Below are 57269 nucleotides of genomic sequence, written 5' to 3'. Positions count from 1 at the left end.
CTAGATTTGGCGAAGGAATGGTTGGCGATTTTGCACATGACAGGGCTGGCGAGCACCAGCTTTAAGAAGCTCGATTATGGTCAGCAGCGGTTACTGCTGATAGGTCGCGCCTTGATTAAACAGCCACTGTTGCTTATTTTAGATGAGCCGTATCAGGGCTTAGATTTCATCAATCGCACCTTAGTGATGCGGGCGCTGGAGATGATAGCCGAGCATCATCTGAGCCAATTGCTGTATGTGTCGCACCATAGGGAAGATGCCTTACCTGCGATTAAAAACTTTGTCGATTTTATCAAGCAAGATGACGGCTATTCGGTACAGGTGAACTACTGTGAGTCTGAGGATTTAACCCGTTTAAATCAGTAAATGCCACCTATCGCAGCAGCTTAACGGCTGCTTATTTGTTTTGAGAGTTTGTCATTATCCCTCTGCACCACAATGCAGGTTAAAATTGACCCTACAGGGCGCTAGCCATTGAGTGTGTTAGTCACGCTCAATGGCAATATATCTGTGGCGCGAAAGATTTTCGTATTCCAGTGAAAACTGAGATGCACCACATATCGATAATGAGGGTATCGCCCTAGTGTTTAATCCCCCATTCGTCAGACAGCAGTTCTGTTAATTAGTCATGCTTGATATAGGTAACTGTGAGCCGTCTTACAGTTTTGAATGTCGTTGGCGCGAATAATAGTTTCTGGCCTAGGCCAGAAACTCGTGACAGTTTTATGGTTCATCCACTGAACTTATTCATCAAGTCAGTTATCACGCTTGAGAATCCAGAACGATGGACTCCCTTAGCGAGATGAGCCCGAGTGTTACTCGTAGTACCGAAGATGTGCACTAAGACCTAAAACACGATTTCAAGACATATAAGACTATTTCAAGACATATAAGACTATTTCAAGACATATAAGACTACTTAAAGTTAAAGATAAAAATATTTATGCCAAGACCCAAAAAATGCCGTCAATTATCGAGCTGTGTGCCCTGTAGCCTATTTAAGCCTAATGGGATCCCTGCGGTTAAATTAACCCATATTCAATTAGAGGCCGATGAGTTTGAGGCCCTCGAACTGGGTGACGTTAAAAGATTAAGCCAGATCGAAGCCGCGGCCTTGATGGGGATCTCTCGGCAAACCTTTGGATACCTTCTCGCCAATGCCCGTAAAAAGGTGGCGACGGCTATCACTCAAGGTCAAGCCTTGAGGCTGCCAACCCAAACAGACAAGGATTTATCATGATTATTGCCATGCCGATGAGCCGCGAACGCCTCGCCAGTCACTTTACGAAAGCCCTACAGATTGGCTTTTATAATGAACAGCTTCAGCTGATCAAGCTGGTCGATAACCCGGCAATTGAAGGTGACTGTAGTGCTAAAAAAGCCTTACTAGAGCTGATTATCCAACAGGGTACCAATATTGTACTTATGCAGAATATCGGTGAGCGCATGTTAGGAAAGTTGCTTGATGCGGGTATTAGTGTGAGCAAAGGTAGTGCCAGCCAAACAGTGGCGACTTTGCTGGCACAAACAGCGGATCTTAATCTTAGGTTGACGGATGCATCCCAAGGTCGCGCTTCACTCAAACATGCAGCCAAGGGCGGATGTTGTCATTCAACAGGTGACGGCTGCGGTTGCAGTGGTAAAGCGAAAGCAGCACCTGGTTCAACACGTCTTATAAGCACGCCAGCAGTACAGGTTAAGCTCGATAAGTCAGTGCATTACGCTGGGTTTAGACCCTTGGTAAACAAATAATATCATCGTTTAATTTGGATTATTCCGTCACAGTTAAAGCGTAGGGGCGGGCAAGCGCCCCTCGAATATCCGCTAATGAAAACACCTTGGAAAACCGTCCAAAGGTTTTGCCATAAAACACACATTCCACCACAGGCAAGGCAAATACATTGCGGTTCGCCGCTATCTCACCTTGGGCTTGGCAATCAATATAGGCCATCCGCATCTGCGGGAATTCTTGCACCAACATCTCAGCAATTCTCGGTTTGAGCGTTTGACACACACCGCAGTTTGGCGCGCCAAATAACAACAGCACCGCCGCATGCTCAGTTAACATGGACTCCAGTATCTCAGGTGAATCAATGTGCGTGATGATATCAGTGTGCATGCGTTGCCATTTGGAAGTTGTTATGGGTATGAATTCATGGGCTAGTTTGCGTATTTCTAGGGTTAAAGCCAGCCCATTGTTACCACGCTACTACCGATAAATTGACCAAGGTAGAATAAGCCAAGCATGAGAAGCCCGATACTGGCAGCAATCACTCCGATTTGCTGTATGCCTGTCAGGCTATCTCGCCATTGTTTTAGATTATTTATCATTTCACTACTAGCTACCTGCTCAGGCTTAAGGTTATACGCGTGACTTTACATATGTCGCATCGCTAACTGCACCACTGGCGCTCGCAGGGAATTCCATCATCGTCACCATCCATTTGAGTATTGGGGCAATGTTGGATGTAGAAAGTCGCCTCAGCACAGGAACTCATGTGGCTGCAATGGGTTTTACCCGCTTCACATTGGAAACTTGGTGTTGCCGTTGCTTGTGTTCGCGCTTTAGTTTCATACATGGGCATTGGCTGAATGTCTTCATTCGTGAGGACAGGTACTTCATCGATTGCAGGAGCTTCATTGAATTCTTGGTATTGTTTAAAGCCAAAGATAACTATGGCCACGATTATTAGCAGCGGGATTATCGTATTAAAAGAGGATTTTCGTGAGTTATGGTAATGCGCTTTGTCTTTATTATTGAAGTTGAAGTTTTCATTACGTGATTGGACATGAGTGTGGGAATTGGTGCGTGGCGAAGAGCTTGCCGCTACCACAGCGACGCCTTCAATCGAGGCGATAACCGCTTTTCTTTTGCCGTCATTTTGCACTTCCGTTTGAAACAGAATGCTGTCGCCCACTATGGGTTTTCTCGCCATCTTTTTCAGCACCGAAATGTGAATAAACACATCTTGGGCTGCGTTTTTTTCAGGCTGAATAAAGCCAAATCCCTTTTCATCGTTCCAGCGTACCAGCACGCCTCTATCCATGAGCATTTTCTATGTCCTTAATTTAACCGCTTAATATTTTTAGTTATTGAATATCAATACTTACTTGAGTCGTGCCTATTTATCTTTTTTAAGGAGCAAACCGTACTTAGGTTGACGAATCGGCTATTCAATGTTGGATGCTAAGTTACTCAAGCAAAGGAAGTTTTGCAATTTTTTATCTTGAATTTGCTTATGTGTGACTCATTCGCATTGAGTGTATGGCGGTGGGGAAATGTGAGCACTTAGCAGGAACGGTTGGCATTTTTGTAAATTCAATACAAACAATAGATTGCATTAATAATAAACAAAGTGATCAAAAAATGTGCATGAAAACTTGCAATTTTACTGTGTGCTACATAGTATTTGCTGTGTGGCGCACAGTGTGTGTGACACAGTGTTAAGGATAGGAATTCGACAATGACAAGTTCACAGCTAGTCAAAATGCGACTCGAGTTGCGCCGTGGGGTATTAGTGTTGGCGGTACTGGGATTATTAAAACAAGCCCACTACGGTTATTCGCTCCGCAAACAGTTGCAGGAAGGCGGTATCGATATTGACGAAGGGACTTTGTATCCCTTAGTGCGCCGCCTAGCCGATCAAGGATTGTTGGATAGTGAGTGGCGACAGGCCGAAGGGCGTGAGCGTCGTTATTACCAATTGTCGTCATTGGGGGCTGAGTTGCTCGGTCAACTGACCGATGAATGGCAGCAACTTAATGGCGCCTTGGCTTTTTTACTGGAGCAAAGCGCTGACACTAATGGCTCTGATATGAAAAGCTCAGACGAGAGTGCAGAGGAGATTTGATATGGAATTAGTCGATCGCTATATCGCCGCGGTGCAGCGAGAATTGCCCGAGAACAAACGTCAGGAAATAGGCCGTGAATTAAAAGCCAATATCTGCGACCAATTGGATGCCCTATCTGAACAAGGCGAATTGACTGAAGCGCAAATTGTCGCAGTATTAAAGCAAATGGGTCATCCCTGTAAGGTCGCGCAGCAATTTGTTCCGGCAGTGCCTATTATTGCCTCTGAGGATATTCCGCTTTTTAAACATACACTTTTCACTGTGCTTGGGGTCTTGTTTGTGCTGCAGGTTGTGGGCGGCACGACTCAATGGTTGGGCTCTGCAGAGGGGGATCTATTAGGATTTATCCACCATATTGCCAAAGGTTTTATCGGCGATGCCTGTCTTGCCTTTACCGCTATCCTGTTGGCCTTTTGGAGTTTCTCGGCTCAGGGGAAACCGCTATCTGGCAGCAATTGCCAAAAATGGCAGCCGCAGAATTTGCCTAAGGTTGGGCCCGGTTGGCAGCATATTAGTTTAAGCGATGTGTTTACCGATCTGGCGACATATCTTTTTCTCTTACTTGTGATCTGGTGTTCTGTGTGGATGAGTAGCGAGCAATTAGCCGCGCGGACTGTGATTTTCAGCGCCAATGCTCAGCAATTGTTGCAATGGTTTAGCCTTATTATTTTGCTGTCTATGGGCAATAGTCTCTGGCAACTACGCCGCCGAGTGTGGACTACTGAATTGTTACTGGCGAATATGGGGATCAATCTTGCTTATGCCTTGTTCTTAGTCTTTCTGGCCTTTAGTTCGCCACTATTACAAAGCCAAGTACAAAACCAAGGAGCTGAATTAAAAGGTGAATTTACGTTATTACAGTTAGAACATTGGCTAAGTTATAGTCTAGTGATTGCCGCTATGTTCCCTGGCTATGAGGTGATTCGCGATGGGTTGCGTTGGCGTAAACTCGCAAGCAAATAAGTAAGGTTTAGCCTAGGTTTTGTAGGTGAGTTTTATTCACTTTTTCATCGAATACATGGCCTGTTCAGTATGATTGAACAGGCTTTTTACATTAGTGCCATCTTCTGTGGAGAAAGTAAGCCACGACTTTTACCGTCGATGCAGATTTATTCTGGGGTATCGCCATGATTCATTTCATTATTAAGCGATTTTTGGGCCTGTTGTTTGTAGGTGTCAAATATACCTTCTTGCTTCATCTGTTTTAGCTCCCGAGCAAGATTAACGGCGAGTGCCGCGTGACGTTTATTTAAGTAACCATAGCTGGTGAGTTCTTCTAGGGTGGCAATCGCGATTATTTTGCTGCCTTGAAACTCAGGCGTTTGTAATAGATCCAATGAGCTTGCCTCCGTATCAATATAGATATCGATTCGGTCGCGGAGCATTTTACGAAAGGAGCTCGCGGGGGATGAAGATTCAGTCAGACGCTCCTTAGGAATGAGTCCCTTTAGCTTTTGTTCTGCGAGGAACACGCCTCGATAGTATTCGATCTTGTATCGACTCTTTTGCAGTGCTTGCCAGTCAGGTATTTTGATTTCGGGATTGTGCGCGAAGGCAATTAAATGGGTATCGATAACCGGTTCTTCAATTCGAATGAGGTTGGTAAACTTTTCGCCATAATGAGATACACGCCCCGGCTCGCCATCCACTTTACCTGAGTCCGCCATCATACTGGCGCGGGCTGCAGGAACCACTTGATAGGAGAAGTCATATCCTAAGCGTTCAAAGGCTTGGGCGTAAATCAGTTCAGCCCATTTAAAGTAGAAGTTATGTTTGGGGTCCTCATAAAACGCCATCGTAATGATAGGTTTATCAGCAATCATCGCTGTGGTTTCTGCTGTTGATTTGCTGGTTGCATGAACCGAGACACAAAAGAAAAGGCCTACCCACACTCTCCAAATGTACATATTGCTCCATCGTTGCATAGCGTGTCTCTAAAAGTGTTGAGTTATTTAGAGTATAGCTAGCCTGATAAATGGGTTCATTTTTATTCAAGCAAGATTATTTTATTTCCATGATTTCGCACTAACACACGGTTGAAATGTGATCTGCTGGCGGACATTTTGTCCTTTTGGGTTTAAAAATGTGCGATACGGCACATAGAAATGATATTTGCCTGTATTTTGCTGGTTTTTTATTCATCAGAGTTTGAGCTTGATCGGTTTTTTGCTTGTAAATAAGGCGTTAAATCCCTGCCGTCTATCACCTGTAGTAGGAAAGAAAGGATGAAATCGGGACTGGGATTATCAGGAATGCGGTTATCAAAGCTTTGGTTATCAATGACGTGGTTATTACCTCTTTGTTGTTTATCGAGTGCCGTAGTGGCAGAGGCGGCAACGGACAATATCGAACGCCTTGAGGTGCGCGGCAGGCAAATTAACACCTTAGGCCATAGTACTTCGGCATCTGAGGGGATAGTCGGCGCGGCAGAAATCGAGAGTCGACCCCTATTACGAACCGGCGAAATCCTCGAATTTGTTCCTGGGATGATAGTCACTCAGCACAGTGGTTCGGGTAAAGCGAATCAGTATTTCTTACGCGGCTTTAATTTGGATCATGGCACAGACTTTAATACTCGAGTCGATGGTATGCCTGTGAATATGCGAACCCATGGGCATGGTCAGGGTTATACGGATCTTAACTTTTTGATCCCTGAACTTATAGGCGAGATCCATTATGCCAAAGGCGCTTATTATCCTGAGGTGGCCGATTTTTCTGGCGCGGGTGCAGCCCAATTACTGCTGGCAGATCAACTCCCCCATAACCAAGTTGGGGTGACGTTGGGTGAATATGGCTACCAGCGACTCGTGGCGACTCAGGAGTTAAACACTGACATGGGGCGTTTTATTTGGGGTGGTGAGGCACAAACCTATGATGGCCCGTGGACGGATATTGATGAGGATGTGAGTAAGATCAGTCTCGTCGGGCGTTATTTAACTCGGCTCGGCGAGGGTGACTTGAGCGTCACTATGATGGCCTACGACAACAACTGGAATTCGGCGGATCAGATCCCCGCCCGTGCGGTGGATTCTGGATTAATTGATTTTTATGGATCTTTAGATAAAGACGTCGGCGGTGAATCTAACCGTTATAGCGTTTCAGCTAATTACGATGCGGGTGATTGGCAGGGAAATGTCTACGCCATTCGCTCGACTATGAATTTATTCTCTAATTTTACCTATTTCTTAAACGATCCCATCAATGGTGATGAGTTTGAACAAGTCGATGAACGCACGATTTGGGGCGGTGATCTTAAGCGTGATTGGCAGACTTCACTTGGTGGCACTCAACTGAATTACAGTGTGGGCGGCGATGTGCGTTATGACGATATTGGCGCAGTGGGTTTGTATAACACTCAGGCGCGACAACGGCTGAATACGGTAAGGCTTGATGAAGTGCAAGAGTTGTCGAGTGGCATCTTTGGCAAAGTTGAGTGGCTGCCAGCTGATCAATGGCGTTTTAATCTTGGGCTGCGTTACGATTATTTTGATGTGCAGGTCGACAGTGATAATCCGCTTAACAGTGGCGATGCGTCCGATGGTATGTTCAGCCTCAAAGCCGGCGCTTCTTATTTGTGGAGCGATAATCTTGAGTTATATGTTAATGCAGGCCAAGGGCTACATTCGAACGATGCCCGCGGTGCGACGATTAAGGTTGACCCCGTGAGTGGCGATGAGGTCGAAAAAGTCGATCTGCTCGTGCGCTCAAATGGCGGCGAATTTGGGGTGAAATACTATGACAGGGACTTTATTAATTTCTCTGCTGCGATCTGGTATCTGCAACTAGATTCAGAATTAGTATTTGTGGGCGATGCCGGTAACACTGAGCCGAGTCGTGCATCTGAACGTTATGGTGCTGAATTAACGGCTTATTATTGGTTGAATGAGGCAATCAGTATCGATATGGAATTAGCGTGGACTAACGCCAGATTTACTGAAAATGAATTTGAAGAGGGCAAGTATATCGATGGCGCGGTTCCCTTTGTTGCCAGTGCGGGCATCACCTATCGACCCGACGGCGATGGCCTGTATTCGAGTGTACGCGTGCGGCACCTTGGTGAGCGGGTGCTCGACAGCTTTAATGACCACAAGGCTGATGTGACCACATTAGTTAACCTCGCATTAGGATACGAGTTCCGCCGCTTTGACACTAAGCTTGAGCTGCTCAATGTGTTTGATAGTAAAGATCACGACATAGATTATTTTTATGCCTCTCGTTTGCCCGGCGAAGCAGCCGAAGGGGTTGAAGATCAGCATTATCATCCTGTTGAGCCACGAATGGTGAGAGTCAGCGTGAGTTATCATTTCTAGTGATATTCATCTGTTAAGGCGATATCGAAGGTTATTACGTATGTCGCCGAGCAAAAATGTATCTCAATTAAGCGTCCAGATAGTTGGGCGCTTTTTTCTGCAGCACTCATTTAAGCGCTAATTTAAGCACTAATCTAAGCCCAAATTTAAGCACTAATCTAAGCCCAAATTGCTTCAAACTATGTGGCTGCAATAATTTACTATTCCCGCGCTGACAATGGAGGCTAGAATGATGACGAGTCGATCTGAGTTTCCCCCCTGTTTTACAGCTGATGCTATAGGTAATCGCCGCGAGTTATGAGTACTGCAACACCCATTGAAAACATTAATTATTGGCGTCATCCTAGCTTATCAGGCATAGAACTGAGTCAGGCGGAATTTACGCATTTCAGTTTTGATAAACATGTGCATCTGGATTACCACTTAGGCGTAGTCACTCAAGGTGCGCAGCAGTTTGTGAATAAGGGCAGCAGTTATCAGCTTGGTCAGCATAGTTTATCGACCTTAAATCCCGACGAAACCCACGATGGTCAGAGCCGCGATGCCGACGGTTATCGGGTGAAAGTGATGTCGATCCCCGTGGAATATATGAATGAAGTCAGCCAAGAACTGGGTTTGAAGGAGCACTTTTTCAGCGCGCCTATGGTGGATGACCCTACGCTTTATCAATATTTTATTCAGCTACACGAGCTATTAATTCAAGGCCAATGCAGTGCGCTTGCGGGTGAGTCCCACTTACTGAATTTTATTCATCTGCTGCTGGAGCGTTACCCGAGCGGTATTTCATCTTGCCTATCTAAACCGAATCAACCGCAGGGGTTATCTAAGTTGCAGGTGAGCTTAGTGAAACAGCGAATTCACGATGAGCCTTGGCATAATACTCAACTTGAAACCTTAGCCAATGAAGTGAATTTAAGTAAGTTTCAGTTTTTACGGCAATTTAAACAGGCAACAGGGATGACTCCCCATGCTTATCTCAAGCGGGTGCGTTTAGAGTTGGCGAAAAAGTCCTTAAGTCATGGCGCTTTAGTGGCGGATGTGGCGCAGCAGTTCGGATTTTTCGATCAAAGTCATTTAAACAAAGCTTTTAAGCAGGCATTCCTATTATCGCCAGTGCAATTTCAGCGGCGTATGCTCTAATTTCCCCCCGTCTTTCGACGCCGCTGGTTTTTAAAAAACACTGAATAGTGCAATTTATTACAATTCAGCGCTGCGACAAATTGCCATACTGGCTGCCTCAGTTATCGTTATTAACTTTTTTGCGGAGCCGCATATCTATGGATTTATCTTTATTACTCACCTTGGCTGTAATCCATGCCGTTGCTTTAATCAGTCCCGGGCCCGATTTTGCCATTATGGTGAAGATTGCGACTCAGCAGTCCAGAAGCACTGCGGTTGCCGCCGCTGTGGGGATTTCAATAGCCATTTTAGCTCATACGATTTTGAGTCTGACCGGTGTGAGTCTACTCATTAAGAGTTCGCACACTCTGTATCTCTTAGTGCAAATTGTGGGCGCTTCTTACCTCGCTTGGATGGGGTTTGGTGCCCTGCGTGCCGGTCTTGCGATACTCGCTAAACGTAAAATGAGTGCCAGAGTCCATGTAGGGACAAATGATGCTGTCATTAGCGCTAGTGACGTTGAAGGTGTGGCGTCTGTTGCTGGTGGCTTAGGTGGCGCTATGTCGCGCAGGCAAGGTTTTTTGACTGGGTTTTATACTAATCTATTGAATCCGAAAGCATTAGTGTTTTTCTTAACCCTGTTTTCGGCCTTGATTACCCCAAGTGTTACAACGAGCACTAAAATCGCTTCTGCTATTTTGTTGTTGTCTTTGTCATTGGCATGGTTTGGCTTTTTAGCGGTAATGTTGTCAAAGGCGCAGGTGCAACTTAAATTGCAGCGACTAACACCGGTTATCGATGCGGTTATTGGTGTCATCTTTATGTCAGTAGCCTTGGCGATTTACTCAAACCTATTATTAACCGCTTAGTCAGGCGCAGTGTAAATCACCTTAGGTTTTAGTCTGAGGCACTTATGGTATTCTTGGCCTTTAGTCTCAGCAGAGACATTTGGAGTAAGGGATAAAGATGCCATTCGCCTCACGACTCAAGGGAAGCAAATTAGCTGTTTTCAGCCAAGTTAAACTGATGAATATCGCGTTTTCTGCGGCGTTAATATTCTGCGTTATGGGTTTAAGCATCAATGCAAACGCCGCTGATGAAGCCATGCCACAGGAATACATCCCTCTGGTGCAGGGGCTTATCGACGCCGCCAAGGCCAATGATCTTGAGGTGATTGCTAAGCGTGTGGCTTACCCGCTTAAACGTGAATATCCGATCCCAGCGATTCAAAATACGCAGGAAATGATCGCACGTTTCGATCAGGTTTTTGATCCTAAGCTGCTTGAGCAGATCGCCCATTCTAAGATTGAAGCCGATTGGCAGACGATGGGCTGGCGCGGCATTATGCTCGGTAGCGGTGTTGTGTGGCTGGATTTTGATGGCAAGATCATCGCCATTAACTATCAAACACCGGTAGAGGCAAAACTGAAAGCAGAGCTTATTGCTAAGCAACAAACGGCATTACATCCGAGTGTGAGTGAGTTTGTCAGCCCAGCGTTATCTTGGGAGACTGCCAAGTTTACCATTCGTGTCGATGATATGGGGAACAGCCAATACCGCTATGCCGCATGGGCAAAGAGTAAGGCATTGAGTGAAAAGCCAGATTTAGTGCTGAATAAAGGCAAACTCGTTTTTGATGGCAGTGGAGGGAATCATTCATACCAATTTCGCAGCGGCCCATACCAGTATCACTGTTATGTCACCGTCTTAGGCGGCAGCGATAGTCCTCTAGGCGAGCTAGTGGTGTTTAAGAATGACCAAGAAATACTGACACAAGCTGTCATTAAAGCAGACTAGTCTCGTTTCCCTATCCCTATGAGTGAGATTTAAAGCAGCGACTATCCGTTGATAGTCGCTGCTTTAGTAATCCATGTTTTAGAAAGTCACTGGTGCAACAATGCTAATCTTAACTAACCCTCTCGCTGTTCGTTTAGCTAAAAAGCTACTGTCCAAAAGCGAGTTACTTACTGTTCACTCATGCTATCGCGTTTTCTCTGCTGATTAAGAGTGAAACATTAAAGACTGATAAGTATTTGATTATTTATGCATATTGCCTGCCTTAATCGAGTTCTGCACAAGTTTGTCATGATAATGCGCAGAATACGTCGACTAAGCGCTAAAACACTCGAAAATTGCACTTTAACTATAATTAAAGTGAAAATTTATTTCTAATCTGTACAGTGTGAGTATGACTCTTATAGCTTCTAATATTGAGGTCAAAATCCGTATGCCACTACAGATGGACTTGTTGCGTGTTGATGAGTGAATGACATGGCAAACCTCTATGAGTGGATATCAGCAAACGCAAAACTGCTAACAACTAAAATTATTGGTCCCAAACATTAGTCTTCAACACATATCTCTATCCAAATGTGAGTTATAACATTCTGTGGAAATGACTATTCACGTAGCATTATTCAGTCGGTTTTAATTCGCGAAATAAAAAAGAGCATTAAGGATGAACTTAATGCTCTTTTTTATGGATAAATGCCTGCTCAAACTGTGTTGCGGTAATGGGTTTACCGTAGAGATAGCCTTGGCCTAAGTCGCATTCTTCGTGACGAATAAAGGCATCTTGTTCTAGGGTTTCTACGCCTTCGGCGATCACTTCCAAGTCCAGTTTCTTACCAATGGCAATAATTGCCTTTGTTAACTCTCTATTTTGTTCGTTTTCTTCGAGTTTACTAATAAAGCAGCGATCGATTTTTAAGGTGTCGAAAGAGTATTTTTGTAGATAACTTAAGGATGAGTAGCCTGTGCCAAAATCATCTAGGGATATGCGGATACCGAGTTCTTGTAGTTTTTGGATGGCATTGTGGGCAATGTGTTCATCCTGCATCAGCATGCCTTCGGTAATTTCAAGTTCTAAGGCGGTGGGGGGCAATTGATAGAGGGTGAGTAAGTCGGCTATGTGTTCGCTAAAGCGGGGATTGCGCATTTGCAAAGGGGAAATATTGATGGCGATTTTAAACTCTTGGCCTACCTCGCGACACCATTTTGCCGCCTGAGACAGCGCGGTATGCAATACAAAATTGCCAATATCGATAATCTGGCCATTACGTTCAGCTAAGGCGATGAATCTGTCTGGGGCGACATTGCCAAGGATGGGATTATGCCAGCGCAGCAGGGCTTCGGCACCAATCACTTGCTTCGTCTTTAAGTTAATAAAGGGTTGGTAATGCAGACTTAATTCGTTCTTGTTCAGCGCATCGACCAAGTGGGATTCCAGTTGATAGCGTAGGTTTAAAGCGGCTTGCGTATCTTGATTAAAGAAGCTGTGAGTTGAGCCATCAGCCTTGCTGATCGTCATGGCAGCTCCGGCTTTTTGCAGCAGGATGGCGGCATCGATACCATCCATAGGCGCTTGTGCTATGCCCATGCTCGAGGGAATCGTGATTACAAAATCAGCCACACCAAAGGGCGTGTTACAGCAGTTAAGCACTTTATTGATGAGTTTATTGGTTTCGTTATTCGAAGGTTTGTGGGCTTGAATAATCACAAACTCGGCGCCAGCGATGCGGGCGATAAAGGTGTTTTCATCGGTATAGTGCTGTAAACGTTGGCTGAGAATAGTGAGAATTTTATCGCCAATCAGGTAACCATAACTGTCGTTGATGGATTTGAAATTGCGCAGCCCAAGATAGAGTACTGAAATCTTTTCTTTGCGATTAACTTTTTCGAGCATGATCGACAGACTATTAATCAAATTGATGCGGTTGGGTAATCCCGTGAGCGGATCGTAGCTTTTATGGTATTCCAGTGAGGTTTCGGTGGAGGTGCGGTTTTCGATTTCTTTAATGAGCTTACCGCTAAGTTCGGCGAGTTCATGGGTGCGCTGTTGTACTTTTTGCTCTAGCTGCTGATTGTGCAGTTGTAGCTTAGCCTGTTGATAAAGGGTGACTAGGTTAGCTTCGATACCATTTTGAAACCGAGCGAGTAAGCTGCGAAAAGATTGGCGGTAATTATGCTCTTGGCTATCGAGCATGCAGATAGTGCCAAAGGCACTGCTATCTGGCCAACGTAAAGGTAAACCACATTATGCGATCATGCCGAGTTTAATGTCAGGATTTTTGTCCCAGTTTTTATCTTTTAGGGCGTTAGGAATGTGGAGTTCCTTACCTTCTTTGATCACTGTTTCGCAGTAAAGCCCGTGGCCTAAACTGTCTTTATCATGTTTTTTATAGGGATTACCTTGGGTGCGGCTCGAGGTAAAGACCTCAATATCGGTTTGATGGACACGCATGATCAAAGCGGCGGGAGTGTCGACTAATTCAGAGAGCAAATCTAAGGTTTGTTGCCAGTTATCAACCATTTCTTGGGGAACAACGATTTTGTCTGTGTCGATAGCAATGTCGGCAAATAAACGATCTTTTTGAGACTGGTTAATGGCGAGGTTGTATGGCATGAATGCTCAGTCCTAGAGGCGCGATACTATTCATAAACTATAGTCTTTTTACTCATGATGTGAGTCTTTTCGGTAAATTTAGTTACTGCAAAATCTCGGTTCTATCTTAAATACTGCGCTGTTAGATCTCTTAAGTGTTAGGTAAGAATTCAACGGTACTCTAACACTAAATGTTCTGGTTTTTGGATTTATTAGTGAATAACTATCTGAAAGATAAAGTTATGATGACATTTATGGATTTTGCTAAGGGGCATTTAATTACGCCGCTTTTAGTGTTTGCAGTGATCATAGTGGGGCTTGAATGGACTCACGCTGATATGAAAGTCGCGACTTTGTTATTTCATTGGCAAGGGGGCATCGACTCTTGGCCATTGAGAGGATATTGGTTGACCGAAGATTTACTGCATGTCACTGGGCGTAACTTTGTCATCTTGCTGGCGGTGAGTGTCGTAGTCGGCATTGCCTTTAGTTTTCGAAGTGACAGGGTAAAACCGTACCGCAAGGGCCTGATTTACCTATTTAGTAGCGTATTGGCGAGTGTGTTGCTGGTCCGAATTGGCAAGAGCGTTACTCACATGACCTGCCCGTGGGATGTGATTGAGTTTGGCGGCCATATGATACATTCATCCTTGTTTTCTCGTTTACCTAAAAGTGCTGAGTTTGGTCAATGTTTCCCGGGTGGTCATGCCAGCGGCGGGTTTGCTTGGGTTGCCTTGTATTACGTGCTGCGTGAGTATCGCCCGCATTTAGCTAAGTTTGGATTAATCTTTGGTTTGAGTTTAGGCCTAGTATTTGGCATTGGCCAAGAGTTACGCGGCGCCCACTTCTTGAGTCATGATTTATGGAGTTTAGCCATAGCATGGACGTCCGCTAGCCTACTCTACTATGTGTTTTTTCTGCGCTCGCCTGCGTTTAGAAAGTCTAAATTGGTCGCTTTGGGTCAAATGTTCAAGGTTATAAGTAGTGGAATACCGCAAAAATAACGAGCTGCGAAGCTAAAGCCCTGAGTCCTTATTGGGTTCAGTGTTTTTTTATGGCTTAAAATCTAAATTCGAAGCGCATATCAGGTCTGCGTAGGCGAGATCTTTCATCTAACAGTTGGTTTTTTTCGTTGAGTAGGCTGTTTTTCTGTTTCAATAAGTCAGCCTTGTCGGTGAGATTATTGATCTTGCCATCAAGACTGCTTATTTCTCTCTCTATGGTATTTAAGCGATCGGCAATCTCAGTTAAACGTTTGTTGGTCAGGTATTGTTGATGGCCTTGGTTATAGCGCTCAACAAACTGGTTATTACTGCAAACCCCATAATAACTTTCTCCCGCTAAGCCTACGCGGTAGCCATTTTCTGGCACGCAGTAACTGGCTAACCCTTGCTGGTATCCTTGTTTCCACTGCGCGGTATCGACACTGAGATTAAATTCACGACAATCTTTTTGATATTGATTTAATTGCCCAGAACTTGTCCCACGGTTGCCATCGGCAAGCCCAAGGGCAAACCAATCACTATTGGCGCATTCTTCAATAGATAAGCTGCTGCATTGAGTCAGGGATAAGACTGAAAGTGCGAGGAAAATGCTGGGATAGTGCATGGATAAGTTCTCTATATGTTGTGGCGTTTAGGATAAAGGCTCTTATGGGGGAGATCTAGCTATATATACCGCCGTTTATACGGTCATAGATGCGTTTTGTTGGGCTGAATCCATCACAGTTTAGCGGATGAAGGCATGATAACCAGCTGATATTGTGTTAGTTTGTGGTTAATACTTTAAATGTCTGCTTTGGTGCTCGCTATGATTTCACTTATTTCATCTGCGTATTCAGCTTCATTACCGGCAGTTAAGTCGGCTCATCAATCCCTTGATACCGCCGAGCCAAGCGGACTTAAATCCTTTACCTATGGTGCATTAGGGCTGGCGGCTCCTAAAGCTGAGGTCAGTTTTGATGGCAATGCAAGGAGTAAAATATCTGAGCCTAGTGCGGATGATGTAGATGACGTTAAGAGTTCAAACGACACTTATTACAGTGCAGGCCAAATATTGAAAGCGGCGGCGACTGTGGGCAGTGTGATTGCCTTGTTTGTTTGAGTTAAGTTCCTGCACCAATTTAGCTCTGGGTATTATTTCAACTGGCTTGAATTGGTATATTCGCCGCGGAATATGGCTTGTTGTTTTGAGTCTGGTTTTATTTGGGTGAGCATAAAAGAATATTCTTTTAGTTAAAGTGGTATTTTCAGTCTCTTTCTTTGCCAAAGCGCTGAGTAAATCTGGTATTGTGTTTAACACGCAAGTGCATTAGTTTTTACTTAAAATTCGTTTAACAATCCTAAACTATATTCATCAAACTTCCGCTGGAGACCGCTTTTGTATGAAGATTTGCCCGCAGTATTCCATATCATGCCTAAGTAAGGTATAAGGGCGCTATGAAAACTCCGAAACGAATCCAACCCCTGGTTGATGAAGGACTGGTCGATGAGGTCATTAGCCAGTTAATGAGCGGTAAAGAAGCGACTGTGTACGTTGTACGCAGTGGTGATGATATCCGCTGTGCCAAAGTCTATAAAGAAGCGGACAAGCGCAGTTTTAAGCAAGCTGTGTTATATCAAGAAGGCCGAAAAGTCCGTAACAGTCGTCGTGCGCGCGCGATGGAAAAAGGGTCTAAATTTGGCCGCGATCAGCAGGAAGAAGCTTGGCAAAATGCCGAGGTTGAAGCACTTTACCGTTTAGCGAATGCAGGTGTGCGGGTGCCAACGCCTTACGGCTGTTTCGATGGTGTGTTGCTGATGGAGTTAGTGACGGATGCCGAGGGCAATGTCGCGCCGAGATTAAACGATGTCAGTATGTCGGCAGAAAAAGCATTGAAGGATCATGCGTTGGTGATGACCTATGTTAAACGTATGCTCTGTGCGGGGTTAGTGCACGGTGACTTGTCTGAGTTTAACGTGTTAGTTGATAGTGAAGGGCCAGTGATTATCGACTTACCTCAGGCCGTCGATGCCGCTGCAAATAACCATGCTAAATGGATGTTAGCGCGTGATGTGAATAACATGACTCAATACTATGGTTTGTATGCTCCTGAGCTGCTAAAAACACAATACGCCAAAGAAATTTGGGCCTTGTTTGAAGCCGGTGAATTGAAGCCTGAAACGCCATTAACGGGTGAGTTTACCGAAGTGCTGGTTGAAGCCGATGTTAGTGCGGTCTTGGAAGAAATCCAAGCAGCCTTCGAAGAGGCACAAGAGCGTAAGCAGCGGATCCAAGAGGCAAACGAAGAAGACTATTAATCGTCAGTCGTTGTTTTTCACCCATAAAAAAGACGCTCAAAGTAGCGTCTTTTTTATGCTAAAAATTAAGTGAAATTATTATTTTTGTTATTGATTTTATTGTTGTTATTTAATTTTTGGCGTTAGCCAATCCTTGGCTTAATCCCCGATGGAAGCTGGGGCCATCCTTGTTGCTACAAACAAGCTAGCAATCATCGAACAGTGTGATAAAAGGACAAGAGTTGAGAGAGAAATATGTTCATGACTTGGGGGAGCACAATTCACATATTTAATCTTTGGGGAAGACAACTCCCTCAATCCTTGCCGAAACCTTGGTCACTCTTCAGTCAATCTATGTAATACCAATCACGGCCTTCCTTGGCGCACTACACTCATTGCAGTGCTGGATCATCATTGATTCTGTGAATAAAATGACAAGGCCAGAGAGAGAAATATGTTCATGACTTGGGGGAGCACAATTCACATATTTGATCTTGGGGGAGATAACTCCCTCCCTAGTCTTGCCGAAACTTTTGCATTGTCCCTATCCGTTTATTGCTGTTAATACTATTTCCCAATCTTCGCTGGGTTCATCAATTTGGACGACAAGGCCGGACTAAAAAGGGCGCTGTTATTATTGTTGTTAGCACATCTTTTACATCGTTAGCGTTATCAGCAGGGCGATATGCAATCTCGTCCGGCCTTGTCTATTCGGGCACGTTTAGCTTGTTGTACAGGCTAACCTATCGTGCGTAGCTCTTGATTGAGCTGTTTAATTTTTTTCTGTAGCTGGGCAATCTCACTCATTAATGCGCATTCTCTTTGCTGGGGTTGCAGATCGCTTTCTCGCACCCATTGGTAGACTGCCTTAGCAGATAAACCGTATTGACGTGCAACATCCGACAGTAAGCGACCTTGTACTTTAACCTCGGTGATAACATGTAGCTTGAGACTATTTTCTGCGATTCCCATGAGCGTTCCCTCTTTTACTGCCTTCGAACCAAAATATGACCGTTTGCGTTGCCTTTTATTGATGATAGTGACGCTGTTCTAAATCCCACTGGCTCAAACCTAGATGGCGCAGACAAATCCATTCGTGGCGACATAGTGCGATAAAGTTCATGACCGTTTTCATACTTCCTCCTTCATGACCCTAAATACTCGAGCCCATTTTCTGTCTCGATAGGTCCATTTAATTTGGATTAATCCTGTTGAAGTCGACTCTAGTTTTCGGCGATGTTTACCGCGTCTGACTGTCTACTCACTTAGTAGTATGTAAAATTCGTGCCAATATTCTAATTTTTATTTTATCCTTTTAAATCATTGCATTGCACCTTCGATTAAAACGGCGTTATTTTTTAGTGCTGCCAATAAAGGTGCAAGGTGCACTATTTCGGTGCCATAGACTTGATATGAAATTGGGCGGTACAAGCCATGATTGAAGCCCGAAATCTGTATCTTTGCTGACTAAAATCTGGATTAGCATAATTGAAGATGGATAAAGGATTGTCTCCAGCGCAATTGCTTATATACTGCCTGCTTTGTGGCAATCCCTAGGTCATTCGTATTACCTAATGGACGTGATATTTCTTGCCCTTTTGAGCGGTATTCACAGTCATCAATCATATAAAGAGGTTATAAATGATGAAGTGTTTTCAGGCAGTGCAATCTAAACCATCCCTGTTAGCCATAGTGGTAATGACAACCGCGCTAGTTGCATCGGGTTGTACAACAATCAATCCCTATTCAAACGAAGAACAAACCGCTAAAGCGACCAGTGGCGCATTAATTGGTGCCGTCGCGGGTGCCGCAATTGGAGTGGTATCTTCGAGCAAGAGCGACCGCGGTAAAGGTGCTTTAATTGGTGCTGCATCGGGCGCTGCAGTCGGTGGTGGTATTGGTTATTATATGGATGTGCAAGAAACCAAATTACGCCAACAATTAGCCTCAACGGGCGTGAGTGTGACCCGTAACGGCGATAACATCATTTTGAATATGCCTAATGAAGTGACCTTCGGCGTAGATCAAACCGAGTTAAGTGACGGTGCTAAACGCGTGCTGAATTCAGTGGCGGTTGTGGCCAAGGAATACAGCAAAACGCAGCTTAACGTATTAGGTTATACCGACAGCAGTGGCTCAGACTCTTACAATTTACGTCTGTCACAGGTCCGTGCTAGCGAAGTTGGTAATTACTTGATGAGTAAAGGCGTTGCCTCTGCCCGTGTAAAATCAAAAGGTATGGGTGAAGCGAGTCCTATTGCATCAAATGCCAATGCAAATGGCCGAGCACAAAACCGCCGCGTTGAGATCATACTAATACCAACGGGTAAATAGTCTGGTCTAAGCACAAAGTTCTCGCTGAAAAAGTCGCCAGGGGCGACTTTTTTGTTTTCAGTGGTGGGCTAATTGAGTGATTAGCTTGCCGTGCTTCAATTAGACAATTTGTCCTTTATGAAGCGCACCTTGAGTGACCTGCACCACAAACATATCACTGCTAATTACCTTGGGATGAGTTCGGCTTGATCCCTTTATCGATTTCACGTTCTGTATGGGAATAAGTCACAAGAATGACTTTTAGTGCCTAAAGGAGAATATGACTATGATAAGCCAAAATGTGTTAGTAGCCTTGAGTTTAAGTCCTGTCATCATGGTGACGGCTGTACAAGGAGTGCCGATGAAAGCCGAAGTGACCACAGGAGCCGCGCCGATAGAACTGCGCGCCGCAGGCAGTCTAAAGGCTGCGATGAGTGATATTATTACTGCTTATCAAGCACAGTCGCAAATGAGTGTTGTAGCGCAATATGCGCCCTCAGGTTTATTGTTAAAACGCATTCAAGAGGGCGAGAAAGTCGATATCTTTGCCTCGGCGAATATGAAACATCCACAGGCATTAGTGGATTCGGGTCAGGGCGAAGCGGTGCAAATGTTTGCCCGTAATCAACTCTGCGCTGTTGCTCAAGACACAGTTCAGGTGACGAGTTCGACGTTACTCGATACCTTGTTAGATCCTAAGATTAAAGTCGGCACCTCAACCCCGAAAGCCGACCCCGCGGGTGATTATGCCTGGGCCGTTTTTGCTAAGGCCGAAGCGGTAAAACCCAATGCGAAAGCTGCGTTAGAGACCAAGGCATTACAACTGGCGGGCGGCCCTGAGAGCGTTAAACCGCCTAAAGATCGCAACCCCTATGGCTGGGTGATGGAAAACAAGCAAGCGGATATCTTTTTAACCTATTGCACTAATGCTGTGCTGGCTAAAAAAGAAGTGCCGAGTTTACAAATCATCGACTTACCGCAGGAGCTCGCCGTGGGTGCCGACTATGGTTTACTGGTTTTACAAGGCGCTAATACTGCCGCTAAGCCGTTAGCTGAGTTTATTCTATCGACAAAAGGCCAAGCGATTTTGAGCAGTTATGGTTTCCAACCTCCGGCAAAATAGCCTTCTTTAGTTTTCCTGCGGGATAAAAAACGGCACCTTTGAGGTGCCGTTTTTGTTATTAGCTCAAACTGTTAAAGCGTTAGTTCATCAAGTAGAGCGTCGCTAACCCGAGGAAGGCGAACAGGCCAACCACGTCAGTGACTGTGGTGAGCACCATACCGCCAGCGAGGGCAGGATCGATTTTAAGTCTTTTTAAAATCAATGGAATACTCGCACCTGCAAGCCCTGCTACTGTCATGTTGATCAGCATGGCGCTACCAATTAATCCCGCCAGTGCCATATCATCCTTCCATAGCCACACGGCGACAAAGACTAAAATAGACCACATCAAGCCATTGAGAAAACCAATAGATAGCTCTTTACCGATAAGCCAGCGGGCGTTGCTTTGGCCGATATGGCCTAAAGCAATACCACGGATCACGAGCGCTAAGGTCTGATTACCGGCAACACCGCCCATGCTAGGGACAATCGTCATTAGGATGGCGATAGTGGCAAATTGCTCAATAGTGCCTTCAAACATATTGCTGACCGACGAGGCGAGCAGGGCGGCGAATAAGTTAATCGTGAGCCAGAGCGAGCGACGTAGGGTACTTTTTAGTACAGGACCAAAGGTATCTTCATCTCCGTCCATCCCCGCCATACCCATCATGGAATGTTCAGCATCTTCGCGGATAACATCGACTACGTCATCGATTGTGATACGCCCGAGCAGCTTACCATCACTGTCGACGACAGGTGCCGATACCCAGTCATTGCGTTCGAATTTCTGCGCGACTTCGCTGTCGGACATGCTCACCGGAATACTTTGAATATTGGGATCCATGATATTGCGAATTGTGGTGCTTGGCGCGCAAGTCAGTAGATCTGCCAGCCTAACACCGCCAAGGACTTTGTCCTGTTTGTCGACCACATATAAGGTATCTGTGGTGTCGGGTAGGTTGCCCCTTTGCCGAAGATAGCGCAGCACCACATCGATATTCACATCGGGTCTTAAGGTGACTGTATCTGTGTTCATCAAGCTGCCGGCGGTCTCATCTGGATAAGATAGAGCTTGTTCTACCCTCAGGCGATTTTGCTCCGTCATCGATTGCAACACTTGTTTGTAAACGGCGTCGGGAAGACTTCGCAGAATATAGGCGAGATCGTCGGTGTCCATGCTTGCTGTCGCTTTCGCGACTCGCTCAGGGCTCATGCTGCGGATCAGTGGGTCTTTGAGTTCTTCACTCAACTCATCGAGTATGTCGCCTATTTGTTCCTGATCGATGAGCTGCCACAGTACTTGTCTGGCACTTGGCGGTGATGATTCTAAGATCAGTGCGATATCTGAGGCGGCCATTTTTTGCAGCATATTGCGCACGTGTACGAACATGCCGCTGCTAAGCGCTTGGTTTAACTGGTCAAGACTATGTCCGGTGTGATCGTTTTCTGCATTATCTACGGGCATTTGTCCTCCATGGTGCGGCAAATTGGTTTGAGATCTTGGTGTCGGGCTAGGATTTAGCGGTGACTAAGCGTCAGTCGATGACACAGATTAAGGCGGCTAAGGTAAGGTTAAGGCCAGCGCAATGACCGCTAGTGTAATCGCCTGTGGCTTGTATCGTCGAGCGACAAATGTCTTGCCATGTGTGAATGACAAGTTTTTTAAACTAGACATGAAGTGAAACTAACGATGAAGTGCTTAGTGTGAAGTGAAACTAACAGGCTTCGTCAAACTTAGCGTCGATTAAGGCACAAATGGCATCGAGAGCCGGCTCTGCATCTGGGCCTTCGGCGATCAGCTTAATGGTTTTACCCATACCAGTTTCAAGCATCAGTAAGCCAAGTACACTGGCGGCCGATGCTTGTTTATCGCCTTGGATTAAGGTGATGGTCGCATCAAACTCGGAAGCCAGTACCACCAACTTAGTGGCGGCACGGGCATGTAAACCGAGCTTATTACAGATGGTTATCTGACGTTCAAGCTTTGGCATTATTGAGCTCTCGATGACGGGCATAAACTTTATGTTTACCGTTACTAAAGCGTTTTGCCAATTGCTCTGCGACGTAAACCGATCTGTGCTGTCCACCTGTGCAGCCAATCGCCACAGTTAAATAACTGCGATTGTTACGCTCGAGGTGCGGCAGCCAAGTCTCCAGTAAATTTTCGATTTGCCAGATGAACTTATTGACCAGTGGTTGGCGATTTAAGAACTCAGCTACGGGTTCATCTAAGCCAGTCAATGGCCGCAGCGCCAACTCCCAGTGGGGATTGGGCAGGAAGCGCACATCGAACATAAAGTCGGCTTCGGTGGGCATTCCGTGCTTAAAGCCAAAGGACTCGAAGTTGATCACGAGTTCTTTATCGACACTACCAAGGAGAATTTGTCTGACTTGGTCGCTTAAATCATAGATATTCAGATTCGACGTATCTATGTAGTGATCGACCAGTTTTGACATAGGCTCGAGCAGTTTTCCCTCCAGCTTTATCGCTTCTTGCAAAGAGACTCGGCTCTTCGACAAAGGATGCAAACGGCGGGTTTCGCTGTAACGCTTGAGCAGAATTTTATCGCTGGAGTTAAGGAAGAAGCTCGTTAACTCAGTATCTGGAGGTAGGCTAGCGAGTTGTTTCACTAAGACCTTATCCTGCTCAGGCATGTTACGCACGTCGACACTGATGGCGACGAGATCGTTACTGCCTTTGAGTTGCTCAAGCAAACTGCCAATCAATGGCAAGGGAAGGTTATCGACACAATAATAGCCGAGATCTTCGAGTACCCTAAGGGCGACAGATTTGCCTGAGCCTGAGCGGCCCGACACTATGACCAGTTTCATCCAGTGATTACCTGATAGAGTTCCGTTTCATCATGCGTCTTGCGTAATTGCTTTAATATTTGCTTGTCGCTCAGCTTTTCGGCCATGCAAGACAAGGTACTTAAGTGCTGCTGACATTGGTCTGCAGGCACCAGTAGTGCAAATAAAATATCAACAGGTTGCTTATCGATAGCATCAAATGCTATCGGCTCTTCACACTTAATTAGTATGGCAATGGGCTGATCTATATCGGCTAGTCGACCATGTGGAATGGCGATGCCGTTACCTATACCTGTGCTCCCCATCTTTTCGCGCGCCACTAGGCTTTCGAATATCTCTTGAGATGAGAGGGTCGGGTACTGGGCAGCGACTAAGTCGCTGATGAGTTCCAGTACCTTTTTCTTGCTGCCCGGAGTGGCGCAGGTAGTGCACTCCGGCCGCAGTATGGTACAAAGTTCCATTATTAGTGTTTTGTTAACTTCTCTTTGTGTTTAATAACCTGACGGTCAAGCTTGTCAATCAGGGCGTCTATAGCGGCATACATGTCAGCATGCTCTGAAGTAGCAAAAACTTCACCACCTATGAGGTTTATTCTCGCTTCGGCAATCTGTTGCATTTTCTCAACATTGAGCACAACGTGCACATTATTGATCTGTTCGAAATGGCGTTCAAGTTTTGAAAACTTTTCTTCTACATATGCACGTAACGATTCGGTAATTTCGATATGGTGCCCACTTAGGTTTATTTGCATAGAAACGTCCTCCGATATCCACTGTAGGTTATAAACTTTTACGCTGATTAGAAGGTGGAATAAGCATAGCCTCTCGGTACTTCGCAATGGTTCTGCGGGCTACGTTGATCCCTTGTTCTGCCAGAAGTTGTGCCATCTTACTATCGCTTAATGGTTTTTTCTGGTTTTCCGCTGCAACCAGTTTCTTGATAAAGGCTCTGATTGCTGTGGATGAGCACTCACCACCATCGTCAGTACCGACGTGGCTAGAGAAGAAGTATTTTAGTTCAAAAAGTCCCTTAGGGGTATGCATGTATTTTTGAGTTGTGACCCGTGAGATGGTGGACTCATGCATTTCTACCGCTTCGGCAATATCGTTAAGCACCATAGGCTTCATGGCTTCTTCACCGTACTCAAAGAAACCTTGCTGATATTGCACTATGCAATTAGCAACTTTAAGCAAAGTATCGTTACGGCTTTCTAGGCTCTTAATAAACCATTTAGCCTCTTGCAGATGGCCGCGAATAAATTGGCTATCGGCTTGGTTTTTGGTACTGCGTGCCATAGAAGCATAATGTTGATTTACATTGATTTTGGGCATGCAGTCAGGATTAAGCTCAACGACCCAGCGGCCATTTTTCTTCGACACAGACACATCTGGGATAACGTATTCGTCATTATTGGGCGTGATCAACAAACCTGGGCGAGGATTGAGGGTTTGGATAAGTGCTATACCATCCCTTAATTCATCTTCTTTTAATTTAGTCTTACGCATCAATAATCTAAAATCACGGGCGGCGATCAGATCTAAATGATCTTTGATCAGCATGCGGGCGTTTTCTAGGTTGGGAGTATCAGCGGCGAAATGCGACAGTTGGATCAGCAGGCATTCACTTAAATCGCGGGCGGCAACGCCTATGGGATCAAAATGCTGAATGCGCTTGAGTACGGCTTCGACTTCGTCAAGCTCAACTTCAGGATTGCCCATGGCTTCGAGAATTTCTTCAGTGCTTTGGGTGAGATAGCCCTGATCGTCGATGGCATCAATAATGGCGGTGGCAATGGCTAAATCGGTTTCAGAAAACGGCGTGAGGTTTTTTTGCCATTCTAAGTGTTCGTACAAACCTTCACTGGTCTCGCCTTGGAAGGGCATATCGTCTTCACGACTGCCGCCGGGGCCTGAGTTTGGGGAGGCGGTAAACACTTCATCCCATGTGGTGTCCATGGGGAGCTCATCGGGCATGGATTCTTTGGTTAGCGACTCTGCCGTGTCTATGGTGGAGCTGTCTTTTTCTGGTGGCAGAGTGCTAGATTCACTGAAATCCGTATCGGATAGCGTTTGGTTTACAGGGGGTTTAGTGGCGTCGAATTGATCCTCTTCCAGCTCGAGAAGGGGATTAGAATCTAATGCTTGCTGGATCTCTTGCTGCAGTTCTAATGACGACAGTTGCAACAGACGTATGGCCTGTTGTAATTGTGGCGTCATGGTTAACTGTTGACCCAGTTTGAGCTGGAGTGACGCTTTCATGTTACCGCTGATCCCTACGTTATTATTGTTGGAGGAGGTCGCTTATTATCATTTTGAGTGAAGCCTAATGGCGGTATAAATTGTCTCCATAGGCTTCGCTCGATTAACTATAGCCTGAATTGTTCACCTAAGTACACAGCCCTAACTTGCTGATTGTCTAAGATCTCTGCTGGAGTTCCTTCGGCAATCAGGTTTCCGTGACTCACAATATAAGCATGTTCACATACATCTAATGTCTCGCGGACATTATGGTCTGTGATCAGTACGCCAAGGCCGCGACTTTTGAGTTGTTCGATAATCTTCTTGATGTCGATAACCGAAATAGGATCGACGCCGGCAAACGGTTCATCGAGCAAAATGAACTTAGGATTAGCGGCTAAAGCCCGCGCAATTTCGACGCGACGACGTTCGCCACCCGACAATGACATGCCTTGGCTGTCACGGATGTGGGTGATATGAAACTCTTCGAGCAGATGTTCTAGTTCTTCTTCTCGTTCTTCGTTTTTAAGTTCTTTACGAGTTTGCAGTACGGCCATGATGTTGTCATGAACAGTTAGCTTACGAAAGATACTGGCTTCCTGCGGTAAGTAACCTATGCCTTTGCGGGCACGCAGATGCATAGGATCTGCGGTTAAATCATCATCGTCGATAAAGATATGCCCCTTATCGCTCTTCACTAGCCCGACAACCATGTAAAAGGTCGTGGTTTTACCGGCACCGTTTGGACCGAGTAGGCCAACGACTTGACCGGTTTTTACCGTCAGACTGACGTCTTTAACCACTTGGCGACTCTTGTAACTTTTTGCCAGATTTTGTGCTCTTAAGGTGATTTGGGTCATTTAGAGTCCTGCTTTTTTACAGGTTTATCCGCCGGAGCGTCTGATTTAGCATCATCTTGATAGTTTTCAGGCTGAATAATAGTGATCACGCGATCGTCACCACTGCCAGTACTCTCGGCCATCAATTTCTGTTGAATCATGTTATAGCGGATTAAATTGCCTGTAACTTGGCTACCTGCTTGATCTAATGACGCCATACCTTTCAGTGTTAAGGTGCGGCTTGCCATATCGTAACGAATTTCTTTCGCGCTTGCCGATGCTGGGCGACCATCGTCTAATATTTGGCTATACGTAGCAGGGTTGCCTGTGGCGACCAAAGTTTTGCTATTTTCACCTTCAGCGGAAAATGCACGCAGTTCATTTGCTTGGATTTTTATTGAGCCTTGGGTAACTTCAACTGGACCAAAGAAGATGATCTGGTTGTTTTTGATATCCGCAGTTTGGCTCACAGCTTTAATTTTGACTTCTTGCTTTAAGTCGCCCACTTTCGCGAAAGCACTCATGCTCATAATTAGCATTAGGCTGGCAAGTAATACGTTATTTTGCTTCATATGTTCCTACTACCTGACTGGTCAATTGCACTTCTTGCGCGTTGAGGTCGGCATAAAGGCCTTGGCCTTGAATATTAAAATCTTTCCCTGTGACGTAAATGGTACGGTCAGAGGTCATTATCATAGTGTTGAGATCGAGTTCCAGATAACTGGTGGACAAGGTCTGAATCGGTTCTTCTGGGCTAATGGCATCGATAATAACATTATTTTCTAATACAACCTTGCCAGTTTCCTTGTTTAGCTTGCCCTGATCAGCCCTGAGCTGCCATTGTGCTTTACCTTGGTCTGGATAAACAAGATAAACAGGTTGAGTAAAGAAAGTTTGATTCGTTGAATCATAATGTTCCATGTGTTTCGCCGTCACACGGCTATTCACTAGTCCTTGCTCATTGAACTCAACACTGCGCAGATCTTCAACGATGAAATCTGGGGTATTTTGATCTTTAACTCTGTTATCGGAATCACCGCTGTGTTTGTTCTGGACCTGCCAGTAAAGCGCTAGTGCGGTTCCAAAAAAAGCGATAATCGCGAGTGTCACACGACTCATATACTCATTCCATGGGCCGAAGTGAATTTATTTTGACTTAGGAGTAACAGATCTGTGAGTTCACGCAGTGCACCGTGGCCACCATTGAGCGTAGTCACAAAATGGGCGTGTTGGCGTACATAGGGGTGGCCGTCAGCAACACTGACCGCTAAACCGACGACATTCATCACGGGGAGATCGACAATATCATCACCGATATAAGCCACTTCTTCTGGGGTGACACCATAAAGTGCGAGCAATGCTTCATAGGGCTCGAACTTATTGTCTACGCCTTGGTAAATATGGGTAACACCAAGGGCTGTCATACGGTTTTCAACGATTTTGGATTGACGTCCTGTGATCACGGCGAGGTTGAAACCGCTGGTGAGGAGTGAGCGCACGCCATAACCGTCACGGGTATGGAAGGCTTTGAGCTCTTCGCCGCTATTGCTCAAGTAAATACGGCCGTCGGAAAACACCCCATCGACGTCACAGATTAACAGTTTAATCTTTTGCGCGCGTTGCCACACATCATCACTGATTGGGCCGTAAAATCCTTGCTGTGGCATTAAATGACTCCTGCTTTAACCATGTCTAGCATGTTAAGAGCGCCGATAGGATGGCGATCTTTATCAATAACAATTAATCCGTTGATGTTTTTTGAGTCCATCACTTGCAGCGCTTGGGCGGCCAATACATTATCCGTGATCGTGACGCAGTTACGGGTCATCACATCGGCAATGGGCGTCGTGCGTAAATTCACTTCGGCATCGATAACGCGGCGTAAATCACCATCGGTGAAGATACCAACCAGCTTGCGCTGATCATCGATAATCGCCGTCATGCCTAAGCCTTTCTTGGAGATTTCGTACAGGGCTTCTGTGATGCAAATATCGTGGTTGACGAGCGGTAAGTCATCACCGCTGTGCATCACATCACAGACTTTTAACAGCAACTTACGTCCTAATGCACCGCCGGGATGGGACATAGCAAAATCATCACGGGTAAAGCCTTTTGCTTGCAGCAGCGCAATGGCGATGGCATCGCCCATCACTAAGGTTGCTGTGGTACTTGAGGTGGGGGCAAGTCCAAGTGGGCAAGCCTCTTCTGGGACTTCGATACATAAATGCACTTTAGATAATCGCGCCATATTCGATTCGGGTTTACCCGTTACCGCAATAACAGGCACGCCCATACGTTGGATGACCGGCATTAAGGTGAGGATTTCGCTCGACTCACCGGAATTTGAAATCGCTAAAATCACATCGTTATCGGCCAATACACCCAGATCGCCGTGGCTGGCTTCACCCGGATGCACAAAAAATGCGGGCGTTCCTGTGCTGGCGAGGGTGGCTGAAATCTTATTGCCGATATGGCCCGATTTGCCCATTCCCATGACAATCACTTTGCCTGTGCAGTTGAGGATCAACTCGCAAGCTTCTGCAAATTCAGCCGAATCAACATATTGATAAAGATTGTCTAGGGCTGACTTTTCAATGTCGATAACTTTACAACCCCATTGGCGCAGTTGTGATTTGTCTACCATGTCTATCTCTCTTTTTGCATTGTCTTTGTCGCCCCATTGATGGGATTGGAATAGCACAATTTGGTACGCGATAAAGATGATATGTAATAGGCTTTCTGCCAAGTATTAGTTTGTTTTCAGACAATTTAGCTTATGTCTTACTGTGGTTTATTACCGAAAACAGCAAAACAATTGCGGCAGGCTAGAGCGATTGATCCGACTCGTCAAGTTCAGCTGCGTTAGCTATTCATGCACAATAACGTGTTTAGCGGCAGAAGGTCTTGAGCAATATCATCGTCTTTGTCGTTTATTTCAATGGATTTATCCCATATCGCAGCGGGTATTACCCTATGGGATGCCTCTATTGCGCAATTGCGTATCGACTCTCCCCGATAAAAGTGGGCGAAGAGTGAGCTAAGTGCGAACGAATTAGCCAATACTGCCAATTCTGCAACTAGGTTGAAAACATTAAGTAACATTTTACCTGTGCAGAGTGAAAACTTAGGGCGCATTTTCGCTGTAAATGAGGCAAATTGAAAGTATCGCAGGGCGATAGTGTCGATTCGGTTGTAGGTTAAAGCGCAATTACGTACAATTTGCGGCTCTTCGATTGGTCAGTCTCGGAAGACTAGGATCACCTCATTTGCAAATGTCGGAATCAAGCATGACTCAAGAACAAACGCCGTTGGTTGAGATCCGTAATTTGGGGTTTAGCCGCGGTCAGCGTGTGATATATGAAGATATTAGCCTGTCCATTCCAAGGGGCAAGGTGACGGCGATCATGGGGCCGAGCGGCATAGGCAAAACGACTCTGTTGAAATTGATTGGCGGCCAATTAACGCCTGACCATGGACAAGTGTTATTCGACGGTCACGATATCCATGGCGTGAGTCGCAATGAATTATTTAGTCTGCGTAAGCGGATGAGCATGCTGTTTCAGAGTGGCGCGCTGTTTACCGACATTAATGTGTTCGATAACGTGGCGTTTGCGCTGCGTGAACATTCTGGACTGCCTGAAGACATTATTCGCACTATCGTGCTGATGAAGCTTGAAGCCGTAGGTTTACGTGGTGCAGCTCAGATGATGCCAAGCGAGTTGTCCGGTGGTATGCAACGCCGCGCCGCATTGGCTAGAGCCATAGCGCTTGAACCTGAAATGGTGATGTACGATGAGCCTTTTGCAGGGCAAGACCCAATATCGATGGGCGTGTTAGTAAAGCTTATTCGTGAGTTATCCGATGCGCTGAATCTGACTTCCATTGTAGTGTCCCACGATGTGGATGAAGTGCTTGGCATTGCCGATTATGTATATGTGGTGGCTGACAAAAAAGTCATCGCCCACGGTACCCCTGAAGAATTAAAGTACGCTGATAATCCGCAGTTGAAACAGTTTATTCAAGGTGCTCCGGACGGCCCTGTGCCGTTCCATTATCCGGCAAATGATTACCAGCAAGAATTAATGGCAAAAGGAGTTGGCAAGTGAAGTTAATCGACAGTATTGCCGACTTAGGCCGCAGCGCGATTGAGCTAGTGCTCGGTTTTGGCCGTGCAGGCCTTATGCTGTGGGGCGCGATTTTTCGCTGGCCACGCGTGCGTAAAGGTTTTCCGTTATTAGTGCGCCAGATTTATGTGGTCGGTGTGCAATCCATGGTGATTATTTTAGTCTCAGGACTCTTTATCGGCATGGTGCTCGCACTGCAAGGCTACAACATCTTAGTTGGTTTTGGCACCGAAGAAAGCTTAGGTCCTATGGTGGCGCTCAGTTTACTGCGTGAGTTAGGGCCAGTTGTTACCGCGTTATTGTTTGCGGGACGGGCGGGTTCAGCATTAACTGCTGAAATTGGTTTAATGAAAAGCACTGAGCAGCTTTCCAGTTTAGAAATGATGGCGATTGACCCATTAAGGCAGATTATTGCACCGCGCTTTTGGGCTGGAGTGATCAGTATGCCATTGCTGGCGTTGATGTTTACCGCTGTAGGTATTTATGGCGGGCACCTTGTTGGCGTGGAATGGAAAGGGATCGACAGTGGTGCGTTTTGGTCGATTCTGCAGGCGTCTGTCGAATGGCGTCAGGACATAGTTAACTGCTTGATCAAAAGTGGTGTGTTTGCCGTAGTGGTCACTTGGATTGCGTTATATCGCGGTTATCAAGTGATCCCAAATCCGGAAGGCATCAGCCGTGCAACGACCCAGACTGTCGTTCAGTCGAGCCTCGCTGTATTGGCATTGGATTTTTTACTGACAGCCCTGATGTTTGGCCGCTAACGGAACACTGCGGATTTCGACACAGGTTAGATGGATTAACAGAGTGGTAGCTGAACATGTTGACACGAAAAATTGAATTATTAGTGGGTGTGTTTCTTTTAACAGGATTGGCCGCTTTTTTGGTCTTAGTCTTTAACGTCGCCAATATTGAAGTGAAAAGCAGCGATAGCACTTATACCATACAAGCCAATTTTACCAACATTGGTGGTTTGAAGGTGCGTTCGCCAGTCAAGGTTGGCGGTGTTGTCGTTGGTCGAGTGAGCAGCATAGATTTAGACCCAGTTAAGTTAGTGGCTGTGGTCACATTAGTGATGGACAAGCGTTACGATAAATTCCCTGAAACCAGTAGTTTAGCCATTTTGACTTCGGGTTTGTTGGGCGAACAATTCTTAGGGTTAACACCGGGTTTTGTCGACGATGATGTCAGTATGCTGAAAGATGGCGATAAGATTGACGACACTCGCTCGGCATTAGTGTTGGAGGAGCTGATTGGTCAGTTCTTATATAGTATGGGTTCGAAGGATAAATAGGGGTTACCGCTATGTTTAAAAACTTATCTCGTTTTTTATTGCCGTTAGTGATGGTTTTAGGGGCAACGAGCGCAGTCGCCGCTGATGTGGTTGTCGATACGACAGATCCGTATGCCATGGTGAAAGCCGTTGCCAATAAAACCTTCGATCGTTTTCACAAAGATAAAGCATTAATCGATGCAAATTCAGACCATTTAAAGGTGATTGTTCGTGAAGAACTCATGCCTTATGTCGATTATAAATACGCTTCTTATAAGGTATTAGGCCAATATCTTAAGGATTCAACTGAAGAGCAACGCAATCGTTTCGTCAATGCTTTTGAAGGTTATTTAATCTCTACTTATGCCCAAGCCTTTACTGAATATACTAATCAAAAAGTGGAATTCTCACCTGGGATTGATTTCAGCAAAGAGAAAATGGTCGATGTAAACGTGCAGATCATCGAAGCCGGTCGCCCACCGATTAAACTGTTGTTTAAGGCGCGTCGTTTAAAGGATGACTCATGGAAGGCATTTGATTTAGTTGCCGAAGGTGTGAGCTTACTGTCTTCTAAGCAGTCGGAAATCTCTAATCTAATTCGCCAACAGGGTATCGATCCCGTGATTAAGATGCTCGAAGATCGCACTAAAGAAAAAGTGGTCATGAAGGCTAAGTCTGGGAAGTCACAGTCGTGATTGAATTTGTGCAACAGGGGACAGTTTGTCATCTCAAAGGGCGCATAACCCAAGCCGATGTCATTACACTTTGGCCACAGCGGCAACAACTGCTAAATGAGTCAACCCAGATATTGTCTCTGTCTGGGCTCGAATACAGTGATAGCGCTGGCATGGCATTTTTGCTGGCGTTAGTGCGTGAACATCGCAGCCAACTTGTATTGAGTTCTGCTTCACCACAACTTAAAAAACTAATTGATTTATATGATTTAGATGCCTTCTTTACCGAAGAAGCGCATTGAGAATAGGGTAATAGATTTCATGGAATGCAGCTTAATCGAACAGATTTTACGTGATGCGTTAGGGCTTGAAGAAGTTCACGCTAGCTCGGATGGTAGCCATTATAAAGTGATCGCCGTAGGTGAATGCTTCGATGGTATGAGCCGAGTCAAACAGCAACAAGCCATTTATGCACCGTTGACGGCACACATTGCCAGCGGTGAATTACATGCATTAACGATCAAAACTTTCACGCCGACTCAATGGAAACGCGAAAAAGTTTTCAACATGCCTAGCTAGTGAGGAAAAGTGGATAAACTAACAATTCAGGCAAGCCCCCCGCTTGCCGGTGATGTGATTATTTCGGGTGCTAAAAATGCAGCTTTGCCTATTCTGATGGCGGGTGTATTGGCTGAAACCGATTTTGTGGTTTCTAACGTACCCAATCTGCGTGATGTGAGTACGAGCTGTAAGTTATTACGCTGTCTCGGCGCTGAAGTGACTGAACTCGGTGACGGACAGATCCGCATTTCTACCACTAATCTGAATGAGTTTTGCGCTCCCTATGATCTAGTGAAAACCATGCGTGCTTCTATCTTGATCTTAGGGCCGTTATTGGCTCGTTATGGTACTGCTGACGTGTCATTGCCTGGCGGCTGTGCCATTGGCGCAAGACCAGTGAACTTGCACTTACATGGCCTCGAAATGATGGGCGCCAAGATTGAAGTGAAAGAAGGTTATATCAAGGCCCGTGTTGATGGTCGTCTTAAAGGCGCACATATCTTTATGGACATGGTGAGTGTTGGTGCCACCGAAAACTTACTGATGGCCGCAGCATTGGCCGATGGCGAAACCGTGATTGAAAACGCGGCCCGCGAACCTGAAGTGATTGATCTCGCTAATTGCTTAATTGCCATGGGTGCAAAAATCACTGGTGTAGGCAGTGCGACATTGCGTATTCAAGGGGTTGAGCGTTTACAGGGCTGTAATTACCGAGTTATGCCAGATCGTATCGAAACCGGTTCATTTTTGGTGGCCGCTGCGGTGACCCGTGGTCGCATTCGTTGTTTAAAAGCCGATCCTGCATCACTTGAGTCGGTTATCGCAAAACTTGAAGATGCAGGCGCGACGATTACTACGGGCGAAGATTGGATTGAGCTCGATATGCAGGGTAAACGTCCGAAGGCGGTGAATATCAAGACGGCACCTTATCCTGGTTTCCCAACCGATATGCAGGCGCAGTTTTGTGTGCTCAATGCCTTAGCACAAGGTACGGCAACCATAACTGAGACTATCTTCGAAAATCGTTTTATGCATGTGCCTGAACTTATCCGTATGGGCGCTACCATGGAGCTTGAAGGTAATACCTGCATCATTCAAGGGATTGAATCTTTAAGTGGTGCTCAGGTAATGGCGACGGATTTACGTGCGTCAGCGAGTCTAGTGATTGCGGGCTTAGTGGCCGATGGTAAGACGATTGTCGATCGTATCTATCACTTAGATCGTGGCTATGAGCATATTGAGAATAAGTTTCAAGGTTTAGGCGCACAGGTTGTGCGTATTCAGTGATCTGTTACTGATTTAAGCTAATTTTGAATCATTAAAAAACCAGCTAAATGCTGGTTTTTTGTTTTCTGCCTTTGAGCGCGTAATGCTGAGTGACGTTCTAGTTATCGATCACAACCTTCTCATCGATAATCACAGGTAACTCTTGTTGTTTACCTTGGCGTATCACAGTCATCATCACTTTCTTACCCGGTGTGGTTTCAGCGATACGGTCCATTAGCATCTCAACGCCTGGCACATCTTCACCATCGTATTTAATAATCACATCCCTTGGCATTAGCAGGGCACGGGCCGCAGGGCCATTAGGATCGACACCCGTAACGAGCACACCTTTGAGATCGGGTAGATTAAGGATTTGTGCCACGACAGGATTAATCGGCTCGCCAGAAATTCCCAAAGCGCCACGGATCACTCGACCATTTTTAATCAACTTACCCATAATGCTGTGGGCTAATTTAATCGGGATAGCGAAGTTAATCCCATGGCCGCCACCTTCTTCACCCACTTGGAATGCTGCGGTATTAATACCAATAAGGCTGCCGTTAGTGTCAATGAGTGCGCCACCCGAGTTACCCGCATTAATCGCTGCATCGGTTTGTAGGAAGTCTAAGTAACCTGAACTTAAGCCGTTACGCCCCGTGGCACTGATGATGCCTTGGGTAATGGTCTGACCTAAATTGTAGGGGTTACCAATAGCGAGTACGACATCACCGACTTGAGGCGGACTGTCGAGATTAACGGGGACAATCGGTAAGTTATCGCCTTCAATTTTGAGTACCGATAAATCGGTTTCAGGATCGAAACCAACCACTTCAGAGGTAAATTTGCGTCCATCTTGCAGGGCGACAACAATCTCATCGGCCTTCTTAATGACATGATAATTAGTGAGAATATAACCTTCTTTACTCATTATCACCCCAGAACCTAGACCTTGAAGTGAGCCTGAATTAAGCGGCCGATTTTGATCTATGCTGAGGCTATAAATATTGACAACGGCAGGAGCTGCACGGCGTACCGCCTTGGCAAAGGATAGCTCGACTGTGTTGTTGGCACGGGTTTGTAGCAGACTACTACCGAGGGATTGGTTATCGAAATAACGTGTCACCAATAAAAACATGGCCGCCATGATAAGGCCGAAAAGGGTGGCTTTACCGAGATATAACAGAGTGTCTTTTATAGTCATGGCAGGATGGATCTAGAAAAAGGTGAGTTAGATTAACATGTTTAATCGATGTAAGCATAGGGAACCTAAGCTCCCTATGCTTATCTATGGCAGAAAAAATGGCCTATTTTGTCGATTAACGTAGGACTAAATACAACATGCTCTTATCACGCATTATCTTCAGTGCAACGGCACCTTCTTGATCTTTAAGTTGTGCTTTCAGTGTCTTAAGATCTTTAATCGCAGTGCGGTTAATACCGACAATCACATCTCCTTTTTGTAAGCCACTCATGGCCGCAGGTGAGCCTTGTGCGACATCGGTAATTTCAATGCCCTTAGATGAGTTTTCTAAGGACGCACCTTGCAGCATAGGATGCACGGCACCAGCCGCTGTTTCACTGGTTTGGCTCGCTTCACCTAAGGTCACTTTAACTGTTTTCTTATCACCGTCACGGATGAGTCCTAACTCAACGTTAGCACCTGCACCCATAGTGGCGACTTTAGCCCGCAGTTCTTGGAATGACTTTATACCACGGCCATCAACGCTGATGATAATATCACCTGCTTTTATACCGGCTTTCTCTGCGGCACTGCCCTTGGCTACTTCATTCACGAAGCCGCCGTGTTGAGTGTCTAAACCGAAACCTTGGGCGAGTTGGCTATCGAGATCACGTCCCGAAATACCTAATACACCGCGGCGTACTTCTCCGTGTTCGGCAATTTGTGCCACGAGGTTTTTCACCATATTAGCAGGGATGGCAAAGCCAATACCGACGTTACCGCCGCCCGGTGCTACGATTGCGGTGTTAATCCCAATTAACTCGCCGTTAAGATTGACGAGTGCGCCACCCGAGTTACCACTGTTAATCGCGGCATCGGTTTGAATAAAGTTTTCTAGCATTTCAATGCCTAAGCCGCTACGGCCTAAAGCACTAACAATGCCCGAGGTGACGGTTTGACCTAAACCGAAGGGGTTACCAATGGCAACGGCAAAGTCACCTACGCGTAAATCATCGGAATCAGAGGCTTTGATTGCGATGAGATTTTTCGCTTCAATTTGCAATAATGCGATATCTGACTCTGAGTCAGTACCAATCAGTTTTGCTTTTACTTCACGGCCGTCATGAAGACCAACTTGAATATCATCAGCACCGTCAATCACATGGTTGTTCGTGACGATATAGCCTTTTTCTGCGTCAATAATGACGCCTGAGCCTAAGCCTCTAAAAGGACGTTCTTGCACTTGCTCTTGTGGCGCATTAGGGCCGAAAAAGTAACGGAAAACATCAGGTACTCTTTGCTTAGAAACATGAGTCCCCGTTACCGCTACTGATACGACTGCGGGCGTCGTACGCTCAAGCATAGGCGCAAGACTTGGAATGGATTGTCCCTCAACCGTCTGTGGAATGGCGGCCTGTGAGACGACAGGCATTATAGTCAGGGTCGCGGCTAACATTGCGGCTGAAAGTACAGATAATTTTGTTTTCATCTATTCATAACTCCAAATAAGGGTTGAAAGATCTGGATGTAATGCATTAGCAATCGTGCGAGTGCCAGATCAAATCTGTATCGGTACCGGCTATTTGCCTAGGTAATCACTCTGACTCGCACCTTATTGAAAAAGTTCATTATATTAATAAATGTTAATTTTTTTAGCCTATTTTATCGGCTGTTTCATACTTGTTTCTGAGCAGAAATCTGTGGGCGAGATTAGGATTTTTCAAGCCCTAATATCAGCGGATTTTGCCGATTAAAATGACCTACAGCATAGAGGCTTATTAGACGTTTGTATGCAGTTTAGCGTTAAGGTAAAAGTCGTATTCTGCATTAATATATCCTGCGTCATATTGGCCGTGCTAATATCGTCACAGTTTTAATAAAGGACATAAGAGAATTTAAACGTGCCTCAGTTAAGCCCTTGGCAGCATTATCAAAAAGATCTTACCCGCGACGGTTTTTCCCATGATCCGGCTCAAGAAATTGCCGTTAAGGCGTTACAACGCGTCTATGAAGACTTAACTACGGCAGAAGAGCCGAGTTCTATTGTGGGGAAATTGTTTAGCGCATTAGGCTTAACATCGGCACCAGCATCACCTAAAGGTCTGTATCTTTGGGGCGGAGTTGGGCGCGGTAAAACCTACCTGATGGATACTTTTTTTGATGCCTTGCCTGGTGAACAAAAATTGCGGGCTCACTTCCATCGCTTTATGCATCAATTGCATTTAGATTTGGATGAGTTAAAAGGCGTTCGCGATCCTTTGTTGGTGATTGCGAAAAAGATGGCTGCGAAATATCGCGTTATCTGTTTCGATGAATTCTTTGTCTCTGATATTACCGATGCCATGCTATTAGGTACGCTGTTTCAAGCGTTATTTAAAGAAGGCGTTGTGCTGGTTGCAACTTCGAATATTATCCCCGACGACTTATATAAAAATGGCTTACAGCGCGCACGTTTCTTACCTGCGATAGCCCTAATTAATCAACATTGTGAAGTGCTCAATGTGGATTCTGGCATTGACTATCGATTGCGTACCCTTGAGCAAGCAGAGATTTATCATCATCCATTAGATGCACAAGCTGATGCCAATCTGATACGTTATTTTAGCCAGTTAGCGCCTGAGTCTGAGGTGCTTACTGCTGACATCGAAATAGAAGGCCGCAGTATTAGTATTCGGCAGCAGGCGCAGGGCGTATTGTTGGCCGATTTTAGAGCGCTCTGTGATGGTCCACGAAGCCAGCGTGATTACATGGAACTTGCGCGGATTTATCACACTGTCCTCGTGAGTGGCATAGAACAAATGGGCGCCTTTTTGACTGGCGATGACATTGCCAGACGTTTTTTAGCTATGGTCGACGAATTTTACGAGCGCAATGTGAAGCTGATTGTATCGGCTCAAGTGCCACTCGAAGATATTTATGCCGATGGTTTGCTTAACTTCGAATTTAGACGTTGCCGTTCACGCTTAATTGAGATGCAATCCCACGATTATTTAAAAACCGAACACCTGCCGTAACCCAGTAGTGTAAGAGTTTTGCATTAGCTGCGACCTTAAATCACCAGAGGCTTGTTAATCCTTAGGATGACAAGTCCGATTGGTCGATATTTTATAATTTTTATCAAAATATCAGGTGATTTTTAACTCAGCTTTGTCTATACTCCGCCACCTGCCCACGTTACTCCGCCAATTGGGCGGAAGTTGTAAGCCGAAGTCGGTGCTCGAAGGGGTACTAAAAGGCAATTTTGTGTTGTTTGCAAATGCAGACAACATGTGAGACAGAAAATTAACTTTGGGTTTTTGTAATAATGAAGACTTTTACTGCTACACCAGAAACTGTAACTCGTGACTGGTTCGTCGTCGACGCAGACGGCAAAACTTTAGGTCGTATCGCTACTGAAATCGCTGTCCGTTTACGCGGTAAGCATAAGCCAGAATACACTCCACACGTTGATACCGGTGATTACATCATCGTTGTTAATGCTGAAAAAGTGACTGTTACTGGTAACAAAGCGAAAGGCAAAACGTACTACTCGCATTCAGGCTTCCCTGGTGGCATTAAGCAAATCAGCTTTGAAAAGCTGCAAGCGCAAAAGCCAGAAATGATCATCGAGAAAGCAGTTAAGGGTATGTTACCAAAAGGTCCTCTGGGCCGTGCCATGTTCCGTAAACTGAAAGTTTATGCTGGCGCAGAACATAACCACACTGCACAACAACCTCAAGTTCTTGATATCTAAACGGGATTAAGCAAATGGCTGCAACTCAGTACTACGGCACTGGCCGTCGCAAAACCTCTACAGCTCGCGTTTTCGCTAAAGCAGGTAGTGGCAACATCGTTGTAAATCAACGTCCTTTGGATCAGTATTTTGGTCGTGAAACTGCTCGTATGGTTGTTCGTCAACCTTTAGAGTTAGTTGAAATGACTGACAAGCTGGACATCTATGTAACTGTTAAAGGCGGTGGTATCACTGGCCAAGCAGGCGCAATCCGTCACGGTATTACCCGTGCTCTGATGCAATTAGATGAAGCACTGCGTCCATCACTTCGTTCTGCTGGTTTCGTTACCCGTGACGCTCGTAAAGTTGAGCGTAAGAAAGTGGGTCTACGTAAAGCACGTCGTAAGCCACAATTCTCTAAGCGTTAATTCGTTTTTGGAATATCAAAAAACCCAGCCTATGCTGGGTTTTTTATTGGCTAAAAATTGACGGTATAAGAAAACTCTTTGGTTGGAGTATGCTGATATACAATAAATTTATATTAAGCGAGTGAGTTTGAGGTAAGCATGACTTTTCAGATTTTTATGCTAGCAGTGGCACTTGTGTTGGTTTTGGAAGGCCTTGGGCCATTATTATTCCCAAATAAATGGCGTCGTTATTTAAATGAACTCTCCCATCAAAATCAGCAAGTTATCCAGCGACTTGGTGGGGCGTTAGTCACGGCTGGAGTCGTTCTTTGGGTTATTTTTGCGTAAAAAATAGCCTGCTTGCCCTTATTAACTAAGATCTGTTAAAATTCTTTTTTAACCGCAACCTTGCAGCAAATAATGGGCAAAAACGTAGTTGTTCTCGGCACCCAATGGGGTGACGAAGGAAAAGGTAAGATTGTCGACCTTCTAACAGAACAGGCAAAATATGTAGTTCGCTATCAAGGCGGCCACAATGCTGGTCATACCTTGGTTATCGACGGTGAAAAAACCGTTCTTCATCTGATCCCATCGGGTATCCTGCGCGATAATGTGAAATGCATTATTGGCAACGGTGTGGTGCTTGCACCTGACGCCCTGATGAAAGAGATCAACATGCTGAAAGATCGTGGAGTTCCTGTTGAGGAACGTCTGTTGATCTCTGAAGCGTGTCCGCTGATCCTTCCCTTCCATTGTGCCCTTGATATTGCCCGTGAAAAAGCGCGCGGTAATAAAGCTATTGGTACGACTGGCCGTGGTATTGGACCTGCGTATGAAGACAAGATCTCTCGTCGCGGTCTGCGAGTAGGTGACCTGTTCAATGCTGAACTGTTTGCTGAAAAGCTGAAAGAAGTTATGAAATACCATAACTTTATGCTGACAGAGTACTATCAAGTCGAAGCGGTTGATTACGAGCAAACGCTAGCAGATGCTTTGGCTATGGCCGATTATCTGAAGAGCATGTGTGTTGATGTGACTGAACTATTGGATACTGCGCGTAAAGCCGTAGAGCCAATTCTGTTCGAAGGCGCTCAAGGTACATTACTCGATATCGACCACGGAACATACCCATTTGTAACCTCTTCAAATACCACTGCCGGTGGTGTTGCGACGGGTTCAGGTTTTGGTCCGCGTCACTTAGACTATGTCTTAGGTATCATGAAGGCTTACACCACTCGCGTAGGTGCAGGTCCATTCCCAACTGAACTATTATGTGAAGTCGGTGATCATTTAGGTACTAAAGGTCATGAGTTTGGTGCAACAACGGGTCGTAAGCGTCGTCCAGGTTGGTTGGATGCTGTGGCAATGCGCCGCGCAGTTCAAATCAACAGTGTTAGCGGCTTCTGCTTGACTAAGTTAGATGTACTTGATGGTCTGAAAGAAGTGAAGATTTGTGTCGGTTATCAGAATCCTGATGGCACTATCTCTAAAGTCACTCCGCTGGCCGCTGAAGGTTATGAACTGGTTACGCCGGTTTATGAAACTATGCCGGGTTGGAGCGAGTCGACTTTTGGCGCGACATCAATTGAGCAACTGCCTCAAGCAGCGATCAATTATATCAAGCGTCTTGAAGAGTTATTAGAAACACCTATCGACATTATCTCTACGGGTCCTGATCGTAACGAAACCATGATTTTGGTTAATCCGTTCAATTAAGATCTGTTAAGGCCGTGTTTCACGGCCTTTTTCTCTGCTTCTTTATGCCTTTCTCTGTTTTATTCTGCGGTTAGAAATTCAGCTCAAGCTCAAGAAATAGGTTATACTGCCGATGCAAGTATTCATCCTACTGTCATTGAGAGTCGTTATGCTACGTACAGCACTCGTTGCGCTACTGCCTTTAGTATCTTCAATGTGCTTTGCTGAAACGCAGGCGGTGGATATTTATAGTCAAGATCAATTGCTTGATTTGATCCGTAGCAATCAATACTTAGCGAAAGTGAAACGTGATGATTGCCAGTTAGTCCAAGACATTGAGGCGCGAGCCCAAGTCTTAAAACAGCCTTTATATCAATTTCTTTGGGGCGAAATGCTCAATCATGGAACGTGTGTGAAGGCTAACCCTGTGAAGGGTATTGCTTTGTTACGTGACTCGGCCGAACAAGGTAGCTCAGAAGCGATGTTAAAGCTTGCCGAGTATTATCAGAGTGGGAAATTTGTCATCCGCAATAAAGACAGAGCAGTGCATTATTTACTGCCTGCGGCTGCAAGTGGCAGTTTATCCGCTCGTATGATGTTAGTTCGTTTATTCGGTGAAGGTTATGGTAGTCCTAGGGATTACGAGATGGCCTATCATTGGTTATATAACGATGTATTTGCGGACGAGGCGACTAAGAAAAAAGCCTTGTCTTTACTGCAGGTGTTAGCAGCTAAAATGCCCCCCAGTGCAGTGGCGCGGGCCCAGCAAGAACAGTTGCGAACCCGTTAAGTGGTCTCTTAATCTAGAGACACATTATTTGGATATTGAATGATCAAAGACCCTCATTTTGAGCGTGAACAGGATAAGTACGAAAACCCTATCCCAAGCCGTGAGTATATTCTCGATTACTTACGTTCTCAAAAATCACCTATCACTCGTGACAGCATTGCCGCGGCGTTAAACATCCAAGAGGAAGAACAACTTGAGGCCTTGCGCCGTCGCCTACGTGCGATGGAACGCGATGGCGAACTGGTGTTCACTCGTGGGCAGAGCTATGGCTTACCCGAGAAAATGGATCTGATCCCCGGCACAGTGCTCGGACACAGAGAAGGCTTCGGCTTTTTCAAACCCGATGAAGGCGGTGATGACTTATTTATTTCGAACCGCGACATGCTGATGTATTTCCACGGTGATAAAGTGCTGGCGCAAAAAGCGGGCACAGATCGTCGTGGCCGTCGCGAAGCGCGTTTGGTTCGTCTGATCCAGCCGCGAAGTGCCGCGATTGTTGGCCGTTATCATGTCGATAGCGGTATGGCATTTGTCATTGCCGATGATAAGCGTATTACCCAAGAAATTTTAGTCGCGAATGAAGATCGCAATGGCGCCCGTCAAGGTGATGTGGTTGTGGTTGAATTAACGCGTCGCCCAGGCCGTTTTGTTAAGGCTGCGGGTAAAGTGACTGAAGTGCTCGGTAAGCAAATGGCGCCGGGTATGGAAATCGAAATTGCCCTGCGTAATTATGATTTACCCCATACTTGGTCACCTGTGATTGAGAAGAAACTGCGCCGTATTCCCGATGAAGTAACCGACGCCGATAAAGTCGGTCGTGTGGATTTACGTCATCTGCCATTAGTGACTATCGACGGTGAAGACGCCCGCGATTTTGACGATGCCGTGTATGCGGAGAAAAAAGCCGGTGGTGGCTGGCGTTTATGGGTTGCGATTGCCGACGTCAGTTATTATGTGCGTACCGATTCTGCCTTGGATACCGAAGCGCGTGCCCGTGGTAACTCTGTGTATTTCCCATCGCAAGTGATCCCTATGCTGCCGGAGAAAATCTCTAACGGCCTATGTTCGCTTAATCCCCACGTCGACCGTTTATGTATGGTCGCCGAGATGACCGTATCTGCTAAAGGTAAGTTATCAGGTTATAAGTTTTATCCAGCGGTAATGTATTCCCATGCCCGTTTCACTTATACCCAAGTGGCAGCAATGTTAGAAGGCGGCCCCATTGCGCCTGAGCACGAGGCTTTGTTCCCGCATTTGCAGTGTTTACAGTCATTGTATTTAGCGCTCGATGAGCAAAGAGCCGAGCGTGGTGCGATTGCGTTTGAAACCATGGAAACGCAGTTCATTTTCAATGAGCAGCGCAAGATTGATAAAATCGTGCCGCGTGGCCGTAATCAAGCCCATAAAATCATTGAAGAATGTATGATTTTAGCCAACGTTTCTGCGGCTAAATTTGTGAAGAAACACAAAGGCGAAGTCTTGTATCGCGTACATGAAGCGCCATCTGAGCAAAAGCTAGCGAACTTTAAAGAGTTCCTTGCTGAGCGTGGCTTGACTATGACTGGTGGTCTTGAGCCAACGCCGTCCGATTATCAGAACGTAATGCTGCAAATTGCCGACCGTCCCGATGCTGAACTTATCCAAGTGATGTTGCTGCGCTCTATGCGTCAGGCAATTTACACTCCGGATAACGAAGGTCACTTCGGTTTAGCCTTAGAAGAATATGCGCATTTTACCTCGCCCATTCGCCGCTATCCGGATTTAGTGTTACATCGTGTGATCCGTTATTTACTGGCGAAGGAAAGAGGCGAAGCCACTGAGAAGTGGACGCAGGATGGTGGCTATCACTATCAGCTCGATGAGCTCGACCAATTAGGCGAAGAGTGTTCGACCACAGAACGTCGTGCCGATGAAGCGACTCGCGATGTTAGCGATTGGCTCAAGTGCGAGTTTATGCAAGATCACGTCGGCGATACCTTTGAAGCTGTGATTGCCTCAGTGACCAGTTTTGGTTTGTTTGTGCGCTTAAATGAACTGTTTATCGATGGCTTAGTGCATATCTCAAGTCTTGGTAGCGATTACTACCAATTCGACCCTATGCGTCAACGTCTTATCGGTGAGCACACAGGTCAAGTTTATCAAGTCGGCGATCCTGTGACGGTTAAGGTTGCTGCAGTCAACTTAGATGACAGACAGATTGATTTGGTTATGCTGGGTGATGACGGCAAAGGTGGTAAGCGTAATGCATCTGCCAGTCGTGATAAGCCGATGACAGCCCGTGAGCGCGTTAATCGTGAAGGCGCTAAGCAAGGTAAAGCAGGCAAAACCGCGGCATCTAGCGCCAAGGCTGAAACAGGCAAAACCAAACCTAAGGCCAAAGCTGGCACTAAAGCTAAAAAAGCAGCAGTAAAAGATCCGGCTAAAAAGCCAAAAGCCGCTAAGCGGAGCACGAGAAAGAAATAAATGAAAAAACAAGATATTATTTTTGGGATCCACGCAGTTGAAGCCCTGTTAAAACACAGCCCTGAGCGCATTATTGAGTTGTGGCTGTTACAAGGTCGTGATGATGAGCGCTTAACTGTGCTGGCCGAGCAGGCTAAAGCCTTTGGCACGACGATTCAAGTCGCTTCTCGTAAAGCCTTAGATGACAAAGCGGAAAGCAGCCAACATCAAGGCATAGTCGCGCGTGTTAAAGCGGCGAAAGTATTGAATGAGCAAGATTTAGATGTGCTGCTTGCTAACACTGAGCAAGCATTCCTGTTGATTTTGGATGGTGTGACGGATCCCCATAACTTAGGCGCTTGCCTACGTAATGCCGATGCGGCTGGCGTGCAAGGTATTATCGTGCCTAAAGACAATTCAGTTGGCTTAACGGCGACTGTGAGTAAAGTGGCATGTGGCGCTGCGGAAACAGTGCCTTTATTCCAAGTGACTAATCTTGCGCGCACTATGCGTCACCTGCAGGATAAAGGTGTGTGGATTGTGGGCACTGCGGGCGAGGCAGATTGCGAGCTTTATCAAGCGGATCTCAAGGGATCATTGGCGATTGCTATGGGAGCTGAAGACAAAGGCTTACGCCGATTAAGCCGTGAGTCTTGTGATTCACTGATCTCTATCCCTATGGCCGGTAGTGTGTCTAGCTTGAACGTATCGGTTGCAACGGGTATTTGCCTATTTGAAGCAGTGCGTCAGCGTCGTAGCTAATATGCTCACGTTTGCCTGATCTCACATATGCAGTATCAGGCTTGAAGTAACAACTGGTCGTAATAAAAAGGCGGATTAACGATATAAAGTTAATCCGTTTTTTATTGGCCTTTTTTACGTCATCGCTTTGTCTAGGTTAACCTGATTGCTATCAGTTTCATCTATTTGAGCGGCTTCAGGCTCTGCTTGCTCAATATCGAAACTAAAGGCGAGTTGTTCCTCATCACTGTCATTATCATCGATAATATCGTCATCGACGCCATCGGCCCCTAAATCATGCTCCGATTCATCTAAGTTAGCGCTGGGCGTCATATGCTCTTGAATTGATTCAACATCAACCCGTGGGTCCAACGCTGCCGCCAGTGGTGACGAGACTAAGTCGCCCGTCGCCATTATGTAGTCTTGGGTGACATTGGTTTCGACTTTTTGCTGTGAATGTACATAACGTAAACGCACAAAGAGTATTAAGGTACAGGCTGACATAAAGCCATATAACATGCTGTTGCCAAGCCATTGCATCAACGTCGAGGCGATCAGTGGACCGATACTGGCCCCTAAGCCGAAGGTTAATAAGATGGTGGCAGATAAACCGACCCGCTCATTCTGTTCGACTCGTGAGTTAGCCAGTGCCGTAGCAAGTGGATAGAAGGTGAAACCTAAAATACCAAACAGGAAGGTCATCACCAGCGAAATCACTGGATGATAGGGCGTTAAGGCGATGGCTAAGGCTAAGATGCCAAGCAATATACAGTTGATACGAATAAGGCGGCTGCGGGACATAATGTCGGACAGTTTCCCCATAGGCCATTGTGCTAGTAATCCTGCTAAAATCGTTGCTGTCATATAAGTGGCGACTTTTTCAGGCGGCAAACCTAAGTTACTAGCATAGGCGGGCGCGAGACCATAAAACGAACCCACTATCATGCTACCAATCGCGATGGTTGTGAGTGCCTGCGGCGCTTTTTTCCAGTAATGGGCAATTTTGAGTGGAGCTGGGACCAAAGGCGCAGGGTGAAGACGACGCGTGAGTGAAATCGGTACGATACAGAGTGAGAAACAAATTGCGATAAGCAGTAGTGGCTCTAGTCCTAATTCGGGGAAAATACTGATCGCACCTTGGCCCAAGATTAAGCCGAAGTAAGATACGATCATATAACTCGCAAACACTGTGCCCCTTTGATTACTTTCAGCTTGTTCGTTAAGCCAACTTTCTAACACCATGTATTGGCACATCATCCCCATGCCTACCACGAGTCTGAGGAGCAGCCAAACCGCTAGCTCATCCACGAGTGCATGGCCTAATGCCGATGCCGCGACTATGCCTGCACTGGCGACAAAGGCGCGGATATGGCCCACTTGAGCGATAAGTCGATGACCAATCTTAGAGCCTGCCACTAGGCCAACATAGTAGGCCGACATCATGCCGCCAATCCATATTTGTGGCACATTCATCACTGAGAGCCTGAGCCCAAGATAGGTGGTAAGCAAGCCGCCGGCTAATACCATTAATAATGTGGTGCTATATAAAGAGGCGAAAGTGCGCAGCGGATTAGTCATATACAACTCCGAAAACACAAACTAGATTGATAATGAGGAGTGAGTATATCAGGGGTTAGTGTTTATGTTGTGTTGCAAATTGTTGGTAAATCTTGATTAATTGCGCATTTCTGCTCAAAAAATCACTGAATTATGTCGGAACAACTCAAGGGGATGCTTGTAAAGCATTCACATAGACGCCAGCCGAGTAGGCTATTAGCGTCATCTTACTCTATGTATTTCGTCGTATTTTTTAAAAAGAGTTATCTAAAAGTGTAAAGCAAGTTGAAGGTGGTGATGGTATCCATGGGTTGGCTTCCTTCTGGTACCACTTCAGTGTATTTGATGTTCATACCGATCTTAAATGCCCAATCTTGGAACACCAGATTTTTATAGTTCATATCTAAGGTGAGGGTGTTGTTGTTCTCGCCCACTTCCGCGGTGAGATCGGCATTGAGACTGCTGTATTCCTGTAGTTTTTGAGAGAATTTGGCAGCGGTACGAAGAATGACATCTTTTTCGGCATCAGGGCTGGGGATGGTTATCGATTCTGCAGGTAAGTTATATCGATAACCTGGGCCGAACTCGAGACTGAGTTTTGTTTTATAACTACTGATAGCATTGAAACCGTAACCACTCGAAAGAGTCGATATTTGCGTGTAACTACCGAATTGATCCCAAGTAAAATCACCACGTCCGAAGACATAACCCTTAGTCAGTTTATAGTTCGATTGTAACTGTAGCTCATATTTTTCGGAGGTTGTTTGACTTTTTTCTGAGGCAAAATAGGCTTTTAGTGTGGCTTCTTGCTTGGTTTGCTTTGTATCGTAAATCAGTTGGGTTCGACCATTAAAACTGCTGGATTCGGTATTGCCTGTGTTCAGTTGCAAGCCAGCTTCGATTTCCGCGGTAAAATCGCTGGGCGGTTCCTGATAATCAGGTGGAACAAGCGCAAGCGCTGGAAATGAAAGGAAAAACAAACTGATTGGCGCAATAACTTTTAGCATTATGTTTTATTCTTGGTTAGCTGATTTCAGACGTCCGAATGTAGGCGAACCGCCATCATACCTGTATTGATTGGCGAGGCAAAGTTATTGCTTGAGTTTCTGGCTTGCTTTCTGTACTATCTCGCGCTCAAATCAGTCACTATTTTTCGTTCCTTGCCTCCATTTGGTCTGACTGAGCCAATACCGAGGCTACATAACCGTAAGGAGCAATAAATGCGTCATTACGAAATCGTATTTATGGTTCACCCAGATCAAAGTGAACAAGTACCAGGTATGATTGAGCGTTACACAGGTGTTATCACCGAAGCTAACGGCACAATCCACCGTTTAGAAGATTGGGGCCGTCGTCAACTGGCTTACCCAATCCTTGACCTGCATAAAGCTCACTACGTTCTGATGAACGTTGAAGCTAAAGCAGAGACGATCGAAGAGCTAGAAACAGCTTTCCGTTTCAACGACGCAGTTCTGCGTAACATGGTAATGCGTACTAAAGTTGCCGTTACTGAAGCATCTCCAATGGCTAGAGCTAGAGATGAGCGCGATTCACGTCGTGGCCCAGCTGGCGAACGCTCATATGATGAAGCTCACGCTGAAGAAATCGCTGAGTAAGGTAATCTGTGACCACCAATAACTTGGTGTTGTCAGGAACGATAACTCGTTCAAGACGCTTTAAAAGCCCTGCAGGTATTGCACACAGTGTAATTATGTTGGAACACAAATCGCAGCGTTATGAAGCCGAAATGCTCCGCAACGTCTACGTACAAATTCAAGTGATATTGAGTGGCCCACGCTTTGAAAGCGTCGCAGAAGATCTGAAAGCAGGTGTGGAAGTACAAGTGCAAGGCTTTATGACGCTTCAACAGGGGCGTAATGGTCAGAACCGCTTAGTCATCCATGCCGAAAATGTCGAATTGAAAACTTAGGAGACTGTCAACATGGCACGTTATTTCCGTCGTCGCAAGTTCTGCCGTTTCACCGCTGAAGGTGTTGCAGAAATTGATTACAAAGATATCGTTACTTTAAAGAACTACATCACTGAAAGCGGCAAGATTGTTCCTAGCCGTATCACTGGTACTAGTGCTAAATATCAGCGCCAACTAGCTCGCGCTATCAAGCGTGCTCGTTATCTTTCTCTACTGCCATACACTGATTTACATCAGTAATTGCAGTATTCCTAATCGAATATAGAGGATTTGATAATGAACGTTATTCTGCTTGATAAAATCGCTAACCTAGGCAACTTGGGTGACCAAGTTACTGTTAAAGCTGGTTACGCTCGTAACTACCTTTTGCCACAAGGTAAAGCTGTTGTTGCTAACGAAAGCAACGTTAAAGTATTTGAAGCTCGTCGCGCTGAATTAGAAGCTAAATTAGCTGCTGAATTAGCTGCTGCTAACCTACGTGCTGAGAAAATCACTGCACTGGAAGCTGTTGTTATTGCTTCTAAAGCGGGTGATGAAGGCAAACTGTTTGGTTCAGTTGGCAACCGTGACATCGCTGATGCAGTGACTGCTGCTGGTGTTGAGCTGGCTAAATCAGAAGTTCGTTTACCATTAGGCGCTCTGCGTACTACTGGCGACTTCGAAGTTGAAGTTCAGTTACACACTGAAGTTAAAGCTGTTGTTAAAGTTTCTATCGTTGCAGAAGCTTAATTACTCCTTGCTTTAATCTTAAGAGAAACACCGCTTCGGCGGTGTTTTTTTATGGCTGAAATTCAGTATTTAGCTGTGGTCAATATGGTTTGATATTGGTTTGCGATGGATTAATACCAATCACATTAAATATCTAATCAGTTCAGAGCCTCACAGGCATCTCAATCCAAGGCGCATTGACGCAGAAATGGTTATTTCCTTTTAAGTCAATGTAACACGGGAGTGGGATGCCTGTGAGGCTCCCGAAGGGCGGCTGATGTTAACGGCATGGCAAAGCGCTTTATACTGCGTTTAAGGCTTTCGACAGAGCACCACTATGCCTTCAAGCCTTCGCCTTGTCTAAAGCGCGTTGAACTCCCGCTGAATGAACAGATATTTAATACGATTGGTATTATGCGGCAAGTGATATGTCTACTCATTCAGTCTCAAAGCGTATCCGCGTTTAAAATACTAGCCCAAATAAAAGCCGCTCACTGTCATGACAGTGAACGGCTTTTGACTAGATGGGTTGAATCCGTGTTTGGCTCAGAGTATTAATTTCTCACTAAATCCAATTCTTGGATTAAGTTATCGGCATGGTCGACCTCGTCCATCATCCACAGGATATAGCGAATATCCACGTGCACTGCACGGGTGATGGTTGGGTTGAAGAACCAATCTTTAGTGATAGCTTCATAGGTTGAGTCGAAGTTAAGGCCCACTAACTCACCTTTTCCGTTGAAGACTGGTGAACCGGAGTTACCACCTGTGGTGTCCACGCTGGATAAGAAATTAACCGGTACTGAGTTAAATTCCTCTGGTTTATCTAAACAAGAGAAGAGTCTGCAAATCCAGCCGCGGGGATCTTGATAAACCGACTTCACCAGATGATCGCCAAAACGTTGTTCGCTAATCGCATCGAGGAGTTTTTTCGGCGCATTATAGGGCTCAACGCCTGTGTGTTTTGCGACTATGCCATCAAGACGAGTAAACGGCTGTTTATAGAGCGCATCACGTGATTGATAACCATCAACCATGCCATAGCTGATCCGTAGCGTACCGTTGGCGTCAGGATAGACTGGCCAGTTGTTTGCTTTGTAGTATTCGATTACGGCCGCCATATAATCAGGGCGAGCACTAGACAGCTTGCCGTCTAAGATTTTTTCTGACTTTTCCTGTGCCATATTCGTGTCGTAAAGTGCTACGGCTAAACGAATAAAGGGATCGGCACTGGTTTCGAAAGCGCTAGCATCGGCATTCATCCACGCGAGGCGCTTAGCTTGGTCTGTGAGCGTAGTGAGTGAGTACAAACCATCGAGTTTAGCTGCTAGATCGGCATCTTTCGTGTTCACACTTAGCATTTCATCGAGTGTTGCTACGCGATTTGATTGGCTAAGGTAAGCATTTAAATCTTGTAGCCACAAAGTCTTATCAACAGTGACATCAAAACTTGAATCGATACGTTTAAGACGTGAGCTTAGCATTGCAATATCACGTTCTTGGTAGCCTTGCTCACGCTCGGCATCGGGCTTTTGTTTTTCTTTAGCAAGACGGTAGAGGCTGTTTGCTGCGGTTAACAATGTGCTAGATTGGGCATTGGTAAAGTAGTAATTACTTTGGAACGCTTGTTGTTGCTCGGCGAGTAACACTTCTAACTCAGCAATGAGATTTTGATTTAGCTTAGGGTTTTGTTTAAGCCAAGCTAAAAAATTATCTTCACGGCTTTGCTTAATGCCAATGATATCCGTTGCTTTAAAACCCGCTAATAGGCCGTTGAGTTTCTTCATCCGGTTGGCCATTGAGGCCATATTACCTGCGTACTTAATGGCGATATCGGCATCTTTTTGTCCCATAGCCTCGATAGTATCAATCTGTAATTGATAGCGCTTAGCTTGGGTTGGGTACAACCAATCACTGGCAAACTTAAGTTCACTGGTCAGGTTGTAACGGCTAGTCGTGCCTGGGTAACCCGCCACAAACACACCGTCACCGGCTTTTACGCCATCGGCATTGACCTTAAGGTAACTCTTTGGCTGGTAAGGAATATTATCGTCGCTATAAGCAGCAGGTTTGCCATCTTTACCCACATAAGCCCGTAGGAAGGCAAAATCACCCGAATGGCGTGGATATTCATAGTTATCAATATCGCCACCATAGCCCCCAACACTTTCAGGTGGTGCGTAGACTAAGCGCACATCGCGGATCATCAATTGCTTGATTAAGTAGTATTCTAAGCCGTTATGGAAACTGCGCACATTACAACGATAGTTAGCATCGGCTTCACAGCTTTTGATGAGCGCTTTACTGTGATTTTGGATATCTTCGTAACGACTTAGCGGGTCTTGGCTGAGGTCTTTATTGATTTGCGCGGTGACATTGGTCACTGCTTCTGTGATGTATAAACGTTCGTTGGGACCGGCAGAGGGTTCCTTGTCCATCGATGTTGCTAAAAAGCCTTGTTCTAGGTAGTTATGCTCTTGCTTAGTGTTATATTGTATCGCCTTGTAGGCACAATGGTGGTTTGTCACAACTAGCCCTTGGGGGGAGACAAAACTGGCGGTACAATAGCCCAGCCCAACCACAGCGTTCATTGGATAACTTGTCAGATCGGCCAGTTTTTCTGCCGGAATATCGATTCCGCGTTCACTGAGTTTGTCTGCAATTGAAGGCATTTGATAAGGTTGCCATTGTCCTTCGTCGGCAGTTGCTATGCCGGATGTCAGTACTAAGGCCGCAACCAATGCAATACGCATGTTCTTTCCTTATTGATTGTTAGAGTGTCCGTTGGAATGAAATAACAGGTGAGTGTAAACATCCTGTTTGCTTGACGCGGGTTTTATATCATATTTTGTTAAGTTGTTGGAAATCGGGAGCGTTAATGTCACAACAAGGTGCTTTTAAGCCTAAAAGTAAGCCAAGAGATTTGCAACTTGATGGACTCAAGCTGCCACCGCATTCAATTGAGGCTGAACAATCGGTATTAGGCGGCTTGATGTTAGATGCCGAAGCGTGGGACAGGGTCGCTGAGGCTGTCGTAAAAGAGGATTTTTACTCTCGCTCACATAAGATGATCTTTTCTGCCATGCACAGATTGGTTGATTTAGGGCAACCGATCGATTTGATCACTGTTTCTGAACAGTTAGAAGTTGAGAACCAATTAGAAGATGCCGGTGGTTTTGCCTATTTAGGTGAGATTGCGAAAAATACCCCAAGTGCGGGTAATATTTTATCTTACGCTGAAATCGTCCGTGAACGTGCTGTCGTTCGTGACATGATCCGCGTCGCGCATGAGATTGCCGATGCGGGCTATAACCCAGAAGGTCGGGACTCGGGTGAATTACTCGACCTGGCTGAGAGTAAAGTATTTAAGATCGCCGAGATGCGAACCAATGCTAATGAAGGTCCCGAAGGCATTAAAACCATTCTGGAAAAAACCGTCGATAAGATTGAGCAGCTTTATAACAACCCCCATAACGGTGTGACTGGAGTTTCGAGCGGCTTTAACGATTTGGATAAGATGACCGCTGGTTTCCAGTCTGGCGACTTGATTATCGTTGCGGCGCGTCCTTCTATGGGTAAAACCACCTTTGCGATGAACTTGTGCGAACAGGCCGCAATGAATGAAGATAAACCCGTACTTATCTTCAGTCTCGAGATGCCGTCAGAACAGATTATGATGCGTATGCTGGCCTCCTTGGGTCGTGTTGATCAAACCAAAATCCGTACTGGTCAGCTCGATGATGAAGATTGGGCGCGGGTTTCATCGACCATGGGGATCATGCTCGAACAAGGTAAAATGTATATCGATGACGGTTCGGGGTTAACGCCGACCGAAGTCCGTAGCCGCGCGCGTCGTATCGCCCGTGAGTACGGTGGTTTATCTATGATCATGATAGATTACTTGCAGTTAATGCAGGTGCCCGCCTTAAAAGATAACCGTACCTTAGAAATTTCTGAAATTTCACGCTCGCTGAAAGCATTAGCAAAAGAGTTGGAAATCCCGATTATTGCCCTGTCGCAGCTTAACCGCTCGCTCGAACAAAGGGCCGATAAACGTCCTGTCAACTCGGATTTACGTGAATCGGGTGCTATCGAGCAAGATGCGGATCTCATCATGTTTATTTATCGCGATGAAGTGTATAACAACGATTCTCAAGATAAAGGCACGGCAGAAATCATCATTGGTAAGCAACGTAACGGCCCCATTGGTCGGGTGCGGCTCACTTTCCAAGGGCAATTTTCGCGTTTCGATAATTATGCTGGGCCGCAGTTTGAAGAAGATTAATTGACTTTTAAAAACAGTCAGTTTGCGTTTGCAGAAGATGAGCTGTATTGATGTATTTTTTTATATCCGTGACTTTTTATTTCCTGAGTAAACAAGGTAAATTTTGAACCCTTTTCCCCGTGCAGAAATTAGCAGTAGTGCACTGCAAACCAATCTCGCTGCGTTGCGTCAACAGGCACCAGCGAGTCGAATCATGGCCGTTGTTAAAGCGAACGGTTATGGTCATGGATTATTGAATGTCGCTAATTGTTTAGTCAGTGCCGATGGCTTTGGCCTAGCACGATTGGATGAAGCCTTAGAATTACGAGCGGGCGGCGTGACAGCGCGTTTGTTATTACTAGAAGGTTTTTTCCGTGCCACCGATCTTCCGTTACTCGTCGGGCATGATATCGACACTGTAGTGCACCACAGTTCTCAGCTTGAAATGTTAGAGCAAACTGTGTTGTCAAAACCTGTCACTGTCTGGCTTAAAGTGGATTCAGGCATGCATCGTTTAGGTTTTACGCCCGAACAATTTTCAACGGTTTACGCAAGGTTAATGGCCTGTCCAAATGTGGCAAAACCGATCCATTTGATGACACATTTTGCCTGTGCGGACGAGCCTGAAAACACCTATACCTCAGTACAGATGGCGGCTTTTAATACGTTAACGGCAGGCTTGCCCGGATTTAGAACCTTAGCAAACTCTGCTGGTGCCTTGTATTGGCCTCAGAGCCAAGGCGATTGGATCCGTCCTGGTATCGCACTCTATGGTGTATCTCCTGTTACTGGTGATTGCGGTGCGAATCACGGGCTAGTTCCTGCGATGGAATTAGTATCACAGTTGATTGCGGTACGGGATCATAAAGCCAATCAGCCAGTGGGCTATGGTTGTTTCTGGACCGCGAAGCAAGATACTCGTTTAGGCGTAGTGGCGATTGGTTATGGTGATGGTTATCCTCGCAATGCACCGGAAGGCACACCCGTGTGGGTCAATGGTCGCCGCGTACCCATAGTAGGCCGTGTTTCTATGGACATGTTGACCGTTGACTTAGGTCAAGGTGCGCAAGATAAAGTTGGGGATAGTGCATTGCTGTGGGGTAAGGCATTACCCGTGGAGGAAGTCGCTGAACATATCGGCACTATCGCTTATGAATTAGTTACTAAGCTTACGCCAAGGGTTGCTGTTTGCTTAGCTTAACCCTGACAAATGGAAGTATTTGGGGACACTTTTTAGCAAGAAAACGGTGATTAAACACCGTTTTCTTTTATGTAAAGTGTCAGGATGAATAATTGCCTCTACACGAATGGTTACTGCAAATAACACTATGAATTATAGTTATTTGTTAGCGGGAGAAGTATCGAACCTGTAGGGCTGAGATAAGCAAAATAGTGGTTTGCAGTTCATCGTTGGCGACGCAATATGTTTTGGACCTGAGGATGAAGCTGTGCTGAACTGGTGTTAGGCGGCAAAATAGACGATAAAAATATCTCAATTCAGGTTACGGTAAACCAGCCGTTCTGATCTTTGTTATCTGGCTTTAAATAAGCGAATGAAACATAAGATCCAGAGCGACAGGATATTTAATGTATTTTGAGCTGACTGGCTTGATGCATTTAAGCAATTAGTTTTCAAAACATATTTCAATATAAGCAGTACCATGCGGGCTTGTAAATGGCATGATAATCTTAGTGCCATTAGCTTTATGGGAAATAGTATGGCCTTTTCCTGATACGACCATAGGAGTGGCCATTTCAAATTCATAGCCTTTTTGACCCAAAAGATTTTTTGCGCCACCAGTCACCATATTCGTAATTTCGCCTACTAAGTCAGTCACTTCCTCGTTAATTTTACCTGGGTTTTCGCCCAGCATATTCTGCATTATCTGCAAAACAAGCTTTTGTTCGAAGGTAATCGACAGTGATCCTTTTGTTTGGGGTCCAACAAGACCTATTAGGCCGGACACATCACCCTTAGCTAAGTTATCTACTTTGATTTGGGGTTTGCCCGGCGTCAAATCCATGCTCGCCATCGTAGATATGACATTGAGCAAAGATTGGAGGAAAGGATTAATAAAATTAACGTTCATGCCTAAGTTTGTCCTCTTTTGAGCCTAAACCATGGAGTAATGGCATTGCTTAAGGCTATTAGAAAAGTTGCTTATCGACAGCAATCTTGATCACACTCTATCAGCTTAGATGAGACAGCTATAAATGTGAGGCTAATTTAAAGATATTCTTATCATTTATCTGAGTTATAGGCAGTTAAAGCTCCAGATAACCGTGTCCTTTATTGTTTAGACCGTTTTGTATGATGGTTCATAAGTTTGCTTGGAAGACACTTATCGTCAAATAGCGTTGTTTTACGTCTCATACATACAAAAATGGGCTGCATTAGCCCCATTCATAGTGGCTCATGAGTGCCGATGCTGCAAAGTTTTTTAGCCTTTTTATGGAGTAACTCGACTTTTATTTGCACTTAACTCGTGAGAAGGCGTTGCTACTCAACTCTCTATCCCATCGCGTCTTACGTAATCCCATTTTATATGGCTATTTTCGGCATTGTGGAGTGCTATCAAAAAGGCGTCTTGGCCTTGAGCGTCTTAGCTGACTCTGTAAAAGTGCGATGTTCGCTGTAAACTGTCTCACTTTTTGCTTCACCCTAACGACGCATTTGTAGTGTGTTGTTCAGTACGTGTTTGCGAGTCAATTACTGGGTACTGGAAACACCATCTTGAGCGCTTAATCCAATAATTTGGGTACCTCACAGGATACTTAGCAATTAGACCAATGCACAAATATGTGAAAACCGCTTAATAGAATGTGAGAGTGATGATTCAATCTAAAATGAGTAAAACCCCAGTTATATCAACTATTCCAATCGACAGAACCTTTTCCATTGCGCCCATTTTGGATAGGTAAGATTTTAATTTAACCATTTGATTTATATAAGGTGGTTAAAAGTGTGGTTCACTATAGGATCACCGATTTTAAAAAGTTGTTTCATGGTTCCCCGCTGGTGATATGATTGCTCAATAAACATTGAGGTGATCTATGGATAGAAAATCTTTAATAATACTCGCGCTGGTGTTAACGAGCGGTCCTACTTTTTCGGCCTTTGCCGAAGTCTATAAATGTGCTGATGGAAAGTATCAAGCCGATCCTTGCGATGAAAATAGTCAGCCAGTTGATTTAAGTGGCGTCGGTAGCTTTATTAAAAGCAGTGACAGCATTTCTAAATCAAGCGTGGGTTCAAACGCTACTTCTGATAAGAAAAAAGAAATCAGTACCTATATCGAAAAACAACGCATTGCCCGAGAGATCACTCGGCTTGAGGCTGACCGCAAGCGGGTTATTACGGCGCGTGACCAGCGCTTACGTAATCTTCGTGAAAGTCGGCGGTATGCTAATAACAACTTAGCCGGTGCAACCTGGCAGCAAAGCTTAGCTCATGTAGTGGCACACTAATTTTGGCCACCTAAATAGAGGTGATATTATTACCTCGTAGATGACTTTAGGTGAACACATGAGATCGACAACCAGAAAAACATTTAGTGCTGAATTCAAACTTGAAGCAGCCCAATTAGTCCTCGATAAAAACCATAGCATCATCGAAGCTGCAAAGGCGATGAACGTAGGTAAGTCCACTATGGATAAATGGGTGAGACAGTTAAAACTAGAACGCCAGGGTGGCACACCA

The 57269-nt window shown here is 45.5% G+C and carries 59 protein-coding genes and 1 pseudogene (1 of these 60 running past the window's edge); 37 read left to right on the top strand and 23 right to left on the bottom strand.

Annotated features, from left to right (window positions below; genetic code table 11):
• The 3 genes from L5M38_RS17070 to L5M38_RS17060 all read left to right on the top strand — a co-directional run.
• On the top strand, positions 1-366 hold the 3' portion of the coding sequence (locus L5M38_RS17070; RefSeq protein WP_263179770.1) for an ATP-binding cassette domain-containing protein. 1149 nt of this gene lie to the left of the window's left edge; the window shows 366 of its 1515 coding nt (coding positions 1150-1515); its start codon lies beyond the left edge, outside the window; its stop codon occupies positions 364-366.
• A 577-nt stretch (positions 367-943) separates the two neighbouring features.
• Positions 944-1240: a DUF134 domain-containing protein gene (locus tag L5M38_RS17065; RefSeq protein ID WP_012088215.1), complete on the top strand. Its 297-nt coding sequence runs from the start codon at positions 944-946 to the stop codon at positions 1238-1240.
• Positions 1237-1752 carry a NifB/NifX family molybdenum-iron cluster-binding protein gene (locus tag L5M38_RS17060; RefSeq protein ID WP_263179769.1) on the top strand — a complete coding sequence of 172 codons (516 nt, stop codon included), beginning with the start codon at positions 1237-1239 and terminating at the stop codon, positions 1750-1752. Before L5M38_RS17065 ends, L5M38_RS17060 begins: the two co-directional genes overlap by 4 nt.
• A gap of 19 nt (positions 1753-1771) precedes the next feature.
• Here L5M38_RS17060 and L5M38_RS17055 read toward each other — a convergent pair whose 3' ends face one another.
• Together L5M38_RS17055 and L5M38_RS17050 are read right to left on the bottom strand one after the other, a co-directional pair.
• A complete protein-coding gene (locus L5M38_RS17055; RefSeq protein WP_263179768.1) occupies positions 1772-2119 on the bottom strand; it encodes a thioredoxin family protein in 348 nt (115 codons plus the stop codon).
• Positions 2120-2393: 274 nt separating this feature from the next.
• Entirely contained in the window at positions 2394-3053 is a 660-nt protein-coding gene (locus L5M38_RS17050; protein ID WP_263179767.1) for an excalibur calcium-binding domain-containing protein, read from the bottom strand.
• 411 nt (positions 3054-3464) lie between these two features.
• Here L5M38_RS17050 and L5M38_RS17045 point away from each other — a divergent pair, with 411 nt between their 5' ends.
• Entirely contained in the window at positions 3465-3851 is a 387-nt protein-coding gene (locus L5M38_RS17045) for a PadR family transcriptional regulator (RefSeq protein ID WP_263179765.1), read from the top strand.
• A gap of 1 nt (position 3852) precedes the next feature.
• A complete protein-coding gene (locus L5M38_RS17040) occupies positions 3853-4815 on the top strand; it encodes a hypothetical protein (RefSeq protein WP_263179763.1) in 963 nt (320 codons plus the stop codon).
• A gap of 146 nt (positions 4816-4961) precedes the next feature.
• Here the strand turns inward: L5M38_RS17040 and L5M38_RS17035 are convergent, their stop codons facing one another.
• A complete protein-coding gene (locus L5M38_RS17035) occupies positions 4962-5777 on the bottom strand; it encodes a transporter substrate-binding domain-containing protein (RefSeq protein WP_263179761.1) in 816 nt (271 codons plus the stop codon).
• A 327-nt stretch (positions 5778-6104) separates the two neighbouring features.
• Here L5M38_RS17035 and L5M38_RS17030 point away from each other — a divergent pair, with 327 nt between their 5' ends.
• From L5M38_RS17030 to L5M38_RS17015, 4 genes are all read left to right on the top strand, one after another.
• Positions 6105-8162 (top strand): TonB-dependent receptor, encoded by a 2058-nt coding sequence (locus L5M38_RS17030; RefSeq protein ID WP_411569311.1) that lies wholly within the window; start codon positions 6105-6107, stop codon positions 8160-8162.
• A gap of 297 nt (positions 8163-8459) precedes the next feature.
• Positions 8460-9302: an AraC family transcriptional regulator gene (locus tag L5M38_RS17025; protein ID WP_113939990.1), complete on the top strand. Its 843-nt coding sequence runs from the start codon at positions 8460-8462 to the stop codon at positions 9300-9302.
• A 137-nt stretch (positions 9303-9439) separates the two neighbouring features.
• Positions 9440-10150, top strand: a complete 711-nt coding sequence (locus L5M38_RS17020) for a LysE family translocator (RefSeq protein ID WP_263179757.1) — start codon at positions 9440-9442, stop codon at positions 10148-10150.
• 97 nt (positions 10151-10247) lie between these two features.
• A complete protein-coding gene (locus L5M38_RS17015) occupies positions 10248-11078 on the top strand; it encodes a hypothetical protein (protein WP_263179755.1) in 831 nt (276 codons plus the stop codon).
• Between the two features lie 667 nt (positions 11079-11745).
• Here L5M38_RS17015 and L5M38_RS17010 read toward each other — a convergent pair.
• A pseudogene (locus L5M38_RS17010) lies at positions 11746-13686 on the bottom strand (EAL domain-containing protein).
• Positions 13687-13910: 224 nt separating this feature from the next.
• On the opposite strand from L5M38_RS17010, the gene L5M38_RS17005 reads away from it, so the two are divergent.
• On the top strand, positions 13911-14669 hold the full coding sequence (locus L5M38_RS17005; protein WP_263169213.1) for a phosphatase PAP2 family protein: 759 nt from the start codon (positions 13911-13913) through the stop codon (positions 14667-14669).
• A 55-nt stretch (positions 14670-14724) separates the two neighbouring features.
• Here L5M38_RS17005 and L5M38_RS17000 read toward each other — a convergent pair whose 3' ends face one another.
• A complete protein-coding gene (locus L5M38_RS17000) occupies positions 14725-15273 on the bottom strand; it encodes a DUF2799 domain-containing protein (RefSeq protein ID WP_113939984.1) in 549 nt (182 codons plus the stop codon).
• A gap of 180 nt (positions 15274-15453) precedes the next feature.
• On the opposite strand from L5M38_RS17000, the gene L5M38_RS16995 reads away from it, so the two are divergent.
• Together L5M38_RS16995 and L5M38_RS16990 are read left to right on the top strand one after the other, a co-directional pair.
• Entirely contained in the window at positions 15454-15768 is a 315-nt protein-coding gene (locus L5M38_RS16995; RefSeq protein ID WP_168825509.1) for a hypothetical protein, read from the top strand.
• A 335-nt stretch (positions 15769-16103) separates the two neighbouring features.
• Positions 16104-16964: a PA4780 family RIO1-like protein kinase gene (locus tag L5M38_RS16990; RefSeq protein WP_028759534.1), complete on the top strand. Its 861-nt coding sequence runs from the start codon at positions 16104-16106 to the stop codon at positions 16962-16964.
• 717 nt (positions 16965-17681) lie between these two features.
• Here L5M38_RS16990 and L5M38_RS16985 read toward each other — a convergent pair.
• Positions 17682-17915, bottom strand: a complete 234-nt coding sequence (locus tag L5M38_RS16985; RefSeq protein ID WP_106649408.1) for a transposase — start codon at positions 17913-17915, stop codon at positions 17682-17684.
• A gap of 672 nt (positions 17916-18587) precedes the next feature.
• Here L5M38_RS16985 and L5M38_RS16980 point away from each other — a divergent pair.
• Both L5M38_RS16980 and L5M38_RS16975 read left to right on the top strand, forming a co-directional pair.
• Entirely contained in the window at positions 18588-19277 is a 690-nt protein-coding gene (locus tag L5M38_RS16980) for an OmpA family protein (RefSeq protein WP_263179772.1), read from the top strand.
• A gap of 265 nt (positions 19278-19542) precedes the next feature.
• Entirely contained in the window at positions 19543-20379 is an 837-nt protein-coding gene (locus L5M38_RS16975; RefSeq protein ID WP_263179753.1) for a molybdate ABC transporter substrate-binding protein, read from the top strand.
• Between the two features lie 79 nt (positions 20380-20458).
• On the opposite strand, the gene mgtE is transcribed toward L5M38_RS16975, so the two are convergent.
• From mgtE to L5M38_RS16920, 11 genes are all read right to left on the bottom strand, one after another.
• On the bottom strand, positions 20459-21823 hold the full coding sequence (gene mgtE, locus L5M38_RS16970; RefSeq protein ID WP_113939980.1) for a magnesium transporter: 1365 nt from the start codon (positions 21821-21823) through the stop codon (positions 20459-20461).
• 250 nt (positions 21824-22073) lie between these two features.
• Positions 22074-22349: an HPr family phosphocarrier protein gene (locus L5M38_RS16965; RefSeq protein WP_006083073.1), complete on the bottom strand. Its 276-nt coding sequence runs from the start codon at positions 22347-22349 to the stop codon at positions 22074-22076.
• Positions 22336-23190: an RNase adapter RapZ gene (gene rapZ, locus L5M38_RS16960; RefSeq protein WP_105251390.1), complete on the bottom strand. Its 855-nt coding sequence runs from the start codon at positions 23188-23190 to the stop codon at positions 22336-22338. Before rapZ ends, L5M38_RS16965 begins: the two co-directional genes overlap by 14 nt.
• Positions 23187-23630, bottom strand: coding sequence for a PTS IIA-like nitrogen regulatory protein PtsN (gene ptsN / locus L5M38_RS16955; RefSeq protein ID WP_006083071.1), 444 nt, complete (start codon positions 23628-23630; stop codon positions 23187-23189). The genes rapZ and ptsN overlap by 4 nt, the downstream gene beginning before the upstream one ends.
• A gap of 2 nt (positions 23631-23632) precedes the next feature.
• Entirely contained in the window at positions 23633-23920 is a 288-nt protein-coding gene (gene hpf / locus L5M38_RS16950; protein WP_028759468.1) for a ribosome hibernation promoting factor, read from the bottom strand.
• 28 nt (positions 23921-23948) lie between these two features.
• Entirely contained in the window at positions 23949-25427 is a 1479-nt protein-coding gene (locus tag L5M38_RS16945) for an RNA polymerase factor sigma-54 (protein WP_263169171.1), read from the bottom strand.
• 107 nt (positions 25428-25534) lie between these two features.
• A complete protein-coding gene (gene lptB / locus L5M38_RS16940) occupies positions 25535-26266 on the bottom strand; it encodes an LPS export ABC transporter ATP-binding protein (RefSeq protein WP_105251392.1) in 732 nt (243 codons plus the stop codon).
• The gene (lptA, locus tag L5M38_RS16935) at positions 26263-26817 is read right to left on the bottom strand and encodes a lipopolysaccharide transport periplasmic protein LptA (protein WP_105251393.1); all 555 of its coding nucleotides are present in this window, start codon (positions 26815-26817) and stop codon (positions 26263-26265) included. The genes lptB and lptA overlap by 4 nt, the downstream gene beginning before the upstream one ends.
• The gene (gene lptC / locus L5M38_RS16930; protein WP_105251394.1) at positions 26804-27364 is read right to left on the bottom strand and encodes an LPS export ABC transporter periplasmic protein LptC; all 561 of its coding nucleotides are present in this window, start codon (positions 27362-27364) and stop codon (positions 26804-26806) included. Before lptC ends, lptA begins: the two co-directional genes overlap by 14 nt.
• Entirely contained in the window at positions 27361-27912 is a 552-nt protein-coding gene (kdsC, locus tag L5M38_RS16925; RefSeq protein WP_028759542.1) for a 3-deoxy-manno-octulosonate-8-phosphatase KdsC, read from the bottom strand. Before kdsC ends, lptC begins: the two co-directional genes overlap by 4 nt.
• Entirely contained in the window at positions 27912-28889 is a 978-nt protein-coding gene (locus L5M38_RS16920; RefSeq protein WP_168825500.1) for a KpsF/GutQ family sugar-phosphate isomerase, read from the bottom strand. The genes kdsC and L5M38_RS16920 overlap by 1 nt, the downstream gene beginning before the upstream one ends.
• Before the next feature lie 643 nt (positions 28890-29532).
• Here L5M38_RS16920 and mlaF point away from each other — a divergent pair.
• The 7 genes from mlaF to murA are packed head-to-tail and all read left to right on the top strand — an operon-like array spanning position 29533 to position 34164.
• Positions 29533-30351, top strand: coding sequence for a phospholipid ABC transporter ATP-binding protein MlaF (gene mlaF / locus L5M38_RS16915; protein WP_063882287.1), 819 nt, complete (start codon positions 29533-29535; stop codon positions 30349-30351).
• A complete protein-coding gene (gene mlaE / locus L5M38_RS16910) occupies positions 30348-31133 on the top strand; it encodes a lipid asymmetry maintenance ABC transporter permease subunit MlaE (RefSeq protein ID WP_105251396.1) in 786 nt (261 codons plus the stop codon). The genes mlaF and mlaE overlap by 4 nt, the downstream gene beginning before the upstream one ends.
• Before the next feature lie 56 nt (positions 31134-31189).
• Positions 31190-31663 (top strand): outer membrane lipid asymmetry maintenance protein MlaD, encoded by a 474-nt coding sequence (gene mlaD / locus L5M38_RS16905; RefSeq protein WP_028759401.1) that lies wholly within the window; start codon positions 31190-31192, stop codon positions 31661-31663.
• A gap of 11 nt (positions 31664-31674) precedes the next feature.
• Positions 31675-32337 (top strand): phospholipid-binding protein MlaC, encoded by a 663-nt coding sequence (locus L5M38_RS16900; protein WP_105251397.1) that lies wholly within the window; start codon positions 31675-31677, stop codon positions 32335-32337.
• A complete protein-coding gene (locus L5M38_RS16895) occupies positions 32334-32618 on the top strand; it encodes a lipid asymmetry maintenance protein MlaB (protein WP_105251398.1) in 285 nt (94 codons plus the stop codon). The genes L5M38_RS16900 and L5M38_RS16895 overlap by 4 nt, the downstream gene beginning before the upstream one ends.
• A gap of 19 nt (positions 32619-32637) precedes the next feature.
• Complete coding sequence (locus tag L5M38_RS16890) at positions 32638-32895, top strand: BolA family protein (protein ID WP_006086065.1); 258 nt, start codon at positions 32638-32640, stop codon at positions 32893-32895.
• 9 nt (positions 32896-32904) lie between these two features.
• Positions 32905-34164 (top strand): UDP-N-acetylglucosamine 1-carboxyvinyltransferase, encoded by a 1260-nt coding sequence (gene murA / locus L5M38_RS16885; RefSeq protein ID WP_105251399.1) that lies wholly within the window; start codon positions 32905-32907, stop codon positions 34162-34164.
• 97 nt (positions 34165-34261) lie between these two features.
• Here murA and degS read toward each other — a convergent pair whose 3' ends face one another.
• Together degS and degQ are read right to left on the bottom strand one after the other, a co-directional pair.
• Entirely contained in the window at positions 34262-35344 is a 1083-nt protein-coding gene (gene degS / locus L5M38_RS16880) for an outer membrane-stress sensor serine endopeptidase DegS (RefSeq protein ID WP_105251400.1), read from the bottom strand.
• Positions 35345-35459: 115 nt separating this feature from the next.
• The gene (gene degQ, locus L5M38_RS16875; protein ID WP_105251401.1) at positions 35460-36812 is read right to left on the bottom strand and encodes a Do family serine endopeptidase DegQ; all 1353 of its coding nucleotides are present in this window, start codon (positions 36810-36812) and stop codon (positions 35460-35462) included.
• Between the two features lie 412 nt (positions 36813-37224).
• On the opposite strand from degQ, the gene zapE reads away from it, so the two are divergent.
• From zapE to rlmB, 8 genes are all read left to right on the top strand, one after another.
• On the top strand, positions 37225-38337 hold the full coding sequence (gene zapE / locus L5M38_RS16870) for a cell division protein ZapE (protein ID WP_263179752.1): 1113 nt from the start codon (positions 37225-37227) through the stop codon (positions 38335-38337).
• A gap of 290 nt (positions 38338-38627) precedes the next feature.
• The gene (gene rplM, locus L5M38_RS16865; protein ID WP_105251403.1) at positions 38628-39056 is read left to right on the top strand and encodes a 50S ribosomal protein L13; all 429 of its coding nucleotides are present in this window, start codon (positions 38628-38630) and stop codon (positions 39054-39056) included.
• A gap of 14 nt (positions 39057-39070) precedes the next feature.
• Positions 39071-39463, top strand: a complete 393-nt coding sequence (rpsI, locus tag L5M38_RS16860) for a 30S ribosomal protein S9 (protein ID WP_006083052.1) — start codon at positions 39071-39073, stop codon at positions 39461-39463.
• A 138-nt stretch (positions 39464-39601) separates the two neighbouring features.
• A complete protein-coding gene (locus L5M38_RS16855; RefSeq protein ID WP_198573776.1) occupies positions 39602-39790 on the top strand; it encodes a DUF2065 domain-containing protein in 189 nt (62 codons plus the stop codon).
• Between the two features lie 72 nt (positions 39791-39862).
• On the top strand, positions 39863-41158 hold the full coding sequence (locus L5M38_RS16850; protein ID WP_263179750.1) for an adenylosuccinate synthase: 1296 nt from the start codon (positions 39863-39865) through the stop codon (positions 41156-41158).
• 112 nt (positions 41159-41270) lie between these two features.
• On the top strand, positions 41271-41927 hold the full coding sequence (motX, locus tag L5M38_RS16845) for a flagellar protein MotX (protein ID WP_105251405.1): 657 nt from the start codon (positions 41271-41273) through the stop codon (positions 41925-41927).
• Positions 41928-41966: 39 nt separating this feature from the next.
• The gene (gene rnr / locus L5M38_RS16840; RefSeq protein WP_263179749.1) at positions 41967-44390 is read left to right on the top strand and encodes a ribonuclease R; all 2424 of its coding nucleotides are present in this window, start codon (positions 41967-41969) and stop codon (positions 44388-44390) included.
• Positions 44391-45131 carry a 23S rRNA (guanosine(2251)-2'-O)-methyltransferase RlmB gene (gene rlmB, locus L5M38_RS16835; RefSeq protein WP_263179747.1) on the top strand — a complete coding sequence of 247 codons (741 nt, stop codon included), beginning with the start codon at positions 44391-44393 and terminating at the stop codon, positions 45129-45131.
• 114 nt (positions 45132-45245) lie between these two features.
• On the opposite strand, the gene L5M38_RS16830 is transcribed toward rlmB, so the two are convergent.
• Complete coding sequence (locus L5M38_RS16830; RefSeq protein WP_263179746.1) at positions 45246-46688, bottom strand: MFS transporter; 1443 nt, start codon at positions 46686-46688, stop codon at positions 45246-45248.
• A gap of 242 nt (positions 46689-46930) precedes the next feature.
• On the bottom strand, positions 46931-47674 hold the full coding sequence (locus tag L5M38_RS16825) for a YdiY family protein (protein WP_212600147.1): 744 nt from the start codon (positions 47672-47674) through the stop codon (positions 46931-46933).
• Between the two features lie 213 nt (positions 47675-47887).
• Here L5M38_RS16825 and rpsF point away from each other — a divergent pair, with 213 nt between their 5' ends.
• From rpsF to rplI, 4 genes are read left to right on the top strand one after another with little or no spacing between them, the layout of a single operon-like run.
• Positions 47888-48283, top strand: coding sequence for a 30S ribosomal protein S6 (gene rpsF / locus L5M38_RS16820; RefSeq protein WP_105251410.1), 396 nt, complete (start codon positions 47888-47890; stop codon positions 48281-48283).
• Between the two features lie 8 nt (positions 48284-48291).
• On the top strand, positions 48292-48597 hold the full coding sequence (priB, locus tag L5M38_RS16815; protein WP_105251411.1) for a primosomal replication protein N: 306 nt from the start codon (positions 48292-48294) through the stop codon (positions 48595-48597).
• A gap of 12 nt (positions 48598-48609) precedes the next feature.
• Complete coding sequence (gene rpsR / locus L5M38_RS16810; RefSeq protein WP_006083042.1) at positions 48610-48837, top strand: 30S ribosomal protein S18; 228 nt, start codon at positions 48610-48612, stop codon at positions 48835-48837.
• A gap of 36 nt (positions 48838-48873) precedes the next feature.
• On the top strand, positions 48874-49326 hold the full coding sequence (rplI, locus tag L5M38_RS16805) for a 50S ribosomal protein L9 (protein WP_113939970.1): 453 nt from the start codon (positions 48874-48876) through the stop codon (positions 49324-49326).
• A gap of 533 nt (positions 49327-49859) precedes the next feature.
• Here the strand turns inward: rplI and L5M38_RS16800 are convergent.
• Positions 49860-52058: a S46 family peptidase gene (locus L5M38_RS16800; protein WP_263179744.1), complete on the bottom strand. Its 2199-nt coding sequence runs from the start codon at positions 52056-52058 to the stop codon at positions 49860-49862.
• Positions 52059-52183: 125 nt separating this feature from the next.
• Between L5M38_RS16800 and dnaB the strand changes: the two genes are divergently transcribed.
• Both dnaB and alr read left to right on the top strand, forming a co-directional pair.
• Entirely contained in the window at positions 52184-53590 is a 1407-nt protein-coding gene (gene dnaB, locus L5M38_RS16795) for a replicative DNA helicase (protein WP_105251415.1), read from the top strand.
• A gap of 103 nt (positions 53591-53693) precedes the next feature.
• Positions 53694-54770: an alanine racemase gene (gene alr, locus L5M38_RS16790; RefSeq protein WP_263179743.1), complete on the top strand. Its 1077-nt coding sequence runs from the start codon at positions 53694-53696 to the stop codon at positions 54768-54770.
• A gap of 424 nt (positions 54771-55194) precedes the next feature.
• Here alr and L5M38_RS16785 read toward each other — a convergent pair whose 3' ends face one another.
• Positions 55195-55659 carry a chemotaxis protein CheX gene (locus L5M38_RS16785; RefSeq protein ID WP_105251417.1) on the bottom strand — a complete coding sequence of 155 codons (465 nt, stop codon included), beginning with the start codon at positions 55657-55659 and terminating at the stop codon, positions 55195-55197.
• 964 nt (positions 55660-56623) lie between these two features.
• On the opposite strand from L5M38_RS16785, the gene L5M38_RS16780 reads away from it, so the two are divergent.
• Together L5M38_RS16780 and L5M38_RS16775 are read left to right on the top strand one after the other, a co-directional pair.
• Positions 56624-57037: a hypothetical protein gene (locus tag L5M38_RS16780; RefSeq protein ID WP_263179742.1), complete on the top strand. Its 414-nt coding sequence runs from the start codon at positions 56624-56626 to the stop codon at positions 57035-57037.
• 58 nt (positions 57038-57095) lie between these two features.
• Positions 57096-57269 (top strand): transposase (locus L5M38_RS16775; RefSeq protein WP_263148818.1); only part of this gene is annotated, 174 nt, incomplete at its 3' end.

It is taken from the genome of Shewanella sp. SM101 (assembly GCF_025654465.1).
Classification (GTDB): Bacteria; Pseudomonadota; Gammaproteobacteria; order Enterobacterales; family Shewanellaceae; genus Shewanella; species Shewanella oncorhynchi.
This window is presented reverse-complemented; position numbering and strand designations above follow the sequence as displayed.

Excerpts from the sequence above, each read along its gene's own strand:
- L5M38_RS17065 (WP_012088215.1), top strand. The coding sequence starts at position 944 with ATGCCAAGACCCAAAAAATGCCGTCAATTATCGAGCTGTGTGCCCTGT.
- L5M38_RS17060 (WP_263179769.1), top strand. The coding sequence starts at position 1,237 with ATGATTATTGCCATGCCGATGAGCCGCGAACGCCTCGCCAGTCACTTT.
- L5M38_RS17055 (WP_263179768.1), bottom strand. The coding sequence starts at position 2,119 with ATGCACACTGATATCATCACGCACATTGATTCACCTGAGATACTGGAG.
- L5M38_RS17050 (WP_263179767.1), bottom strand. The coding sequence starts at position 3,053 with ATGCTCATGGATAGAGGCGTGCTGGTACGCTGGAACGATGAAAAGGGA.
- L5M38_RS17045 (WP_263179765.1), top strand. The coding sequence starts at position 3,465 with ATGACAAGTTCACAGCTAGTCAAAATGCGACTCGAGTTGCGCCGTGGG.
- L5M38_RS17040 (WP_263179763.1), top strand. The coding sequence starts at position 3,853 with ATGGAATTAGTCGATCGCTATATCGCCGCGGTGCAGCGAGAATTGCCC.
- L5M38_RS17035 (WP_263179761.1), bottom strand. The coding sequence starts at position 5,777 with ATGCAACGATGGAGCAATATGTACATTTGGAGAGTGTGGGTAGGCCTT.
- L5M38_RS17030 (WP_411569311.1), top strand. The coding sequence starts at position 6,105 with ATGCGGTTATCAAAGCTTTGGTTATCAATGACGTGGTTATTACCTCTT.
- L5M38_RS17025 (WP_113939990.1), top strand. The coding sequence starts at position 8,460 with ATGAGTACTGCAACACCCATTGAAAACATTAATTATTGGCGTCATCCT.
- L5M38_RS17020 (WP_263179757.1), top strand. The coding sequence starts at position 9,440 with ATGGATTTATCTTTATTACTCACCTTGGCTGTAATCCATGCCGTTGCT.
- L5M38_RS17015 (WP_263179755.1), top strand. The coding sequence starts at position 10,248 with ATGCCATTCGCCTCACGACTCAAGGGAAGCAAATTAGCTGTTTTCAGC.
- L5M38_RS17005 (WP_263169213.1), top strand. The coding sequence starts at position 13,911 with ATGACATTTATGGATTTTGCTAAGGGGCATTTAATTACGCCGCTTTTA.
- L5M38_RS17000 (WP_113939984.1), bottom strand. The coding sequence starts at position 15,273 with ATGCACTATCCCAGCATTTTCCTCGCACTTTCAGTCTTATCCCTGACT.
- L5M38_RS16995 (WP_168825509.1), top strand. The coding sequence starts at position 15,454 with ATGTCTGCTTTGGTGCTCGCTATGATTTCACTTATTTCATCTGCGTAT.
- L5M38_RS16990 (WP_028759534.1), top strand. The coding sequence starts at position 16,104 with ATGAAAACTCCGAAACGAATCCAACCCCTGGTTGATGAAGGACTGGTC.
- L5M38_RS16985 (WP_106649408.1), bottom strand. The coding sequence starts at position 17,915 with ATGGGAATCGCAGAAAATAGTCTCAAGCTACATGTTATCACCGAGGTT.
- L5M38_RS16980 (WP_263179772.1), top strand. The coding sequence starts at position 18,588 with ATGAAGTGTTTTCAGGCAGTGCAATCTAAACCATCCCTGTTAGCCATA.
- L5M38_RS16975 (WP_263179753.1), top strand. The coding sequence starts at position 19,543 with ATGATAAGCCAAAATGTGTTAGTAGCCTTGAGTTTAAGTCCTGTCATC.
- mgtE (WP_113939980.1), bottom strand. The coding sequence starts at position 21,823 with ATGCCCGTAGATAATGCAGAAAACGATCACACCGGACATAGTCTTGAC.
- L5M38_RS16965 (WP_006083073.1), bottom strand. The coding sequence starts at position 22,349 with ATGCCAAAGCTTGAACGTCAGATAACCATCTGTAATAAGCTCGGTTTA.
- rapZ (WP_105251390.1), bottom strand. The coding sequence starts at position 23,190 with ATGAAACTGGTCATAGTGTCGGGCCGCTCAGGCTCAGGCAAATCTGTC.
- ptsN (WP_006083071.1), bottom strand. The coding sequence starts at position 23,630 with ATGGAACTTTGTACCATACTGCGGCCGGAGTGCACTACCTGCGCCACT.
- hpf (WP_028759468.1), bottom strand. The coding sequence starts at position 23,920 with ATGCAAATAAACCTAAGTGGGCACCATATCGAAATTACCGAATCGTTA.
- L5M38_RS16945 (WP_263169171.1), bottom strand. The coding sequence starts at position 25,427 with ATGAAAGCGTCACTCCAGCTCAAACTGGGTCAACAGTTAACCATGACG.
- lptB (WP_105251392.1), bottom strand. The coding sequence starts at position 26,266 with ATGACCCAAATCACCTTAAGAGCACAAAATCTGGCAAAAAGTTACAAG.
- lptA (WP_105251393.1), bottom strand. The coding sequence starts at position 26,817 with ATGAAGCAAAATAACGTATTACTTGCCAGCCTAATGCTAATTATGAGC.
- lptC (WP_105251394.1), bottom strand. The coding sequence starts at position 27,364 with ATGAGTCGTGTGACACTCGCGATTATCGCTTTTTTTGGAACCGCACTA.
- kdsC (WP_028759542.1), bottom strand. The coding sequence starts at position 27,912 with ATGCCACAGCAAGGATTTTACGGCCCAATCAGTGATGATGTGTGGCAA.
- L5M38_RS16920 (WP_168825500.1), bottom strand. The coding sequence starts at position 28,889 with ATGGTAGACAAATCACAACTGCGCCAATGGGGTTGTAAAGTTATCGAC.
- mlaF (WP_063882287.1), top strand. The coding sequence starts at position 29,533 with ATGACTCAAGAACAAACGCCGTTGGTTGAGATCCGTAATTTGGGGTTT.
- mlaD (WP_028759401.1), top strand. The coding sequence starts at position 31,190 with ATGTTGACACGAAAAATTGAATTATTAGTGGGTGTGTTTCTTTTAACA.
- L5M38_RS16900 (WP_105251397.1), top strand. The coding sequence starts at position 31,675 with ATGTTTAAAAACTTATCTCGTTTTTTATTGCCGTTAGTGATGGTTTTA.
- L5M38_RS16890 (WP_006086065.1), top strand. The coding sequence starts at position 32,638 with ATGGAATGCAGCTTAATCGAACAGATTTTACGTGATGCGTTAGGGCTT.
- degS (WP_105251400.1), bottom strand. The coding sequence starts at position 35,344 with ATGACTATAAAAGACACTCTGTTATATCTCGGTAAAGCCACCCTTTTC.
- degQ (WP_105251401.1), bottom strand. The coding sequence starts at position 36,812 with ATGAAAACAAAATTATCTGTACTTTCAGCCGCAATGTTAGCCGCGACC.
- rplM (WP_105251403.1), top strand. The coding sequence starts at position 38,628 with ATGAAGACTTTTACTGCTACACCAGAAACTGTAACTCGTGACTGGTTC.
- rpsI (WP_006083052.1), top strand. The coding sequence starts at position 39,071 with ATGGCTGCAACTCAGTACTACGGCACTGGCCGTCGCAAAACCTCTACA.
- L5M38_RS16855 (WP_198573776.1), top strand. The coding sequence starts at position 39,602 with ATGACTTTTCAGATTTTTATGCTAGCAGTGGCACTTGTGTTGGTTTTG.
- L5M38_RS16850 (WP_263179750.1), top strand. The coding sequence starts at position 39,863 with ATGGGCAAAAACGTAGTTGTTCTCGGCACCCAATGGGGTGACGAAGGA.
- motX (WP_105251405.1), top strand. The coding sequence starts at position 41,271 with ATGCAAGTATTCATCCTACTGTCATTGAGAGTCGTTATGCTACGTACA.
- rnr (WP_263179749.1), top strand. The coding sequence starts at position 41,967 with ATGATCAAAGACCCTCATTTTGAGCGTGAACAGGATAAGTACGAAAAC.
- rlmB (WP_263179747.1), top strand. The coding sequence starts at position 44,391 with ATGAAAAAACAAGATATTATTTTTGGGATCCACGCAGTTGAAGCCCTG.
- L5M38_RS16830 (WP_263179746.1), bottom strand. The coding sequence starts at position 46,688 with ATGACTAATCCGCTGCGCACTTTCGCCTCTTTATATAGCACCACATTA.
- L5M38_RS16825 (WP_212600147.1), bottom strand. The coding sequence starts at position 47,674 with ATGCTAAAAGTTATTGCGCCAATCAGTTTGTTTTTCCTTTCATTTCCA.
- rpsF (WP_105251410.1), top strand. The coding sequence starts at position 47,888 with ATGCGTCATTACGAAATCGTATTTATGGTTCACCCAGATCAAAGTGAA.
- rpsR (WP_006083042.1), top strand. The coding sequence starts at position 48,610 with ATGGCACGTTATTTCCGTCGTCGCAAGTTCTGCCGTTTCACCGCTGAA.
- rplI (WP_113939970.1), top strand. The coding sequence starts at position 48,874 with ATGAACGTTATTCTGCTTGATAAAATCGCTAACCTAGGCAACTTGGGT.
- L5M38_RS16800 (WP_263179744.1), bottom strand. The coding sequence starts at position 52,058 with ATGCGTATTGCATTGGTTGCGGCCTTAGTACTGACATCCGGCATAGCA.
- dnaB (WP_105251415.1), top strand. The coding sequence starts at position 52,184 with ATGTCACAACAAGGTGCTTTTAAGCCTAAAAGTAAGCCAAGAGATTTG.
- L5M38_RS16785 (WP_105251417.1), bottom strand. The coding sequence starts at position 55,659 with ATGAACGTTAATTTTATTAATCCTTTCCTCCAATCTTTGCTCAATGTC.
- L5M38_RS16780 (WP_263179742.1), top strand. The coding sequence starts at position 56,624 with ATGGATAGAAAATCTTTAATAATACTCGCGCTGGTGTTAACGAGCGGT.